Raw genomic sequence first — 57,671 nt, 5'->3', positions numbered from 1 at the left:
GGAATTAGCGCGAAAGCCAATACAGCGGCCGGTAATTTTGATGGTGGCGGATATAGCTATTCTTTCGATGCGTTGCTTGCAACAAGTATTGAGCCTGGTATTCCCTTTACCTATAAGGGCATTCCATTTCAATGGCCAAACATCAATAATCAGACCTATCCTACCCAGGCTGATAACTGGCAAGCCAGTGGACAGGTGTTGCCGATTTCAGGTCGAAGTACGGCAACGATCGGCTTTATCGGCGCGGCTTCCAATGGTACGGCAACCGGAACTGGCACGGTAACGTATAGTGATGGCACAACGGGGACGTACACCCTGACTCTCAGCGACTGGACACTGGGCGGCGGTAATTTAAGTCAAGTTGCTACCGGTAACAAGATCGTATCTGCCCAGATGACACGCAATAGCAAGAGTGGCTCTCAGAATGTCAAAACATATTTGTTTTATACATCGATAAGCACGGATGCGACAAAAACGGTCCTCAGCGTGACCTTGCCAAAGGTCACAACGAAGGCACAACTCCATATCTTCGCGTATGGTGCGGGTCCCGCCAGCTATACCAGCCCTTACAATAGCACGGGCTTAAGCAATGATGCCTATATGAGTGTTGGTAATTTTGATGGTTCTCATAATAGCTACTCCAGTTCTTTGCTTCCCTGGGGCATCGGCTACTCGCTTCTCTACAATAAGGATCTTGCCGGTAACTACGGTATGACCTTTAAATGGCCGAACGTCCTTCCGGGCGATCAAGATAACTATATAGCACAGGGACAGCAGGTCTCCGTCGGTCAGGTTGCAAATGCGACGAAGCTTGGCTTTATCGGAGCGGCAACCGGCGGTCCTTCCTATGGTACGGCCTATGTTAATTATTCCGATGGTTCTCAACTGATATTCAAACTCGGCTTTAGCGACTGGACACTCAATGGCTATACACAGCCACCTTCGTTCAATAATCGCCTGTTTGCTGGTATGAATGGCCGTAATACACCCAATGGTCGGCAGAATGTCAGCACGTTCTTGTTCTATGCAGAAACGGATATAGACCCTACGAAAACTGTTGTCAGTGTTACCCTCCCTTCTTCCGTGAATAAGGGTCAATTGCATGTCTATACGATTGCTGAGGGTCAGCAAGGTTTCTTCGATAATGTTGGTGTTTCCGACGATAATGGGCCGCTCTTCGGCAATCTGGATGGTGGTGGACATAGTTATTCCGGTCAGGCATTACAGAATGCGGGCATTCCCTTTAGTTCGCCCAATAATCTGCATCCATTCACGATCAACGGCACCAGTTTTACTATCAAATATGGCGGTGGTGCGAACCCCGATAACTGGGTAGCGAATGGACAGGTTATCCCTGTGAACAATGTAGCAAATGCGACCGCCCTGGCTTTCCTTGGCTCAGCGACCGGTGGACTTTCAAGTGGTAATGGTACTATTTACTACAGTGATGGCACTTCACAGACCTACATGTTGGCATTTAGTGATTGGTGCTCTTTTACTCAATCTACATATAATTACATAGTAGCAAGCATGCCATATCGCAATACTGTGTACGGTAGACAAAATACCAAGAATTATCTCTACGAAGTAGAGGTACCTCTGCAAGCTGGCAAGACGGTTTCTAGTGTCCAATTACCATCACCTGCCGCCTATTATGGGAAAATGCATATTTTCGCGGCTGCCGAGCATGCCGGTAACTTAAACAATGTGGGTATTACCAATGACAATGCCACCTCTGTTGGTGCCTTTGACGGGAACAATGGGAACAGCTATTCAGCTCAAGCCCTGCAAAGTGCAGGTTTGGTAGCGGGCCAAAACTTTAGTTATAATGGCTACAGTTTCCCCTGGCCAGCAGCCGGAACACTTGACAATTCTATTGCCGACGGCCAGACGCTGGCAGACACTCCTCCTGCCGGGGCTACGTCACTTGGTTTCCTAGGCTCATCAAGCAATGGTCTTTCTGGAGGCCCTGTATTTATTAGATACACAGATGGTACGATGCAGCAGGAACAGCTGATCTTTTTGGATTGGTGTAATTCATATTATCCTAATGTCACATCTAATATTGTAGCGACGATGAGCTACCGAAACACCCATACTGGTCGACAGACGTTGAAAAACTACATTTACTATCAGGAAGTTACTCTGGACCCCACGAAAACGGTGCAGAGCATTACACTACCTGAGTTTGGCGGATTCCATATCTTCTCGTATGCTTTCAAGTAGTTGTATGCTAATCTGGTAAAAATAGATCGGAGCCACTTTGTATGAAGTGGCTCCGATCTATTTTTACATACTTTCAATTGCAAGGTTGTCGTTGTTGTCTGTGTTGTCTTCTCTAACCGACTACTTTTTGTCTCTGTATATGACTTTGCCCTTTTGCTTGGCCCCAGTGTTTCTATGAAGAAGGGTAACGATAGCAAAAGTATGAGGGCTAAATTTTGATGTCAGACATCATAACTGACATCAAAAGGCGCTGGTCGTCTTGTCTTATGGTTAATACTCAGCAGGAACATCCCTCGCCAATTGAACAATATGCTTCCACTGTTCATAATAGTGCTGCTTGTCTACTTTAAACCATGTATCATATTCATCTTATCCCAATCACCTCCTTGTATATAAATACAAACTTGCAACTGGTCGTTTTAACACCAAGTATGCTGGTGAACGAGCTTATTTATGGTGCGGTTCACCGGGATACTTCTGTGATGATTGCCAGGAGAACGGGTGCAGGGAAGATCCAGAGCAGCAATGCGCCTCTCTCATAAAAAATCTTAATAATGAGTATAGCCTTTATGTGCTTGTTTTACAGCAAAGGGACTGATACTCTCAGAGGAGCTTCACAAGAAGAAAGGAAGAACTCATGATCCAGATCAACCGTGTCTTCGAGACTGTCCTGAACAAACACTATGGGTGTCCACAAGGAGTGATAGGACGCTTTGTGGGTGAACTGATGGTGTGTCAGCATGAAAAAGAGACGACCTGGACGGTCTCGATAGCGGATGTACAACCAACCGATCGTGTATTAGAGATTGGCTTTGGAGCAGGAAAAGCCATCCAACTGTTAGAGAAAAAAACAACGCATGGCTTCGTGTATGGAATTGATCTCTCTGCCACGATGGTCAAACGTGCCAAAGAGCGAAATGCGCACGCCGTCAGAGCTGGCCGGGTCACGTTACAGCAAGGGGAGGCCGCACATCTTCCTTATGAAGAGCATCACTTTGACAAAGTGGTTAGCATTCATACCTTCTATTGGTGGTCAGAAGATCCCCACATCTTCCTCACAGAAGTGTTTCGGGTCCTCAAACCAGGTGGTACGCTTCTTTTCACATTTGCGCATGGGAAAATAGGAGAGGAGAGAGACTACTACAATCAAACATTCATCGAAGACCAAGTACTTGCATTGATGAAAATCATTGGGTTTACGGCAATATCGTTTAGACTAGGTCCTATCTCCCGTCAGTTCAAACACATCGCCGTGTTCGGAGCCAAACCCTCCGTTTCATAGAAGAAGTGACAAAGGTAGTCAGAATCATTTGATAGACTGTACCACGGCTAACCCCCCAATGCCTGGGCAACCTGGGTAACATTCATGAGCATCGGTTGTGCAGAGGTTTTTTGAGCGTGTTGCATAGACTTTGAACGACGCCTGGCTATCTTCGCCACCAGCATGATGGTCACCAAAGGGCATTTTCCCACGCCATTGGCATTGAGATCGACATAGCGGCCAATCACCTGGTAGTGATCCTGTTCAGCGTTCCACTGGCGAATAGGTGATGGTCCATTCGTTGCGCGTGGCTTGGGAAGGGAAAACGATGTGGTGTTGGGTTGTGCCGGTAGTGTTGGTTGCAGTTTGACTGGCTGCGGTACGTCCATGCGTGTGATCGAAGCTAGCCAGGTCGCTCGCTGCTCATCGGTCTGGGTGAGTGTGGCCAGGCCAGTTGGTTGACGCTCAATGAAGTGATAGCGCTGGCCACTCTTGCGATGGATCCCCAGGGGCAACCGGATCAGCGAGCCGTAGCCCTGGCCTTCATCCTGTTTGGGCTAGAACTCCATATCCGATGGACAATAGGGCAAGAGCCAGGCACGCACCCAGGACGCTGGAGCGGGACGGCTGAAGAATATCCAGAGATGGCCGCCGCGCCTGGAGCGCTCGACGTAGGATGCTATCTCCTGGGTGAGCAGCTGGTCCTGGATCAGCCAGAGCCGGTCAAGTCCATCCTCGCTATCGGCATCGATGACGGCGAAGCGGCAGTGGCCGTTGGCATCTATAATATAGGTGCCATAGGTGCGCCGCCCGGCCAGGTGATCATAGACATCTGACGTGGTCAGCGGCTTGCCAGCCCGGCGATAGCGGCCGCTTTTCAACTGGAGGGCATAGTCATCCCGGCGGCCTACAAAAAGGTCAATATAATTGGGAAGATAGGATGTAATTGCCATAACATTTCCCTCTCGTATAAGATAATTTCATCGTGCGCTGAGTAGAGCGCTATGCCAATGTGTTATCATTGCTGAGATAATTTGTGGAGGGATCCCATACAGATGAGATCGATGCACTTGCCGAATGAAGCCTATCAATTGGCGGAAAAATATGAACTGGGCGAGCCGATCAGGGTGTATCGCACAATGAAACGACCACAGTTTAAACGTTTTGGATGGGCTATGGGTATTACCTATCTCTTCTTCATCATTGTTGTACTCACTCACACTCCTTCTCCTTTTCATTTCACTCAAGAGACCATTTTTGCCTACAGTATTGCTGCATCAATCATGTTTGGTGTTGCGCTTCTTTTTTTATTCCACTTCTATTGATGCGTAGAGCAACAGTTTTTATTTGCTCTTCCGGTTTTATCTTCCATCACAAAAACACATATCAGATCGTGCGTTGGGAAAATATTGAATGGGTTTCATCGAACAATGAGCGCTGCATCGTCTACCTGGCAAATAAAAAACAGGTGATATTGGGCCAATTGATTGGCCACCTGGAAGCACTCGCTCAGGAAATCGAGCTAAAATCACGCTTGCTCAAGCGTCTTGAGGGACGGGAAGCCTTGGAGGATCAATTTGAACACATGGCAAGCAGCCAGGCGGCTAGAGAACAAGAGAAAAAGGAAAACGCGGTAGCGCGTGCCCTTCTGAATGATCCTCCAATCGTAACGCCTGACCGGCTGTCACGATACGTTACGATTGTTTTTCCTCTCTCCTTTGCAATGGGTACACCACATATTTTTGCAACAGGGGAAAGCCCATCAAATGTGCAACGAGGTGTGGATTAGCACTTATGGGAACAGGGGAAATGACAACGATTACACTGACCATTGGGTACTTTGGATTGGCTTGGGGAACTTTCTGATCATGGCCCTCGTTGGTACGAAGGATCATATTTTTGAGATATCTATCAAGCAAATCAGGAGACAAAGATGCGTACAGATATACAAAAGAGGAACTCATCAGGAAGAGGGAAAAACGGGTTCTGCTTGTGGTTGCGGCGACATCGGTGGGTAGTGCTGACGATGAGCCTGGTCATCACTCTCGTTCTTCTAGGGATTATGGCGCGGCCTGCTTATTTCACCATTACCCATGCTCACGCACTCAATTGCGGAGGCCCAGAGCAGCTAGAAGTCGCCAGATTGTATCCAAAAGGCGACCCAACTGCTATCAAAGCAGCGACCTGTTTTGTCCAAGCACACCAACACTGTCGAGCTGCGACCATGTTCATGCTCTCAACGGATCCATCAGGAGGGTCTAAACAAACCTTTTATACCGCGAATAATCTTGGCTCGTGTTCCCTCTCAACGGAAATCCGTGTGAGTTCTGTGGCAAGAGGAACGACGGTTCGTCTCCTTGATTGCATGAGCCTATTACGCAAGACCGATGGGTTACATTTTTTAAACTGCGGAGATGTTAAAGATGAGGTATTCTCCTATGCATTTTAGTCACTGATCGGTTAGAGCGACTTACGCACACCCCCATACATTGATGTGTACATCTTGTTGTGCTTCCCGTGGGGAAAGGCAAATGCGAGGCTCTGCCAGGTTATATTCTTGTTGTATGCTCGTATGCCCGCTATTTGACAGAGCCTCATACTCACCTCGGGAGCCTTGCAAAAATCTGTGGCACACCCATGGTCACCTGCCGCGATGCGTTACGAATGTTTTTTCCTCCTTCATTGCTACCGTAACAGATTTGACTGGCCAAGGGTGCGGCACACGTTTTTGCAAACAGTGAACACACAAGCATGATAGAAAAACAAAGAGAAGAGGATTGTAGCCTGATGCAAAATGAGAGAGAGGAATGTCCTCTCACGATTGTTTTGCACGCGCAACCTGGACGTTGATGATCTCGACAAGTTCCCCAATCTCAGAAAGGTTTTGGAAAACGAAATGACGGCCATCACGGCAAATGACCGTGTAAATGAGGCGTTCCCGTCTGGAGGTAGAGGAATACGTTTTCTCTGTCGCTATTTTAACATATCATTTGCGCCTGAACGAGGATAAAGGGACATTGAAGCGAAAAAAGGGTGTTGCTTTCTCTGTGTGCCAACCTTCTACTATATTTTGTGGATGATAGTATTTTTAGCACGACTATTTATTTGAAGCTTGCCAGATTCCCTCAATATAGCTGTATCAAATTGTATCTCGATGATTAATTTTATTTGCAGCAAACATCAAGGAATATAAAGCTGGTATAATATAGCGAAAGAAAAGGTTGCTTCCAGGTCTTAAGGCGTTGTAGATATCTCCTATTACACGTTCTTCTGAAAAAGAAGGAGTGCGCTACAATGGACGATCAAGAACAAATACGACAAGAGTGCCTCCAGGTAGCACTGCAATACTTTAATCCGGACCTGATGGAACTCCAGCTTGATCAGGAAGAGCAGTCCAGCTACACGCATAAATTTTTTGTGATGATGAAGGATGCGGGCGCTATCATCTACCGGATAAATGCCGGTCAGTATGCAGTGACTGAACACCTCTCCCGCGACGATGCGGAGGATGAGCAGGCAATGAATGCTCCTGTTGATCTTCTCATTCAAGGAATACCCAATGATGTAGCGATACCTGTGGATGCTCTCTGCCGCTCCCGACTCTTCCGCGCAGTCACAGAACTACTCAACAAAACACGTCAAAAGGATCTTAAGATCACAATTGCGACGGCTACCCCGCTTGACGTGCCTACAGGCCCCTACCCAGAAGGTGAAACCGCAGCTCAAACGAGGTCGCTTGACGATCCTCCCATTGAGATACGTGCGCTCCAATATAGAGCGCAACAGCCGTTCTTTACATTCGAGCAGTTGGTTGTCCCTGACGCTCTCATGGAAGATTTGCTCTCCGCTGTTGAAGTCATACAGGTAGAGCATCAGGTTTTCGAAACGTGGGGGCTCAGAAAAATTCAACCCTTTGCGCACACTGCTCTGAATTTTCATGGACCACCGGGAACAGGAAAAACGCTGGCGGCTCATGCCATCGCCCACCGCCTCAATCGACCTATCCTGATTGCCAGTTATGCGGAGATTGAGAGCAAGTTTCATGGGGAAGGGCCTAAAAATATCAAAGCTATATTCCATGCAGCAGAGAAAGAGCGGGCGATCCTTTTTATCGATGAGGCTGATTCGTTGCTCTCCAAGCGGCTCACCGAGGTCACACAGGGATCAGAGCAAGCCATTAACTCGATGCGCAGCCAGTTGTTCATCTGTATCCAGGAGTTTCGTGGTGTGGTGATCTTCGCAACGAACCTGATCGAGAGCTATGACAAAGCGTTTGAGACACGGGTACGCCATCTCCACTTCCCATTGCCAGATGAACAATGCCGGCGCGAAATCTGGCGCAAACACCTTGTGCCGCAATTACCATTGGCAAATGACATCTCCACCGATCAACTTGCAACTTATGCCGACGATATCAGTGGTCGCGAGATCAGAAATGCAGTCATTGATGCAGCGGTAAGGGCGGCGCGCTACAGGAAAGGCTATGTCGAACTAGGTGACCTCACCAAAGCGGTAGACCGCATAAAGACTGCGCGGATCGAGGTCAAGTCTCATTAAGAAACTCTTACCTACGCCGGTGGGAGCACATTGCCAGCTTCGTCGTATCTAAATCTTTGCCATTCCAGTTGACCTTCCACATTTTCAGACTGGACAAAAACAGTCAGTTCTCAGACATGGATACGCCTGAGAACTGACTGTTTTTATGTTTTGGTCAAAATGGCTTAGTGACCGATCAGTTCAAAAGTCGAGTTAAATCTCTGTTCTAAAGGATGATTTTGAGTAGAGACGAGTCTGTTTGGCCAGGTAGGCAGCCTCGTAGGCGAAGCCCAGGTTGGTAAAAGCTCTATAACGTCGGGCCCATGGAGAGTATGGCAACGTGAAGAGTGAAAAGCAATCATGGGGCAGTGGATATCTGGTAATGCGATTGATGATTTCTTGACCCACGCATTGCAATTCCGCCTGTTCACAATACCGCTGAAACAAGCGGGCCGTCATGCCCTCGGACCGCCAGCCTTGATCTAATGCACGTCGAATAAAAGGGATCTTTTTGATGAAGGGCGGAATGCCTCCGACATTGGAGTGATGGATAAAGCCCATCCCATTGGGCTTGAGGATACGCCTCATTTGACTCAGGTAGGCCTTAATCACGTCTGGTTCGGCATGAACCAGCGAGTCAAAGCTGAACACAACGTCAATAGAGTGATCGGAAATCATGTTGAGAGATTTTCCATCATTGACGTAATAAGTGATGTTGGAGCTTGAGGAGAAACGTTGTTTGCAGGCGTCAATACAGCGCTCAGTGACATCAACCACGGTCAAGTGCTGGCATAAGTCTTTTAAGTATTGCGTCGCTCTCCCAAATCCTGGGGCAATTTCTAAGATGGTCTCTGTTGGAACAAAGGCATGAAGACGAGGCAAGAGGCTTCCCCACCATAGCGACTCGGTTCCTCCCCACAATCCCGACCACTCATCCCCCTGTCCAGCCCAGGTATGCTCAGTCCAATTTGCTCGGTTTTGTTCAACAGTTGGCATACGGATGTGCTCCTTACTGTGCTTCTCACAATTATGGAAAAGACACTCACATGATTTTTCTCCAAAACCAGGGGAGTAAGCCTTCTCAACTGTGATCATTTTGTTTTTGATTGTCAGTAATCTGTAACTGGTATACCGGTGTTATTAGTGTCCAAAAAGGTCATTTAGAAAACCTGGCAAACCGAGTCACTGACCGCTGGTAGCCTACCTGAACTATTACGCTGAAGGTCCATTCATTATTGCTTGAACGTTTTCTGTCACATTTTGGTAGACATAGTGTGAGAAAAGCAGGTCAGTGATTAGCTAGAAAACAGCAAAATTCTTCAGGGATCTGGCAGTATACAACAGTTGTATGCTTGCCCTGGCTATCCTGAGCCAGATCCCCGATCTGAGCAGAAACGTCATGTACATGAGATAGAGATTTGGGGTCTCATTGAGGATTGTGTTCACCTGGTTGATATGGCATAACCCTTTCCTGCTTGGGTACTGCTCGCTGTGGGGGTGATTTACTGCTATAGGCAGACCCGACGGAGATCATTGCCGGAACAAGCGGCGCGATCTCTTCATGCTGATGCTCCTGCCTTCGGAGCATGATGATGGCAACCAGACAGGCTACCAGGACGATACCTGCGCTTCCTGCTATGAATTCTATTGAAGATTTCCCTTGCCAGAATCTCTGTGCCAGTAAGAGATTGCTGAATATACTCATGCCTGCTAAACTTATCCAGCGCGTATCTAATGGAGCAGCCCGTTGCGCCAACAGCAGAAAGAGCAGTGGGTAGAGTGCGCATACATAGCGGGCACCAACCTGGATCCATCCCGTCGTACAGTAGACCAATACAGTTAGGAGCATGATAGCGGTCGTCACCCAAAAAGTAGTCCGTAACCAGGTTTGTGGTGTTTTACCTTGCGGAGCGAAGATAAAGATCGCCAATAGCGGTGTGCTGAAGAACATGCTTGTTCCGATACCATCGATGAACAAGTTAAGTTGTGGATTCAGATCGAAGAGGTCAGTATAAGAAAAGCTCGGCCAGCGTAGGAAATCCACGACGAAATTGGGCCAGATATAATGCCAGCTTACTACACCATATTTGATAGCGGTGTAATTTTGCTGGTTCTGAATATCATAGGCTATGCTCAGGGGATTACCAAAGTAGAGTTGGTTATGAACCAGGTGTATGAGCAATGCAATAACGAATGGTGTGAGTGTTATGGCCAATTCATGTATTGATGGCCAACGGCGTGGTAGAAAGTGCCATTGTTGCTGAACGCGGCGTCCAATCCCTAAATCGTGCAGATAGACGACAAGGGGAACAATGCCGATCAACGCCTCGGGTACACGAGTAAGCATCACCATCCCCACACCCAGTGTCGCCAACGGCCAACGTCTGCTTAGGGTACTATGGAGTGTGAACATAATACCAAAGACGCTAATAGTTTGAGCAGTGAACCATATCCGGCCTCCCAGGCAGAGCCATAAGGCTATTGTGCCAAAACCAAAGGTGATAGCAATGATAAGATTTTCAATTGGCGTACGATTGGTGATACAGCGAACACGCATTACCTCAAGGGTTCGAAACAGCAAAATGATATTCAATGACGCGAATACCCATGTAAACCAGACGTCACTGAATTTATCGCCCAAGACAGCAACGAATGGTACCATCATCAACGCCGGTAACGGCGGATAGACGATATACACCTTACCATTAATAATAACGGTGTCATTCAGATGTACTCCGATATCTAAGTGACCATGCAGCCAGGCTTGCGCCTGTAAGATAAAATGTTCAGCATTAGATGGATATGTCGGATCGATGTACAACAAAACTGCCAATCCACCAAGAAGAACCATTAGAATGGCGAAAAATATGCAATCATGCAAGCGGCGTTGCAGAAATTCGTGCATAGCAGTGATACTTCCCCGATAACACGCTCGTAGCATGTTTACTTATTTTTCTGTTGCAGGCACACAAAGTATTCTGCTCAAAATCTTAATTCTACAGTACAAAGTTATTATACATGTATAATAAAAATTTACTGTAATCCTCTCTACACACATGGATCGTGAAGGATTCATCCCATTATCAGAGAGACGCCTGCGAGGGAACGAGGGGCTGCTGCTTGAGGCTGAGGCTTCGCCTTTGCTCGGATCATAGGTTCTATGGCAATGCAGGCTCTCCGGCCCTCGAGATGGCCCATTCCATCTGCGCCCATTGGGCGCAGATGATTTTTTCCCTCTCCGAGCTCAGAGAAACCTCGACTTTTCTTTGTCTCCTGTACTGGCTAGCTAATTGTCTGACGGGTAGGGAGGGCTTTGCTCTGCTCCCACCTACGGTTGGCAAGCTGGCGAGCTTCCTGTAGGATCGTCGGATGGCGAGGGTGAGCCCCATCATCCGTGAGAAGTTGCAAGGTGGCCTCAGCATCACCGCCAACCGGTTTTGCAGCTCCTTCGAGAAGCTGAGACATGAAGCGAGTTGGGCGCGACGCTTGAGGGCGATTGAGCATTTTGAAGAAAGGAATCGCACCAATAAAGATAGCTAACGGTAGATCAATGAGTTCCAGGGCCACAGCCAAACCAATACCTCCATAATAGCCAATCGTCCGTGGCCAATCGATCTCAACGGAGCCAATGGAGCTCACCAATCCTATATCTTGTTCGGAGATGTGTTGATTTTCTACTGACATATGATGCTCTCCTTGTGCGTTATGACAAAAGATCCACTCCTATTCAATTGAGCACCCTATCCGGCCTCTTAAGGATAGCATATATTTGCAACACAGACAGCTGTACAGCCTCATTCCCATAACAGGACGGATGGCAACACAGTGGGGTATGCAACGCGTAGCAGTTCATACCCGATACCTGCTGTTCCCGTAAAGAAACCGGGGCAATAGATCTGTTTGGGCAAGAGAGGATGCAACAAAAACGCACCTGTCTGTCTTGCTTGAGTGACAATCTGCCCGACCTGGCATCTGGCATCTTCAGCCAGTTCCGGTCGGGAGAGCCGGTCAGCAGCGGCCAGTAAAACCTCCACTCTACCGACATTACCGCAGCAGAGATAATCTAGACTTTGCAAGCCCAGACGCCGGGTAGTCTGGAGGGCAAGCTCGATATCAGTACGTATCTGGGAGGTATCGAGCATCGGAAGGCCACCGATGCGGGCCAGGCCAATACCCGGCGCGCCATGACACCAGGTGGTCATGAAGGATGGTTGTGGCTCCTGTCGCAGATCGGGCCAGTTGTTTGCCTCTGGCACAAAAAGACTGCTCTCATAGCCGATCCCTTCGCTGGCTGCTGCCAAAAAGTGAGTTTGCTGCGTTACCGCGTACAGACGAAGAAGCGCGTAGGCAATGCCAGCCGCGCCATGAGAAAAGCCCGTAAGCAATCTTCCGCCAATAGTTTTCCAGGTTCGCTGCCCCGTTTGAGAGGGCACCTGCTCCTGGAGCAAATGCTGACCACAGAGAACAGCCTGATCTAAGATGGCCGGGTCGGACGATGCATTGTAGAGCGCCAACAACCCCAGCAAAGCGCCCGCCGCGCCACCCGAAATATCGAGCACCTGGTCCGCGTAGATATGATCGGCAGTGATGAGGCAAGCGGCCTGGCTGGCACCATCGAGCAGGTCTGGCTCATCCAGAAGATGGCTCATGCGTGTCAGAGCGTAAACAATTGAGCCTATACCTGAAGTTCCACCAATCCCAATGTCCCTGGTCAGGCGCGATCCAAAGCGCCGCACTGTTCGCAGCAGCGGCTGCACTGCCATGCGAGCAAGTTCACCATAATCCGCGCGACCGGTGACCCGTGCGACCGCCGCCAGAAATAGGGCCACGCCGCCGGTACCGTCATAGAGATCATAACCGATGGTATGGAGTTGGTAGCGCTCGGTCTGAGCCAGAAACTTTGGCGCGATCCAGGCCGCGCTGCCATCAGCCGCGCGAATGGCTCGTGAGGCAATCTGCTCGGCTATGACCAGGGCCTGAGCGGTCAGTTCTGCCTGGGAAACCTCTGGCAACGTGGCGTGTATTTTATCCACCAGCGTCGTATCCACAGGTGTTCTCGGCTGGCTGGTGACGTCGCGTGCGACGCGTGTATATAGAGCAGCCTGGATGAGATTGACTTGCACCCCACAGTCCTGGTCATTTAAAGCTCTGAGCCGAGCCATAACCATGTCGGAACCTGGCTCCGCGAGGCAATCCTTGATCTCCTGGTCAGGGGCAACAAACAGGGACTTGCGGTTGGCGGGCGCGGTAAAGAAAGGAATATCACCCTGTTCCATAGCCTGTCGTTCGGCCAGAAAGACGCGCCAGCGCAGCGGCTTCATCTCTGTGTCTCGGATAGTCTCATCTATCCAGAGTACGCCCCGGCCTAACATCTCCAGTTGAATGCTGCGATCAGCGCCATCGCGCAGATATCTGGGAGTCAGAAGCCGTTTGAGAAGGGCACTGTAGACTTTAGTAGGACGGTAGAGAAAACGGACCTGTTGCCGCGCCAGTTCCTGGAGCGGGCTCCCGGGCACTAGAAGCAAGGCGCGGTGATTGCTCAGAAAGCGATACATCTGTTGGAAGCCCGCGATGACATCTTCAGCGTACTCCTCAACACGCAAGGGAACTCCGTCCAGACAGGGCTGATTGCCCAGGATGGAGAGCGTGATAGTTCGTCGTACGAGCCGCATGTGGTCAGTGTTGACATGCTCCCACACGGCTTCCACTGGAATATCTTGCTCGTTAAAACTGCCCAGGCCGCTGAGATCGTAAGCGCTTTGTTTATCGTAGCCCACCTGCCAGCTAGGGAGAAGGCCAGACCGCAACACTGAGTGGGTGAGTTGCTGGAGGGCGCACATTTCTGCATCGATATCGTGCCCTTCCTCTTCAAAACGCGGCTGGTGATGCATGAGCGTTTCCATATCCACCAGGACGGGATATGCTCCACAAGCGATGAGGTTTTCGTAGTGGCAGTCGGTTGCCTCAAGCACGTAGAGCAGGCAGAGCAAGATACCCGCGCGCCGGTAGTAGTCGCGCGCTTCCATACGGCTCTCGCACGGCTTCTGTTCTACGTATTCAACCCAGCCGTGCGTGGAACGATTGAGAACGGTGAAAACCTTGAAAGGGAGGGGAACACTATGTTCATTTAACCACGCCAGCAAATGCTGATAGGCTTCCTCTGTGCCAAGATCTTTCGGTTTATAGATAATTTTGCAACCAGAGGCAAAGGTGAGGGAAAGGACGCTGCGTCGGCCCCGGTGTGGATCAGAGAGCGACGTCTGAATGTTCACCACTCTTCCCAGTTTGTTCGTGCCGCCAAAAAGACGTTGTATCTCAGGTAAGTCGGCCTCCAGCCTGCACAGGAACTCGACTGTGGCCTCGATCCAGAGATCCGTGGTGGTAGCAAGTAGCCGGGCCAGGACAGCATATTCTTGAAAAAAGGTCAGTAGTCCCCCACTACCCATGTACGCAATGAACTCGTGATAATAGGTACGCTCAGCATGATCCTGAACAGTCGCCACCTGAAACTCAAGGGGTAATTGTTCCTCCAGGCAGCGAACAGAAAACTCCAGGTGGAGCGCGCGGGCGGAAAAAGTGGTCAGGTTTCGCAGCAAGTCGCGTTGGAGCGCGATGTGCGCCTGGTCACAGAGCAGGTGATAGGCGGCGCCAGCCTGAGTCTCTACCTGCTTTTGGGCCACATTCACAAATGGGGCAATAATCTCTTCAAAAGGCAGGGGTTCTTGAAGGTCCAGGAAAAGGCTGCCTGGCTCTTCCTTCTCACCTGCTTGTTGCGTATCTGGACTGGCAGCAAGCATACTCAAGGCCTGCTGTAAAGTAGCCACCCACGACGGTAGAGATGCATCCTCGCGCAGGCGCACGCCTCCCAGAACGCACCGTGCGCTCGAGAGATCGAGTCCTGCCCAGGCCAGGCGTTGTAGGAACTGCGCTTGTTCTCCCCTGGCGAGCGTGCGGCACCATTCGTTGAGCCGATCAGTGATCGTTTCATCATCTATAGAAGGAGTATCTGGCAGGAATACGTCGCTCTGGCGCTCGTCAAGATTGCTGGCTGCCGCGACAATACGACGCAGGTCTTGTTCTGTAAGGGGAAATGCTGACACTGGCTTCACTGCTCCTGGGGTGTCTTTAAGAAATACTTTGCAGCATGAATTATTTGAAAGCCGTGTGAAAAGGCTTGAGCAACTACGAGGAAATCCTATCCTCCATCCATCACACGATGAGCAGTTTCCCAACCAATTGACGCTGCCCTTCACACGACCCGCCGCGCTATACTTTTACATGCAGGGAGTACACAATCCTCCACCCCACGTCGTCACACTATTGCTGCCATGTCCCGAACATGGTAATCCTCCAGAGACCGCTTCAAGATCGGCGTCGGAGAGCTCCTGCACAGCTGCTGCATCGCTCTCCGCGGGCAAAACAATATGCAGAGTATCAGGCGAATTCACGTGCACCTGCACGTTCGTCCCGGCGGGAAGCTTGATGCCGAGCTCACGCTCAAGGACGGCCCTGGGATTGTTCAGCATCTCCCGGCGGAGAGCCGCGTCTTTCATGGTTCTAGCGAAAAGTTTTTTCTTGTTCTGCTCATAGCTTGCCTTATCGAACATGTTGCTTTTTGCCTTTCTTCCATTACTTCGTTCAGAGGAATGCTATATAGCCTTTTCCATACGGTCCTTCCTCTTACTGTTCTCGCTGCTATAGAAACGCTGAAAAACTTGCATTTTTCAAGATGACTTTTCAACTGCCGTCCTCTGCGTCCGCCAAAGCTAAACCTCTCTTGAAAAGAGCCGTCTCCTGTATAGCATCCCTTACATATTGTATTTGAGTATATTTGGCTTATTTTTATAGTGTTTGTAATGGATAATAGAAGCTATCACGCATAAAATAGAAAGCGAGTACCCCCAGAGGAGGGGCGCGAGGCCAGGACCAGGAACGGTCACTATAGCGTAACATTCGGCATCGGTCTCTGCGCCAGGGCAGAAGCCATTCAAAAACTCAGTGAAGAACACTCCTAGGCCCACTTCTAGCAGGCCAAGGAGTGCCAGCATGAGACCGGGTATGAGGAAGATCAATCTCCACCGGTTCAACAATCCCATGATGGTTGTGAATGCCGGAACTAATATCGTGAGCGGGAATGCTATGATAAAGAGCAGGGTCACAAGTTGGAGCGTAATCGTCCAGAACCAATCCTTATATGTAGCTGGATTGGTGGTTAGCAGTCTATCAATCGTGTTAGCAGTAAATGTCCAGTAAGAGCCTGCATGGCTGATCGTTGGCGTAGTGGTCCAGTTGTGCATAACGAGATCAAAAGGCAAAAACACCCCGGTAATCTGCAAGCTGAGACTCACAATACCCAGCAAACCAATGATCAGTAAACCACTAATGCGTATAAAAGGCAAACGAGCCATTTGTGATTCCCTCCACTAATAGATACTTTTCCTTGAATTAGAAAGGATAGTAGAGAAGGGAAAGCAGTACAATGAGTCAGTTCACAGAAGAGGCCTGCGGTTTCTGCTGTGTAAAGAGATCGCAGGCTGGTCCTTAATTTCAAAACGATATAATCAAACTGGAGAATTTGAAACGCAGCATGCACTGTTGTGTAAGTTATTCATTCACGCGGGTCATGATCGCGTCGTATGCGGCTCCATCGGTGCTTGCAGTTCCAGCGTCCGGCCGCCAGCCACCCGAAAGTATTTGGCCATCCTCGCTCAACGTACCCGTATATGTCGCCCCTGATCCCGAATGAATGACGGTATTGCCCTGGACATCCCATTCGTATGAAAGGACATCTCCCGACATGCTTGAATAGACGTTTGCGGAAAACTTCTTTCTCTCAGGATCATAGCCGATGATTTCTAAGCTCTGCATAACAAAGCCCTTAAAGTTCATCTCGCCGACCACTTTCAGAAAAAATCCCCCTGGCATCCACTCAAAAGTCGTCCAGCCAGTTATATTATCCTCATCAGAGGTCAGTGTGCGACCCTTTAATTCCCATTTGCCAACTAATTTTTCCAGACGCTTGAGCGCAGGATCAGGCTGGGATACGTCCATCGGCTGTGTATGCTCGCTACTTGCCATGCTTATCTCCTTTCGCATCTTGCCAGAAAACTTCTCAAGTATCTCACATGCCTCGACAAGAGGTCCACGAGCCACGTGTGCAGTCGTTATGTGCGGTTCGCTCTTCCTAAAGCTTTGCGCGCACCCGCATGAGCGCGTCAACGGACGACGCCTACCACATCAGCATAGCATAGCTGACACAGAAAAACTTCTCTGATCTTGCTTTTATACAAGCAAGTCTTCCAGAGGCCGAGCTACATAACAAAAACGCTCCTGAGACCAGTGGTCGGGAGCGTTTTGTATCAGTTGGGGCTAAAGTGAGCGATCATCGGCTACTTCGTGATCGGGGTCTGTGGCCTGCAGAGCTGAGCTGGCGGGTGATGCAAACGCGACATCAGCTATCGCATTCAGAACGGCGATTTGTCCACGAGCGCGGTCAAGCGCGGTCTGGTGCGGCTGTGGGGGAAGTGGCTGGCCCAGCTGCTGGCAGAGTCCTTCCAGTTTGGGATACGAGGACAGGTGCAGGTAGCTCATGGCTCGCTCCATTAAATCCTCGCCGATGATGGTGATTTCATCCAGATGGTGGCGATGGACGGACTCCCTTAACTTGCTGACATCGAACTCCAGGTTGTAGGAGAGCACATAGGCACCGTGGATGACCCGCCTCAATTGAGCAAGCGCCTGCGCAACAGGTACGCCTTTTGCCTTGATCTCTACGTTAGTGATTCCGGTAATCGTAACCATCTGACGAGATAGCTGCTGTGTTGGCGTCACCAGGCAATCCAACAGCGTCTCCTCACGGAGGTTCAGCACGACTAGGCGCACAATTTCGGCATCCTCATGTAGTCCAGTCGTATCCACTTCAAGGAATACCAGGTTTGGCATCGCTTGAACCGCCCGGGCCCAGTGGATAACTTTGAGCGGCGGCAACGGGGTAAGCATACGGCTCTGTTTCTGCACCAGCCGAAGCGCTTCCTCCCATTGCTGAATCTGCCGGGCGATCGCGCTCCGCCGCTGCAGCCGTGCCTGGAGATCATCCATATGGCGAACGGGCCCCAGGCCTCGCTCTTGAGCGAGCAGATCACTTAATGTTTGGGGAATCAAAGCATTCGTCATCATAATATATAACCTCGCTTCTCTCTATGATGTAGACACGTTTGAGGTCATAGCATGTTGACGCTTTTTTCAAACTGGCATGATTTAGCTGGTTAATGCCTGCTGAAAAGTTGGCATGCGCAGCAAGACTCTACTCGCACCAGATTTGTGGTGAATTTGATAAACAGAGCAAAAATAGCTTGTTAGAGAACACTACGCCCTTCTGGTTCCTCCAGCACTAAAAATTCTATTGATGGGAACAATTTCATTTCAAATGCATACTGGTGGTAAAGACGGTTTTTTGCTTGCAAGCGTCTGCAACTTCACTTGTTTGTAAAAAAACTGCTAAGACTTCGCTAAAAGGAGATATAAAGGATATGTCGAGGACGATGATTACGTCGCCTGCGCAGGTACAGAAACAGACGCAGCAACTCGAAGACTCTCACCAACCAATGCTATTATGGCATAAACTCGCGCTGGGTACTGTGCTTGCTATCTCTGTCTTTTTCAATTTTTTTGCTCTGGACAAACAGGACTTTTTCGAGTACTACTATGCGGCGTCGATTAAAAGCATGCTGTTAAGCTGGCATAATCTGTTCTTTGCAGCGTTTGATCCGGCTGGCTTCCTGGCTCTGGATAAACCACCACTAGGATTCTGGATTCAGATGCTGAGCGTCAGGCTCTTCGGCTTCTCGGTATTCACTATATTGTTGCCGGAAGCTCTGGCCGGGGTGCTTGCGGTCGCGGTGATGTTTCATCTTGTGCGCCGCGTCTTCGGGCCTCTCTCCGGCTTGATTGCAGCCCTGGCGCTGGCTCTCTCTCCAATCAGCATAGCCACCAATCGTACCAATATCATAGACAGCCTGCTGGTCCTGGCCGTGCTGCTGGCAACATGGTTGGTGAACAAAGCCACTGAGACTGGCCACTTACGCTGGTTATGTCTCTGTGCCATCCTGCTCGGGCTTGGCTTCAACATCAAATATCTGCAGGCTTATATGGTGCTACCGGCATTTGGCCTGGCTTACTGGCTCGGATCACCGCTACCTATAAGAACAAAGCTTTATCATTGCGCGGTGGCACTGGGAATCTTGTTGCTGATCTCCCTCTGCTGGGTAACGATCGTCGACCTGACGCCGACCAATCAGCGCCCCTATATTGATTCAATTACCACCCAATCGGAGCTAGATCTAGCCTTTGGTTATAATGGCGCATTCCGCTTAAATGCCGACGATAACGTTGTCAACAACTGGGCTTGGGAAATAGGAAGACCAGGGATTGCACGCTTCTTTGGACAACCGGTCGCAGGACAGTGTAGCTGGCTTTTGCCACTGGCTTTGTTCAGCCTTCTAGCCCTAAATAAGTCCAAACAGAGGCGCCTGCCATTAAACAGACAGGATCAGGCGCTCGTGCTCTGGGGGACATGGCTATTCACATTGCTTGCCTTCTTTAGCAGCGCCCATTTCTTCCATCTGTACTACCTCTCCATGCTAGCCCCGGCTATCGCGGCTCTGGTTGGAGCGGGCATAGTAATGATGTGGCATGACTATTGCCGTTACGGGTGGCGTGGCTGGCTACTTCCCTGCTCTCTGCTGCTGACGGGAATCACGCAAGCTCTCTTTCTCACTGCTTTTCCGATGTGGAGCAATATGCTTGCCATGGTCATTACTGCTTGCAGTGTTGTATTAGCGCTTATGCGATGGCAGCGCTTCCCGCATTCAAGAGCCAGGCAGCAATTTAGCCGCAAGGAAGCCAGCCGCGTCAAACAATACAAAAAAGCCAATCAGCACACTGTTGATAGCAACAGCACAATAACAGTTGAACAGCGCTTGCAGCAAGCGGCCATGACCATTGTCACCCTGGGAGTGCTGAGCCTCTTGCTAGCTCCAACAGCCTGGGCTGCCATTCCTCTCAATCCGCAAAGCAGGGTCATACCGATGGCAGGGCCACCAGTGCCACAAACACACATTCCTCCACTCATCGCCGACCCTGTACTATTAAACTACCTGCTAGACCATAAGGGTAAGGCACAGTTCCTGCTGGCAACAATGAATACAGAGGCAGCATCTCCATTTATCGTAGATACGAGCCTGCCCGTCATGGCACTGGGCGGCTACTCTGGTATCACCAGTTTCCTGACGCGCGAACAACTCATTCAGCGCATCGACCATGGCCTGGTGCGTTTTTTCTTGCTACCAGAGAGCAACGATCAGACCGCGAGTTGGGTATTCTCCCATTGCAGAAAAGTCCCGACTAAGCAATGGCAATCACGTATCAACACAAAATTTTCTGTGGATGCACTAACCTTGTATGACTGCAGTGGCCATTCGTGAAATCCAAACCCGAACGTTTGTAGCCTGCACATGTGATCGTTCGGCTACAGACCCTTATAAGAGCATGCCAGAAAGCCAGAAGGTTCGCACCTTCAAGCTGAGGCAAGGAGGAGGAGAAGGAGATCATGCCCCGGCATGCTCGTCAGCACCTATGACGCTACGCGCCTTCGGCGCTCAAAAGGTCTCTTCATGGTTAGTGCAGCAGGTGCGCATTTGCGCACCTGCTGCACTAACCATGAAGAGAGTGGGGACGCCTGCGTTCCCCATGCGCAGGTTGTCTCTTCATCCCTTCCCTTTTCTTTTCCCATTTCCCTTTACTTCTTTATTTTGTGCATTTACGAGAGCGGTTTTTTTGCGCAAGTAGGAATAGGAGTAAGAGAAGAGAAGTGAAGCAATTATGCAGAAAAAGCAAAGATTACGAAGGGCGATGATAGCGTAGAAGAATGGAGTAGCTGAGATGGAGGTAAAATTGTCCATGAAGAGCATGTAAAGATAGGGAAAGATATACGTCGTCAACACTCCAAACAGACACCACGCCACAACCCACTTCGGCTTCCGCTCCCCAACATAGGCAACTAGAGGCATGAACCAGAGGACGTATTGTGGGCTGAACACTTTTCCAGTGAAGATAACAATCAGGAGCGTTAATAAGCAAGAAGCAGCCAGATCGATTTTGTTACGCAATTGTAACCACCAGATATATATCAGGCCTGCGCCTAATAGAATAGAATTTATAAGAGATACCAGGGAAGTAAGGGGGCTTACGACACTGAGAGATCCATACGTGTACCTAAGATCCAACGAATATCCCAGGAAGTGAGACAACCATAGGATCGATGCTGCTGCTGACTCAACTTGAAACGGACGATTTCCATAGTAGCTCAACGGGGCGAGGGTACCCTCGATACTCAAGCAAAGCGAGAATACCATTATTGCCACACATACCACAACAAACACAACAAGTGGGGTAAATCTGCGCCAACTCGTCCACTTCTCACCGGATGCCAGCTGTTGAGCTAACAGAAAAGGGATAAGCAGAGGAAGTGAATAGAACTTGAAGACAACCGACAATGCCAGAAAAGCAAAGGCCCAATTCCAACGTTTGCGTACCCCGAAGATGATAGCGACTAATGTAAGTACCGAGGGCACCAGATCGAAGCGTCCGTCAGCCGTTGCCCAGCCGCCAATCACCAGATAGAGAGCACAAGTGCATGCTGCCCACCTGGATCTGAAGCATCTCAATAGCCCATAAATAATAATGGCCACCACAGACATCGAAATCGCGAAGGCTACCTGGTACCAGTAAGGTGAGACAAGCAAAGGAATTGTGAATGGAATGATTGATGGGAGCGGATATTCTCGAGGTAATGAATGCAGGGGGAGATTGGGTGTTTGACTGGCTACAAAGTGGATAATACCAGCAGGGAAGTGATTTGCCTGCATCCAATGTACGAGAGTGGCGGTAGAAATAAATGAGTCCTGAGGTTGGGTCAAGAAAGAACATTGCTCCCAGGGGAGCGTTTTAAGCGCAGGTAATCCTCCCCAAAAAGCTGTAGCATAACACTGATATACTGGAACATCACTAAACCTTTGCCCGAACAACCCCTGATACAAAAGGACTCCCATGGCTATCATAACCAGCAGATCCAATCCGTAGCGAAGTAGAAGGTTTTTTGATTCCTTCGGTCTGGTACTTGTAGATTCAGAAATATGGGGTTGAACACTTACTTTTTGCATGGTTGTTACTGCTCCTCACTTTTGTATCATTGCTACTGACATCCGCAGATATTCACCTGATACCAGATTTGATCAGGATCTGCTTTCACAACCAGTATGCGCCCGGCACGAAATTGTATTCATCGATAGAATTTAGCAACGACGTAACTATGGCAGGAAATCATCAGGCAGGCTTGAGATGCATACATAGTATGGGTTGACCCAACCTCCTGACCGGCCCATCCCATATCCCAAACAAGAAACGGCGAGTCATCCCCACCATGAATGGGTAGGGATGACTCGCTTGTCTTTGGTAAAAAAGGAATAGAGACTGTGATGGCCTCCTAAGGAATGGGTATATTTTCCAAGGGTGCCTCATTCTCAACTTGCGTGGCTATGTGCTGATGATCTGCAAAATAGAGGGCTTTGATTAACGTGCCGATCGTAATGATCATAGTCCCTAAAATGAGGAAGGGTAACCAGGATAGGTTGATCACTGTCATGTTAAATAGAAAAGGCATATAAGCGAACAGTGACGCCAGTTGTACAGCAATGGCAAGATAGAATTGCCTGGGTACATAGAAGGCGTAAATAATAGATATGACATCTGCCATGTAGAAATATCTTTCATGCATTTCCGGCAAAAAGAACGGAACACTGAGCACAAAGATAAATGCCAGCAGGATCAGCAGGTGGGACGAAACTTTTTGCTGACGCACATACACAACAAAACACAGCATAAGGATGCATGCTATAGCCAATATCAAGCCTGAATAACAAAACACTGAAAACTGAGAGTTCGGGAACCACTGCCAGAAAGTGGGAGCACTAAGGGTTAAAGAGGGATACTCCCCAGACACTCTCACGTATATGGTTAATAGATCCACAAGTGGTCTACCAAGGAGGAAAGCAGGAAAAATCATCACCAGGTAAGAGGCTGGTATTATAACCAGATGCTTGAGATAAACCTCCCTTTTCATCCATAAAAAGAGCAACAATGGAAGCAGAAAGACTGCTTGTGGCTTAAATGAGAGTGAGAGGCCGAAAAATAAACAGGCGAATCCAGGGCGTTTCCTCAAGAGGAAGTACAAGCCCATTACAGCGAACGCGGTATAGATCACGTCACACTGACCCCACAGAGCGCTGTTCAGAAAAATGGTTGGGGCAAATAACACGAGCAGTGAGGCAATAAGCGGTACGTAGCTGCTCTGGTATTTGAGTTTGATGATGAGATAGACCCCAAAGGCCAGCACAAAATCAAAGAAGATAGAGAGCGCTTTGAACAACACAAGTGGTGAAAGCGGAATATATGTTATCAGCGCGACAAAATAGAGATAGAAGGGGGTATAGTCACTAGCAATGTATTTTAATGCGGCAAATCCGTCATGGGCTTGAATAAAGTTATACCATACCATAAGACCATTCCAATAGTCACCACTTTCAAACGGTATTAAAGATATCCTTAACATCAAGGCTAATAGCAAGATAGCCACGATCAAAAGATATTCTACTTTTTTCCCTTTTTGTATGATGTTTTTTATGATATAGAAAGACTTTGCTTCTATATTTTCACGCTCTGTGTTTAACTGATACTCAATTGGTTCTACTTTCGTTTCTTTGCTTTTTACTTGAATGTCGTTCATGATTCTGTTCTCCTCTGCAACCCTTCGCTTTTAATGTCACTATTCGAGTTCCCCGCGTCTCTGTGTCCGCTTTATCAGGCGGAATATGGGAGATGTGAAGGGAACTTTCATGCCCCCCTCCAGTTTGCTCCCTTTCTCACACCACCAATGAGCCTTGCAGGCCTGTTGGAACTCCTGCTGAATAGTGAGCTTTTAATTTCAGTTTACCCATATCCGCCAAAATACTTGCAGGTTCTCACCGGTAAAGTGGACAACTACGGCTCAACCGACCAACTGACCTATCACATGCCTCAAACAAAAAACAGCGAGCGAGAAAGCCCCACCATGAATGAGTGAGGCTTTCTCGCTCGTCTTTGGTAAAAAAGGAATAGAGACTGTGATGGCTTCTTTAAGGAATGGATATATTTTCCAAGGGTGCCTCATTCTCTACTTGCGTGGCTATCGGTATATTTTCCAAGGGTGCCTCATTCTCTACTTGCGTGGCTATCGGTATATTTTCCAAGGGTGCCTCATTCTCTACTTGCGTGGCTATGTGCTGATGGTCTGCAAAATAGAGGGCTTTGATTAATGTGCCGATCGTAATGATCATGGCCCCTAAAATGAGGAAGGGTAACCAGGATAGGTTGATCACTGTCATAACAAACAGAAAAGGCAGATAAGCGAACAGTGACGCCAGTTGTACAGCAATGGCAAGATAGAATTGCCTGGGTACATAGAAGGCGTAAATAATAGATATGACATCTGCCATGTAGAAATATCTTTCATGCATCTGTGGCATGAAAAACGGAACACAGAGCACAAAAATCAACGCCAGCAGGATCAGCAGGTGGGACGAAACTTTTTGCTGACGCGCATACACAACAAAATACAGCATAGCGATGCATGCCATAGTCAAGACCAAAGCTGCATCATGAAGGATCGAAAACTGAGAGTTCGGGAACCACTGCCAGAAGTTGGGAGCATTGAGGGTTATATATGGCACATCCCCGGCAGCTGTCAGGTATATGGTTAATAAATCCGTAAATGGCCTACCAAGGAGGAAAGCAGGAAAAATCATCACCAGGTAAGAGGCTGGTATTATAACCAGATGCTTGAGATAAACCTCCCTTTTCATCCATAAAAAGAGCAACAATGGAAGCAGAAAGGCTGCTTGTGGCTTAAATGAGAGTGAGAGGCCGAAAAATAAACAGGCGAATCCAGGGCGTTTCCTCAAGAAGAAGTACAAGCCCATTACAGCGAACGCGGTATAGATCACGTCACACTGACCCCACAGAGCGCTGTTCAGAAAAATGGTTGGGGCAAATAACACGAGCAGTGAGGCAATAAGCGGTACGTAGCTGCTCTGGTATTTGAGTTTGACGATGAGATAGACCCCAAAGGCCAGCACAAAATCAAAGAAGATAGAGAGCGCTTTGAACAACACAAGTGGTGAAAGCGGAATATATGTTATCAGCGCAATAAAATAGAGATAGAAGGGGGTATAGTTACCAACAGTGTATTTTAATGCGGCAAATCCGCCATATGTGTGGATAAAATTATACCACACGATAAGATAAGTGTGATAGTCCGCACTTTCAAACGGTATCACAGTTATTCTTAACATCAAGGCTAATAGAAAACTAGCCACGATCAAAAGATATTCTACTTTTTTCCCTTTTTGTATGATGTTTTTTATGATATAGAAATACTTTGCTTCTATATCTTCTTCTACATTTAATTCATGCTCAATTGTTTCTAATTGTATTTCTTTGCTTTTTACCTGAATATCATTCATGATTCTGTTCTCCTCTGCAACCCTTCGCTTTTAATGTCACTATTCAAGTTCCCTGCGTCTCTGTGTCCGCTTTGTCAGGCGGAATGTGAGGGGAATTTGTGGGGAACTTTTATACCCCTCTCTGGCTTATTTTCTTTTCCACATCGTTAATAAGCCTTGAGGCCTGCTGGAACCCCTGCTGAATAGTGATTGTTTAATTTCATTCTACCCATATCCCCCAAAATACTTGCAGATTTGCTACAGTAAAGTAGAAGGCTGGTGAGATCTCACAGTTCACCAGTTCATAGGCAATAGCCCGCAACCTCCCCGAAAATGCAAGTTTATCTTTTTACTTTCTTTTACTCCTATATCAATATTATACGTATTCTTTATGTTTATCCCGAATAATTTGGTGTCGCTAGTTATCATGTCATCAGAAGCGTTGCCAGCGGTGAATAAAAGGTGGAGGTAAATAGATGACAAAAATCAGCATAGTAATACCTGCTTTAAACGAAGAAAAAGGTATTGGCCTGGTCCTTCAAGAGATTCCCATTTCTGCCCTGAAGCAAATGGGATATGGAACCGAAATTTTAGTCATAGACAACGGATCAACAGATAGAACGGCTCAGATTGCGCGCGAGCATGGGGCAATAGTGATAGTACAACCAATTCGAGGGTATGGTAATGCGTATCTTGCAGGCTTTGCAAACGCTTCGGGGGAGATTATCGCCACTGGAGATGCCGATTTGACCTATCCATTTTCAATACTACCTCAACTTATTAAGAAAATGGAGGAAGAAAATTTAGAGTTTATAAATACCGACCGCTTAACCTACCTTGATAAAGAGGCTATGCGTTTCTCTCATCAACTTGGTAACTGGATGTTGACACACGCTATCAGAATGCTTTTCAGATGGCCATTCAAGGACTCACAATCAGGGATGTGGGTATTTAAAAGAGAGATCTGGCCAAGCCTGGATGTGCGATCATCTGGTATGCCTTTTTCACAAGAATTGAAAATCGAGGCATATGTAAGAGGTTTTAATTGCGCGGAGGTTCCCATTTTGTATCGGACACGAGTGGGAAAAGAAAAGCTGCATACTATCAAGGATGGCATTGGCAATATCTCGCACTTATTTTTAAAGCGACTCCAAAGATGGAACCTATCGAACCAGTACCGCACTCACCAGGGTCAACTTAAGCAGAGCTTGACCGACCAGGGCACGCCGCATGATGCGCCAGTTTCTGAGCAACCCGCATCACAATTGGTGGGTAGCCGACGGAAAAAAATCGTTTGATCGCGCTCATTCCACAAGACAAAAGAGATAGAAGGATACTTTATGCTTAAAGAGTATGTAAAAGTAGAGACACACCTGAACCAATCCCTTGAGCAAAGGAGGCTACGCCCTGGAACGCTCATTGCCTGGTTTGAAATTGCCTTGATAGGGCTGGGCCTGCTGGGGAATTTTTTTCTTTTGCAGCATGTTATGTGGTGGCCTGATGGCGGGTTCAGATTCGAAGCTCTGTCAGAGCTAATAACCCGGGGCAAGATACCTGACACGAAGTATTCGCTCGTTATGCCTCTCTTCTCAATCCCTTTCTGGACGCTGGACAAGGTCGGTCAAACGTTCTGGTGGACCACACATTATAACGTCTTCGTCTTTGGCGCAGGTCTGCTTGTTACCTACCGGCTACTAAAGGATCACATCGATCGCGGCCTGCTGCGCAAGTTTTTCTTGCTCCTCACCGTGGCCTCGATGTTCTCTCACCACCTCTTGTTCTACTTTGGAGAGGTATTTACTGCCATCTTTGTTGCTGTCGGCTGTATAGCAATTGTTGTTGGCCCCGTTACAGTGGGCTGGTGTGCCATTATCCTGGGTGTAGTCAATACCCCTGCCACGATCATCGGTTTGATCCTGCTGGGCACCAAACATATGCTCGCCAACAAACGTATGCGTTATGCTCTGGTGATCATTATTGGGGCAGCTCTAATCATGCTTGAAGCCTGGATCCGGCGTGGTAGTCCGTTTGCCAGTGGCTACGCCGGTGAACAGGTAGCGCGCACCATTATGCCCTACTCCGGAAGGCCAGGCTTCAGCTATCCCATCTTTTTTGGTCTGAGTTCATTACTCCTTTCCTTTGGGAAAGGCATCTTCTTCTTTGCTCCGGGCTTGCTGCTCCCTATTCGCCAGACCCTACGTAAGGTTAAGAGCGCGACAAAGGTGGATCTGTTTGCTATCTATACCCTATGGATAGGATTCCTCGTTGGCCTGCTACTGATCTACTCGTGCTATTGGTCCTGGCACGGTGGCTGGTTCTGGGGGCCGCGTTACCTGCTCTTTGCGTCGATCCCGGCCTCCTTTGCACTCGCTGTGCGCTTGCGATGGCGCGATGCCTCCTTGTGGATGAATATTGTAATCATCCTGGTGCTTTGCCTATCTATCTGGGTTGGTATTGAAGGCGCGGTCTATGCAGACGATGCACTACGCAATGTCTGCGCTCCCACCTGGCAGGGAAATGAGCTTTTATGCTACTATGCGCCTGAGTTCAGTGCCTTGTGGTATCCCTTTGTGGTCTACCAGCCGCTTAGTTCCGGTCAAATACTCTATCTACTCTATAGCCTCTTTATCGGCATTTACCTCCTCATCCCGCTGCTGATCACGACAAGACACCAGCTCATTACAACAGCGCGCGAGAGGGGTTGGACCAGGTTGAATCTCCGTTTCTGATTTTACGCCCATCCCACACAAAACATGGATCATCCCAGATTTAATACAGAAGGATGACCCATGTTTCATGTGGGACATATTTGTGTACATAACATCAAATCTTTTTCCACCTATGAACTCTGGTTGCAATTCAATGAATCTGTCAGAAAATATGTTTTTATGCATCTTTAAATATTTATCTCATTATTCATATTATATATTTTAATTAATATTTATAGTAGTATCAAACATGGTGGTACCGTAATTATTACAATTTTATATTTATTTTTATAATAAAGGTATAAATTTTTGGGAGTAAAAAAATATATAAAGAATATTATTAAGAACACATATATCATCTTAATCATGTTATCTGTTTTGTATACCAATAATTAAACGTTATCAAGTAAATAACATACTACTTTTTTCAATTCGTATTTAAATATGTAACTTATATTTACCTTCTATACTAAGAACAGAGCAGCCTCTTCTAATAAGGGGAGAGATTTATCAGAGCAAGAAATAACCTATGTTGTATGGGGTTACTAGCATTATCTTCTTTTTTGCGCTGATAGCTTCTATCTCTTGTTCTTATATCTTTGAAGGAAACAGGCATATGCTCTCTTGGTTAACCATTAAAAAGGAAGAGAAATACTGCCTATGAAAAAGTTAAACGTGATGGGAGCTGCACTACTGATTTGTGTGCTGGCAATAATTTCTGCCAGTATGCTGGCAGGAGCCCTTGCTCAATCTCGTTCAGTTCAGGTTGATTCGGGTCATGCTCATTCGATGCAACCTCACGCGATGCAGTCCCACTCAACCAATGATAAGTTCGGGCACGCCTCTAGCCAAAACAGGTCTTCTTATAAGAACAATAAGAGCAATAAGAGCTCTTACAATAAAAGCCATAAGAAGGCCTCTGTTAATAGCTATGAGGACAAAGCCTACTATAATAGCTATGAGGATAGAGCCTCTCACAATAGCTATAAGAGCAAAGCCGCCCATAATAGCTATAAAGGCAAAGCCTCCCATAGTAGCTATAAAGGCAAAGCCTCCCATAGTAGCTATGATAACAGCTATGAAGACAAGGGCTCCTTTAGCAGCCAAGGTCAGCCCTCCCATGAAAAATGCGAAAAGTGCAAGAGGAAAATCATCATCATAAAAGTAAGAGGACCAACTGGCCCCACTGGTCCTAGTGGCCCATCAGGTCCTAGTGGCCCATCAGGTCCATCAGGTCCATCAGGCCCCACTGGTCCCACTGGCCCAACCGGTCCTACTGGCCCATCAGGTCCTAGTGGTCCTGCTGGCCCAACCGGTCCTACTGGTCCTACTGGTCCTACTGGTCCTACTGGCCCATCAGGTCCTAGTGGTCCTGCTGGCCCAACCGGTCCTACTGGCCCCACTGGTCCCACTGGCCCAACCGGTCCTACTGGCCCATCAGGTCCTAGTGGTCCATCAGGCCCCACCGGTCCTACTGGTCCTACTGGCCCAACCGGCCCAACCGGCCCCACTGGCCCATCAGGTCCTAGTGGTCCATCAGGCCCAACCGGCCCGACTGGCCCCACCGGTCCCACTGGCCCAACCGGCCCAACCGGCCCAACCGGCCCCACTGGCCCATCAGGTCCTAGTGGTCCATCAGGCCCCACCGGTCCTACTGGCCCCACCGGTCCTACTGGCCCAACTGGTCCCACTGGCCCAACCGGCCCGACTGGCCCAACCGGCCCATCAGGTCCATCAGGTCCATCAGGCCCAACCGGCCCGACTGGTCCCACCGGCCCGACTGGTCCCACCGGCCCCACCGGTCCATCAGGCCCAACTGGTCCCACTGGCCCAACTGGTCCCACTGGCCCAACTGGTCCATCAGGCCCTCCGGGAGAGGCTGAGGGGTTTGACGTAGTGAACGGAGCAACTACGGCTTTCTCCTGCCAGCGTACACCTCCGGCAGGGAGTACTACCCCCGCGTGTCCTAACACAGTAACAGTGGCAAGCATAACTGTGCCAGGGGGACCGGCAGGGAGCAAGTTTATTATGAATGCGACTATTCCGATTACGGCGACAGACAATAATACGAGGGTGGTGTGCAGTTTCGGCGGCACAGGTGTCACATCTGATGCACCTGGTGGTCCTGCTACAACAAGCTTCGAAACATTCACAGCAAGTTCACCGCATGTGACATTGCCACTTTCGGATTCGATACGTGTCACCACGGCCACTCCTACTGGAACAGTTGATGTTAACTGTACTATTAGTAATACGTCAAGTGGTAATGCGGTTGTGACGGCTGTAGTCAGCGGGGTATCCATAACGGCTGACCGAAAGACCACTCTAAACGGCGTCGATCCGTAGGATAACGAGCAGTATGGTAACCCCCTGCTCGCTCATCCTCTAGCAAGTAGGTACCGATGAAAGCGGATGTTATAATTCACTTTCATCGGTACTCTACATATCTGCCAGACAGTTTTGCCAGACAGTGATGAGCTGTTTATAAGGAACGGGTGGCCGCGCGCAGGGCTACTGCGGCTGCCTCGGCTTTGTGGAGAGCCCAACCAATACCACGCGGCTGGTTGGTAAGGGCACAATACCGGGCGTGCCACAGGCCGTGATACAGCTCATAACAGTGCAAACGAAGGGACAGATTCTCAAACGGCGGCAGGTTGTGAGTGTGCCGATATTCTGTGAAGGCACTGAGCCAATCGATGTGGCCCGCGGGCATCGCCTCGGCCCAGAAATTCATCCGCGCAACGTCATAGACCGGATCACCATACAGGCTCAGGCCCCAATCCAGGATGCCCGAAAGCCTATCTACCTTGGTGAGCGCGTTGCTGAAGCCAAAGTCACCATGGAGGAGACAACGCTCTTCGGGACACCAATCAAGATAGCGCACCAGCTCGGCGTGCAGTGCCATATACCGTTTTTCGTCGAGTATTCCGGCAGCGAAGGTGGCACGCCATCCCTTCAGCGCACCGCTCCTATCATCGTCGAAGGTGTTTCCGAGCGATCCTTCTCGAAAGCTGTACTCGTAGCACTGAAGCGCACCACCAGGACTTGCTCCTCCTGCCGATAGGCGTAGGCGCGTGAAAACTCTCCACCAGAAAGCTGACGAACTTCTGAGGCTGGAGCTCCGCCGCGATCAGCCAGGAAACGCTGCGCGCCTTCCAGAGTGATAGATCTATAATTCTGCATACACTTTCCTTATAAATTTCAACAAAAAATGGTTCCTACGAAAATGTAAAGCCCATTGCCAAATTGGCAACAGAGGTTTGGATAAAAAGGTTACTCTGTTTATTGCGCACCCAGGATTCTGATAGTGGTGCTCAGGCGTTGCGTTTTTGGGTCGACACCATCGGATGCCGTGACGAGCATAGAACTATCAGGAGACCAGGCAATAGCCCTGACACCATGATTGTCAGTTAATTGGGCTGGATAGGTGTAGCTAACCTTGCGGCTAGCAACATCCAGCAGGCGTAAGCTTACATGGAAGAAATTGGCCATGGCGATATGTTTTCCATTGGGCGACCAGGCCAGTTGGACTGAGTTGGGCGGCTGAAGTTCACCTAACAGGGCAAAAGTACTCTTGCCAGTTGGAATATTCCAGACCTGTAAGAAATCAGAGCAATAAGTAGCCAGTTGCCTGCTATCGGGAGACCAGGCGATTTTTTCCTGGTCTGCGAGGTCGCTACCTGATCCTCCATAGCCCATGGGATCCAGATGTTGGACCAGGCGCCCGGTGCTGGCATCCCAGACATAGGCAATATTTTTGGGGGCGTTGATAGCGACCACGCCAAAGGCGATATAATGGCCATCAGGTGACCAGGCGATATCAGCTTCTGTGGCGTTATGCAGGCCAGTCATCAGCGTGCGCACGAAAGCCCCGCTCCTGGCATCCCAGATCCTTACACTCTGGGTCGGCATGGCTCCATCCGAGGTCACAGTATCCACAACGGATACCACCTGCTTGCCATCGGGCGACCAGGCCGAGCTATACACGGCAGTATCGTGCTGATTGTTGACCCTGGCTGGATCAGGAGAGTAGCTGGCTAGCAGCTTACCCGTATTGCCATCCAGAATACTTCCAACTCCAACCCGTTCCAACAGCAGGCGCTGACCATCGGGCGACCAGGCGACGCCAGCTGCCAGTTGTGCGGGCCAGTAGCTCGCTGAAGCTGGGTACTTAAAGTTAGCAACAGGCGAGCATGTACGGGCATCCAGTATTTGTATACGCCCACTATTGCTAATAACAGCAATCTTTCCCTGCGCAGACCAGCTGAGCCCAAAAGCATCCGGATCGGCGTTAAAGGAACAATGCTGTTTACCCAGGCGTGGCGCATCATGCTGCGTCGTTTTTGTGGTGACATGGCCACCCGATATAAACATTTTAAAGGCCAGCACATTGAGCAGGACGATCAAGATGGCGGCGACCAGCGCGATCGTGCTCAGCCAACCACGGCGCTTACGCCTGCGTGCGTGGTCCGCTATCTGAACAGAGTCAGGAATATAGGCTCCTGACTGCTCTGCTTCCAGTTGACCAATACGCGCCCGCACGCGTTCCAGAATAGCCTCATTCTCTTGATAGATATTCCTGAGTGCAGCAACCGTAGGCGCTCCAGCTCTATTGCGACCTGAGTCGTGTTGATCTCTCACGCGGGCAAGTTGCTCTATCTGTTCATCTATAGACTCCGGGCGGAAGGGCTGGCTCGACTCGTCATGCGGCTCCATAGATTATTTTCCTCCCCGGTACTGCTCATATATATCTCGCAAATGATTTAGAGTGCGCGAAAGCATCGTACGAATAGCTCCATCGCTTTTCTGTAGTTGCTGAGCAATTTCTTTCGTGCTCAGCTCCCTGGCAAAACGGAGATGCAAAATCTCTTGCTGGATTTGAGAAAGATCAGCCAGGTGGATGAGTAGCTCATCATAATCTGCATTTCTCAATGCAAGAGCTTCTGGTGCCTCCTCATCGCAGGCAAAAAGCGTCTCGGCAACATCTTCCAGAGACGCCATCGTCGGGCGGCGTCTCTGCTGCCGGTAGCGATCAACAATCTTGTTGCGCGCTACATGTCGTAGCCATGTCAGCTGCTCATTCTCACCTAGATGGAGCGGCGTTTTATTTTGTAACGCAGCCATAAATACTTCCAGCAATATATCCTCTGCATCTTCTTTAGTAGCCACACGTGAACGAATATACATCAGGATATTAGCCGCATATCGCTGATAAAGCAGGGCTACCGATGATGGATGCGATTCTTCTGGTTCGTCCGATTGTTTCAAGGAAGCTGTATGCCGGGTTTGATGCATCATATACCTCAGCTTATTAACGATCTCAAACAAACAATCGCTGGTATCTCAAGATATGTTACAAGAAACGTAACTATTGATAGTTTTATGCATTTGATAAAACTCACAAATTTTAATATTTAAACTGGTCCCTGATAGCTGTCAGTATACTCATGGTGATAGGATTTTTATTGCCAGGGATGACATCATACACGTAACGGTGTACGCAATTCGTGTACTGCACAGAAAGGTAACACACATGAATATCAATGCTGGACAAATCGACCAGATTTTGAATTCACTGCCATATCCCATTAGCAAGGACAGCCTGATCCAGCAAGCTCGCAGCCGCGGCGTCAATGATCAGATCATCAGCATGATGGAAAAACTTCCAGACAAGACCTTTAATTCAGCCGATGATTTGAAGAGTAGCCTGAGTGGCTTCGGCAATTTAGGTGGCATGAAGATTTAAATATATTGCTGCTGATGCCGCTGTCCAGCGGCATCAGCAGCAATATATTTTTTTACCAATAAAATGGGTCAAGGTACATTTTATTGGTAGCAAAATTCAAGTTTTCTTTGTGGGGTCCGATAGATATAGATGTAGCCCAACAGCACTCAACATCTTCCGCATTAAGGCTACCAACCTTCCCTTGCAGGAGGAGCGAAAAACCTCTTTCGCTCCTCCTCCTTTAGTTTTTAGCAGAGTGTCTGATTCCCATTTTTATGAGGAAGTTAAGTGCCCCCGTACGGGCGGGTGCATGCGCACCCGAGCCAATTTTATGTGATTGTGAAAAACGTGCGCCTGGCGCACGTTTTTCACAATCACATAAAACATGTTGAGCGCCGCAGGCGCGTAGCGTCAGGGGCCGCAGGCGCGAAAAGCATAGCTTTCAGACACACTCTTAACATATTGGTGCGGCAGGTGCTCCATGCGCACCTGCCGCACCAATATATGGAAGAAATTTGAGGAGGCTAATTTACTTCACAGTCAGGGATAGCGGATCGACTTAAAAGGAGGCGGGCCAGTTCACGGGCCGCAGGCGAGGGATGCTGCTCTCTCGTGGACCAGGCCGGGCTATACAGGTGGGAACCAAGTAAAAAAGGTAAGATGACCGCGGGGAGTCGTGCCGGAGTAGCTGTATTTATCCAGCTGACGCGACCCTGGGTAAGCAGGCTGGGAGGAGCCACTACATAACCGCCTTCGCCGTAGGTGTCTATGCCTGGACCAAGCTTATTCTTCGTAGTGCGGAGGGTAAGGGTTCGATTATAGGTAAAGTAAAGCTGCCAGTTACCTTGCTCTGTCCGGGTCATAGCCGTTTCAGGTATCGCATAGAGCTGTCTGAAATGCTCCAGGAATCCACCTCGCAAAGGATCAACATCGATCACCACTAAACCATCTCCGGTAGCAATACCAATATTCGCCTGCTCGTCTTGCGTCCACCAGCGTTGAAGTGTCACAGAATCGGTGGTCGCTCGCTGAACGCCATCCACCAGGCGCGGATGTTGTCCTGGCTGTGAGCATTGTAACTGGCCGCAGGCGCATGAGCCATCAGCAACCAGGCCATAGAGGGGAAGTACGCGCCAACCACCATGTGCATAATTCCATGCAGCATCTTGTAAGCGGCATACCGGAGGACAAATGGTATGTTGAAAGGGTGTTACACGCATTGTCTGTCGCATATATCCTCTCCTTCTCAAAGCATTGAGAGAAGACACTACGAAGTCCACCCATACGAGTGAGCAGTACAGGAAAGAGCCTATACTTGCATCCAGTATAACCGCCCCCTCCAAATTCTGCACCGGCTTTTTTAAATGCAACTAGATCAAAGAGGCAATGGGCATTATCATAAGCTTGCAGTCAATTTTTCATTCAATCGCTGGCTGATTGCTTTATTTCAAGGTGAGGAGAGAAAAGACACAATAGTCTAACGCCTGCGCCGAAGGGGCCGGTGAGAAAAGGCACACGTTTGCGCCGCTAATCCTTATAATTCAAACAATTCAAAAAAATACTCGCATGAACACTGCATGGCTAGCGGCCAGGCCGCAACAGGCTATGAAAGTGCTTCCTGTGCATTATCCATAGTGAGAATTTCATCGACTTGTTTGATCAAGCTCTGTGCATTGGTAAAGCCATAATTAACCGCGTACGTCTTGCCATTTGCATCCAGCAATACAGTGGTTGGCACCGTCAATACATGATAGCGTTGCGCCAGTTCGGGCGAACTGGATATATCCACATTCATGACCGACACCACATTGCCTTTGGCCTCAACCACACGGCGCAACACCGGAGCCTGCAAAATACGACATTGCTGATCTTCTTCACTGCCAAAAGCGAGAATACGTACCCGCACCGCTACGGATGTACTACTCGTGCGCTCAACCACATCTTCACTTGCAGATACGTCAATACTGGGAAGAGGAGCTAAAGCATCAACAGGTGCAGAAACGTGCGTGTGCCGCCGGTATTCAAACACGAAACGACGAGCAGCAAGTACAAATACCAGCACAAAGACAGCGATCAGCACGATGGCAGCCAGCCGTAAAATCAGATCAGACATAACAATCATACTCCCCGCCGAAAGAATCCGCCCTCATAGCCTATAAGAGACATCCATCCTTAGAGCCATGGGTGATTACAGAGACACAATCTATTAGTTTTCTATACGACTCCAAAAGCATAAGCAAAGAAACAAGGAACCAGAAATACAAACGCCTATAAGATTATTTAATCACGAAAAACACGAGTTTGTACAGGTTTATTCTGTCTACTAACATAACGAACACAACTACAAGTAGCAACTTACACAGGCGGGAGTAAAGATGCCCGCTTCTCCCGTAAGAACTCGGCGATCTGTTCTGGCTCTTCTTTGTGAAGGGCGGAAGACTTCAATTCACTCAGGACGGAACTCCATTGCTCTTTAGCGGGTAAATAACGGCTATCCAGGCCAACCAGTTCTTCAAAGATGCGTCGTTCCAGTTCGTGCCACATCGATCGATCACGTCCATCGATATCGCCATCATCAGGAACATAATCCTGGTCGTTAGTGGCATTATCGATGCGGGTATGTAGTGGCTCAAAATAACGGCGTACCACTTCTTCCATACGTTGTTGATCCAGCGAGCCAGCATCAAAAGCCAGCGTGCCGCTCAAATGGATCTGTACTACGGGCTCCACGCCTCGATAAGCCGGACCTTCACGGCGGCAATAATCTTCAAGGCGCTGATATAATACTTCTGGTTCCGCCAGACCATCCACCCGTAAATCATAACGCACAAAAGGTCTTCGACGACTCACTAAACGGACAGCGTGATGCACACGCTCTTTGCGCTCCGGATCAATGATGCGTTCAGGTTCGTCGGTATCGATCTCGACATAATAATAGCCACGGTCCTCCCATTGCGACTCTTCCGCGCCACAGGTTTCAGTGGAACCAGGATTATACATCCAGCCATCGAACTCGTATGGTTTATGGACATGACCCAGCGCCAGGTAATCGATCTGGTTGGAAAGGGCCTGGAACTGGCCCAGGGTTGGCAGACCTTGCACGCGCGGCACGATGCCGTCCACGCCTGTATGCATCATCAGCAGACGATAGGCAACCCCCTGCTCATTCTCTGCGGCCTCTGCCTCTTTCAAGGCCTGGGCCATTCCTTCCAGCACACGAGAAGTGGCTGCCCCCTGCCAGGGCAGACCATAGACACGCAACTGGCCATCCAGCAAATCAATATAACTGCCCAGCATAGTATCAGGCTGCCAGGGCGTTAGCTGTGGTGCCCCATTCTGCATCATCGGGGCCAGCAATTTGATGTAGCCTTGATAACATAAAAACTGCAGCCAGGACACGCCATCCCGGTAATAACTACGATCATGGTTACCCTCAATCGCGATCACCGGAATCTGCAAATCATGCAGCCTCTTTAAACCTTCAATGGCATGGATCAGCGTCAAAGCATCAATGGCACGCTTATTGAACAGATCACCTGCAATGACCAGGAAATCGACATGGCGTTCGATTGCCGCGTCAATCACGTCCCAGAAAGCCCGACTAAAATCATTGAAACGCTCACGGACGCCATATTGCTCATATCCGAGATGGGTATCGGCCACATGAATAAAAGAAGCTCGCATTTTTGTTCCAGTTCCTTAAAAAAATACTCGATCAACAAGAACCGTCAAACTGCATCCTGGCTACACGAGTTATGCGGCCGGGCCAGTCATCCAGGCGCGTACCGCCACAATAGCAATCACCAGAGCGCCCAGGCTATAGATCAGCACATCTCGTCGTTTATCCTTTCCATTGGTCGTGAAGCTCAGCCAGACCAGTGGAATGCCCAGTGCAACAATACCGCCATATACATAATGTAGATAATAGAGTCCAGTGCCACCACCGGGTTTTAAGCCCATAGCGACCATGGAGAGACCAAGCAGGCCCTGTAGCACTCCGAAAGCAAAGGCAACCAGCAATGAAATACGCCAGGGTTTGATGTTCTCCCGCTTTTGAAAGTAGACGATGAGTCCCCAGACCCCTGCGACCAATGCTGATAAGAAGACGCAATAGACGTTATAGTTGTGTAAAGTAAGGATAAAGTCAGCCACTGTGTTGCCCCTTCAGAACCTTTTGATAAGGTGGTTGCTTATCAAAGTTATTCTTTTAGTTTTGGGGGAAATTGGAATTTCCCTAGCCTTACTATAGCGTGTCAGAGGTTGGCTGACAAGATAATAAACACGGTGCGGCCGTGTTTTATGCCGTTGTGCTCGATTTTTTATATGTCGAGGGTTCGCGCCTTCGGCCCATGAAGATACGCGCCTGCGGCGCTCAACATGTTTTCATGTGATCGTGCAAAAATCGCGCCGGGCGCGATTTTTGCACGATCACATGAAAAGGGCCCGGGTCTTGCGCCCGATTTCAAATATCGGATGGCATGTAGGTTTGGATGATGTGCATGATGTCGTCGACGGTAAAGGGTTTGGGCATGGTCTGGTTGACCTGGAGCGATGTGGCTTTAGCGAGTTGATCCAGGGCAGACATAAGGACGATGATGTGTTGTTGGCGGCGAGCAGGGTTCTGGCTGAGTGTGCGGCTAAATTCATAGCCATCCAATACCGGCATCATGAGGTCCAGGAAAATTAAATAGCTCATCTGTGCGTCGGCCGTAGCCAGTATATCAAGGGCTTCGCGTCCATTGTGGGCAACCTCAATGGAATACCCCTCCATGTCCAGAATGTCGGTCATCATATCTCTAATGATGGCTTCGTCGTCGACAACAAGAATTTTTTGTGGAGTTGGAGTATTGGACATATCTTTTGCGTGCATGCTTCAATTCTACCTATTCAACAGTATCAACGGGAGAACTTACCTGAGGCAAATAAAAACTAAAGGTCGAGCCTTCATTGGCGATGCTCTGTTCTAGCCAGAGCTTGCCATTCATCGCCTCTACAAAGCGGCGACAGATGTATAATCCCAGCCCGGAACCACGGACCGGCGTGGTCAATGAACGTGGGGCGCGTACGAATTTTTCAAAGATTTTCTGTTGGTCAGCGGCCAGAATGCCTTCACCCTTGTCTTTGACACGTACCAATATAACAGAAATATCTTCGTTGTCCAATAATAATGTTGGATCGGCCTGATCATCAGAGAGAAGGGGCTCAACCTCCGAAAGCAATAAGGAGGTGGCCGTAACCTGGATCATGGTGCCAGGCGGTGAGTATTTAGTGGCATTCTCCAGCAGATTGGTTAAGACCTGACGTACCCGTGGTGCATCGCCATTAATCCAGAGCTGGGGATCAATGTTCAGGGAAATCATATGCTCAGAGTTGTGCGTCAGCATATTGACGGCGACTTCGGCCGCGGCCAGGACTTGCACTGCCTCTATGTGAAGGTCCATCTTGCGATCACCAGGACCAATCTGGGCCGCTTCGGTAATGCTGGCGACCAGATCGCTCAATTGCTGGGCCGCGACCGATATTTTGGTGGCGAACCGCAGGACGGTTTGCGAGGTGGCCCGCGCACTCTGGCGCTTTAATTGACTGGAATAGCCGCTAATGGCGGTTAGAGGCGTACGCAACTCATGAGAAGCCGTCACCAGGAACTCGTCTTTCAACTTGTCCATGCGCTCCAATCGGGCATAGGCCTCCTCGCGTTGCTCAAACAACTGGGCATTACGGATCGCACTGGCGGCCTGGGCACAGATAGCCAACACCGTCCCGACATCTTTGGGCCGGAAGAAGCGATTGCCACTGGGAGTTGGGACCGCCAGAAAGCCAATGAATTCTGTTTGATACGACATGGGGACCATCAATATATGTTCGATGCCCATTTCGCCCAAGAAGATCTTACCGCCATCATTACTTGAACGGGCCAGTTCCTCCAGTTTGGGTGGATCCAGGTAGAAAAACCCCTCATCAGCCATGTGCTCAAGAAAGGTGCCCTTAAAAGGTAGCTGAATAAGACTAATCAGCTTGTCAGGTTCACCTTTTTTAGGGGGTGTAATGATCGGCATACCGCTCCCATCATCCACCATCTGCACGCTAGAAGGTGCATAGAGCGCATGGGCTATCAGTTCTTCGGAGGAGGCCGACGGCTCAAAAAAGACACATAACTCAACTTTAGTGATCGCGGCCACGGACTCAACCAGGTTGTTTAGAAGCTCGGTCACATTCAACACTGAACTAATCGATTGCAACGCACTATTAATGGCCGCCAGTTGCGCCTCGCGCTGGCGAGCATCATTCAAAATAGCGCGATCGCGTTCATATAATTTGGTATTCTCGATGCTGACCGTAACAATCTGCACCATCGTCTCCAACACCTGAATCTCTTCGTGTTGATATGCATTGGACTGCATACTCGTCAAGCAAATGGTACCGATTACGCGATTGAACATCTTCATTGGCAACAACAGGAAAGACCGGGTGTGCCGCTGATCTCCCCAGACGCCAGTGAGCAGTTCCTGATAGATATGCGCCTTCTCAGTATCATTAGCCGGTGAAAACAGCAGTTTACGCTTCTCATGTTGCGTTTCATGCCACCAGACCGGGCGTTCTGTCTTGAGGCGAACGGTCGGCTTTTCCGCCAGACCCTCCACGCGCTGACCATGGCTGATGGCAAAGATATCGTATAAGCGGTCAAGGTCACGATCGTAAAGAGTTAAAAGCATGCCTGAGACATCAACGACTCGCGACACAAAGTGATAGATATTCTCCACCAGATCCGATAGTTTCACCGAGGTAGGAAAAACCGAACTGATATTCTGCAGCAGTTGTAGATACTCACTGGTACGGCGCTGCTTGCGACGCAGCCTCTCATCCTGTAGGCGCAGGGTACAATTTTGCAGGGCAAGCGCGATCCGCTCGCTATAGTTTAAAGCTTCAGCGCGTTGCTTCTGAACATAGACCGGAGTAACGCCGATCGGCTCAACATAATAGTACAGCACCACAACACCCAGCATAGCAGCTGGCCGTGGCTCGCCACACGCTTCATCCACCAACGTCGATTCCCGAATGGGTACGACCAGGTAATAGGCTGGCGTCACATCACAATGAGGAGGGGTGGACTGGTCAGCCCGGAAGTGCTTCATATAATTATCATGGCGCATCACAAAGGCTTCATTATTATGCCAGCAACTACCAATTAAATCTTGCGACTGAGCATAGGTTGAGCCCGGCACAAAGAGCTCGCACTGCTGAGGAGACACATCTACAATATCATCCGTGGCCGCCGACTGAGAACGAGGATGATGGGAGGCAGGCGAGATAGCCGTTACCTCCCAGGTCTCCTCGTCATCCATATTCAGCTTGACCGTAGCACGTCTTCTGGCCGTCTCAGTCGGATAAGGAGCCTGTTCACTACCTACCGAAGAGGAATTCGCGGCCGCTGCTCGCGCACGTTTCAAGCGAGTGTGCACCCGCACGCGCATCTGACCGATTGCTTCATCATACAATGCCATACAGGCACCATCGGCACCAAAGCGCATCATCATCTGTTTTAAAAGCAATTTCAGCAACGGTAAAGGATAGTTTTCTTCGGCTAATAAATCCGTTCCTCCCCAAGTAGAGGCAGACATCCACAACTCCTCTTCTAACCAAAGCGCTCAAAAGTGCGCTGAAAAGTCGTCTAGCTGGCATGAGCACATGCTACACTAAATTTCTAAAGCGTAGCATATCACACACATTAGCCATATTCAACATGACAGGCAGAACGGCTGTATAAATACAAAGTTGATGCATAATATCAGCGCGTATCAATGCATGTCATTAGCATAAATTTAGCAGTTATTAGCTATTATCCCTGGCGAAACGCATAGATTAGCGATTGTCCCGAAGGCAATATTGATCACGTTAGTACTATATCACTTGTTGACATATTAAACAACGTGATGCTACAGTTTGATATAGTTGGGTGAATCGGGTCATTTGACAAGCTATCCATGGTGGGGCTATGATGCTATTTACTATGACGCTACTTACAAGGAAAGCAAAATCTACGCCTGTAAAGACAAATAACGTGCCTGCTATCATGCGGTAGGCCGACAGACACCACCTTGCACACTGGAGGAGCAAGTTATGTCAGAAACCATAGCCAATGGAACTGTGTTTCACACCCACACGCTCAGTAACGGCCTACAGATCGTTGGTCAGCCGATGCCAGACTTTGAATCGGTGGCGGTATCCTACTATGTATGTACAGGCTCACGCGATGAATACGATCCAGATATTGCAGGCGTTTCTCACTTCTTAGAACATATGGTCTTCAAGGGTACAAAGAGCCTTGATTGGCAGGAGATTACGCTGGCCTTTAATAAAATTGGGGCCGAACTCAATGCCTTCACTTCCCATGAGTCAACTGTCTACTATGCTCGTGTGCTTGGTGAATATCTAGACCGTGCCTTTGAACTATTAAGCGATATGATGTACCCGCGTCTCGACGAGACCGACTTCACGATGGAGAAAGAGGTCATCATCAATGAGATCGCACGCTCAGAGGATCAGCCCTATAACCTCACCTACCGTCGTATGATGCAAGACTATTTCGCCGATCATCCTCTGGGACACGATGTGCTGGGTACGCGCGAAAGCATTCGTAATATACGCGTTGAACAGATGCGCGACTATTGGACGCGCCGCTATGCCGCTAATAACCTGATTCTGGCAGTGGCCGGCAATTTTGACTGGGACCATATCGTTGAACTGGCCGAACAACATTGCAGCAACTGGCGCACCGGCGATAGCGGCCGTGATGCATCTCATTATGAACCCGCCACCTCCAAACGCCACGTTATGGTTGATAAAAACCTGAAGCAGCAAATCATGATCATCGCCATGCCAGCCATAGATATCAAACATCCCGACTATTATGCAGCGGTCCTCGGCGGCAGCATCCTGGGCGATAGTGACGGTTCACGCCTCTACTGGAACATCTATCAACGCGGCCTGGCCGAATCCGCCAGCGCGGGCATCTGGGCCATGGAAGGCACAGGCATTATGCTAATGGAGGCAAACTCCACCCCGCAAGACGCGCCACGTGTTATCAAAATGCTTAACCAGGAGCTAGATAGTCTGCTCAACGACGGCGTCTTTGAAGATGAATTGCGCCGGGCCAAAGATAAATGGATCAGCGGCATCGTACTGAGTAGCGAATCCACTTTCTCCCGCATGCGCTCACTGGCCGGCGACTGGGTTACCGAAGGGCGCCTGGTCAGCGTAGAAGAAGAAATCGAGCGCATTGAGAAGATCACGCCCGAAGATGTGATGCGCGCCCTCAAGCACTTCCCGATGCGCGAGAAACAAATTATCACCACCCTTGGTCCCCTAAGCGAAGCAGAATTATTCGCATAAGCGAATAATTCTAATCCAGACATGCAAAATAGCTCGGGCGCTGGCGCGCCCGAGCCCTTTTTATTGGTTGGTGCAGCCATTCGCGCATTGCGCGAATGGCTGCACCAACCAATAAAAAGACCTTTTGAGCGCTGGAGGCGCGTAGCGTCAGAGGTTGAAGACACAAAACTTTATTATATTGCAAGCATTGACCCGCTATCGAGGCTATGTTACAGTGGTTCCGACACATGTATTGGAGATATCCGACCGCAGTTGTAAGTGGAGTGAGTTTCATGCCTTATCCCTTTGATCCTATTGTGCTCTCCTATGTACAGGCGGAGCAGCTACAACAAGCACATAAGCAAGGTGAAAGCTCGCTAGAGCTTTCGCCCGACCTGGCCATCAGCACTATCACAGTTCAACTTTCAGAGAGTGGTGTTACGTTTCCAGAGGGCGAACAGCTCAACTGGCAGCAGGTGCAAAAGATTAAGCGAGCCGATGTCAATTGCTTTGTGCTGGACGCGGAGGGCAAGATACATCCAATCCGGTTCTTCTCAGAGGATACCAACCGCATGTGTAGCCTCATGCCCACCAGACGTACGCCCACCATGTTGATAGCTGGCTTCACCATGCATCGCATTGTCGATATTGACCCGATGGAGGATACCCTCAAAAAGGTGGCCGCCATTGTTCCCCTGACAGGTCGTGTGCTGGATACCGCAACGGGCCTGGGCTATACAGCAATTGAAGCGGCCAGGAGCGCCGACGAGGTCGTTACCATCGAGATAGATCCAGGGGCCCAGTTCATCGCGCGCCAGAATCCCTGGTCGCGCGACCTGTTTGCCAATCCCAGAATTACCCAGCTAATGGGCAGCTCCTATGACCTCGTGCCCACATTTGAAGAGAACAGCTTCGACCGCATCATCCATGATCCCCCCGTCTTCAGTCTGGCCGGAGATCTCTACTCAGGAGTCTTCTATCAACAACTCTACCGTATCCTCAAGCGGGGAGGGCGCCTCTTTCACTATATCGGGGACCTCAATAGCAAATCAGCAGGCACCGTCACCCGTGGCGCCTTAAAGCGTCTACAGGAAGCCGGCTTCAAACGCGTTGTACGCCATCCCGAAGCCTTCGGCGTCGTCGCCTACAAATAGGTTCGGACCTTGCGTCCGATTATCTCCACCGCCCACGTAACGCCTCCCATGCGCCCCATATATTCGGACCTTGCGTCCGATTTTCTCCACCGCCCATGTAAATCCCTTGTTGATTCCGCGCGTTACAGGACGGGTTGTGGGCCGCGGGCGGCATACAGGGCGTGATTCTCGATGATGGTTTGCACGATCTGCTCGACGGGACCATAGCGCGAATCGATCGGCCAGCGATCGCTACTGCCATTGTGGTGCTGCACATCTAACCAGACGTGGGCGTGGCTGGAGTCGTCGTTTGAGCGCATATGCAGGGCCAGCTTCTGCACCTCGGCAAAATCTAATACCTTAAATTGCCGTCTGCTGCTAGAGGCGTAATTCATGCATTGCACCACACCTCCAGGCGTCAGGATCAGTACAGATTTGCGCACTCGATTACCTCTAAGGAACGAGATGATACCAATCAATAAGGCCACTAAAATGGGTAGTAGCCAGAAAAAAGCGCTCAAATGGAGAAGCGAGGGCACAAAATTCTGCCAGTTCGTAGCATGCAGCGCCGGTTGAATACCCGCTGGAATATGGGCAGGAGTAGCAACCAGCCAGTTTAAAACGCTGAAAGGCCCCAGAAAGAACAGCAAGGCGAGTTGCAGCAGGCCCACAAAAATAAAGGCTAGCAGGGCCGAAAAAATGGCCAGACCAAGCGGTTTACCCTGGCCATCGAACAAGCGCCAGTTTTCGGGCAGCGGCCCCTGTAGCGCCTGATCCAGGATAGCTTCTGATTGTAGCATAAAGAGCATCCTTTCATCTCCATGTAGGTGCGTCCCTGCGGACGCTTCGTCTCCACAAGTAACCTTCAATTACTTATACTCATCAAAGGGACGTACTGGATGCATAGATACCCTTTATGCTACCGAAACTATGGCTGGGTCCAGGCTCAGCGATCGGCGAGCTGGCAGATAGCCTTGACGCCAAGGGCCAACTCTTCTTCGGAGGCGGCCAGCGAGATACGCACATATTCATCGGAGATAGTGCCAAAGCCCTGGCCGGGTGTGACGGTTACATTACTGGCACTGATCAAGTCGAGCGCAAACTGGCGACCACCCCGGGACTCACCATGGCGTCCACTGACATTGATCAAAGTATAGAATGCTCCATGCGGCGTATAGCTATAGCGACCAAACTCTTTCAGTTGCCTGACCACCAGATCGCGGCGACGGCGATAGCTCTCGCGCATCTCTACTACGCAATCTTGAGGACCGGTGAGCGCGGCGGCGGCGGCCCGCTGAATGGGAGTGCTGATATTGGTTAGATTCGCATTGAGCACATCCACAATCGTTTTGGTTAGCCGGGTGCCGGCCACCACATAGCCGATGCGCCAGCCGGTCATGGCATAGGTCTTCGAGAACGTGTAGATGCCAATGAAGCGTCCATCCTCAAACTCCTTACGAGAAAGCAGGCTGGCCGGGCTCACATGTTCGCCCTCGAAAATAATCTGATCGTAGCATTCATCCGAGAGCAAATATAGATCGTGGCGGCGTGCAAAGGCGAGCAATTCCGCCATCACCTGGCGCGGAAAAACGGCTCCGGTCGGATTGCCGGGTGAATTAATCATCAGCATGCGCGTGCGTGGCGTCACCTGCTGCTCCAACTGCTCAATAACTGGCAACCACTCGTTGGCCGGATCCAGTGGATAGGTCACCGGGATAGCGCCGGCAATCTGTAATTGGGGCAAATAGATTGGCCAACAAGGATTGGGGATCAGCACCTCATCCCCGGGATTTATGGTCGCCAGCAGGGAGGATAAAATGCCGCCGGTGCCACCCATAGAAATCGCTATATTGGCGGGCTGCACCGTATAGCCATTCACACGCGCGATTTTCTCGGCCAGCAATTCACGCAGCCAGGGCCAGCCGCTGGCTGGCCCATAGGTCTGTACCTCGCTGGCAATACTTTCAATCGCGGCCTGGCGAATATGCTCAGGTGTACGAAAGTTCGGCTCGCCAATCTGTAGCCGAATAGGCGGAGGCAATACCTCGCCACGAGCCTCGGCTTCGCGCTGCAACTGATCAGCATAGGCACCAAGCGAAACAATATCAGGAACAGGAAGTTCATGAAGTTCAGGTTTACCAAATTTCATATGCGCTCACTCACTCACTATCCACGTTGAGACTACTGGCACAAACGTTGTAACAGACCGCTGACCAGAGCAATGCGTACAGGCAACTGGTCCAGCTCAATATATTCGTCGGGATTATGGGCCAGGCCACCGGTCGCCCCCAGACCATCGATGGTTGGCACACCCAGGCCAGCCGTCGTATTGGCATCCGAAGCCCCGCCGCTGGGAACATCCTCGATCTCCAGCCCCATGTCCGCACTCGCGGCTTGCACCAACTGCACCAGTTTCAGACTAGCTTCGGTACGCTCAAAAGGCATATTGCTAACGCCGCCCGACAACACAACGCGAGTGCCATCCAGGACAGGGCGGGAGATCACATTACGCATAGCCTCTTCAATGGCTTTCAAGCCAGCCCGGTCACTGACACGTACATCGATATCGCAGCAGGCATAATCAGGCACAATATTGGTGCGCTCGCCACCCCGGACAACGCCGACATTCAAACTGACACCAGGAATCGTGCCATTAATAGCCTGCAGAGCTATTACCTGGTGCGAAAGCTCCAGAATAGCGTTGCGACCTTTATCCGGTTCCACACCAGCATGGGAGGAAATACCATGCGCTTCCACGCGATAGTTGGCGATACCTCGACGCGAGGAAACCACACGATTGACTACCCGCCCCGGCTCCAATACCAGTACCGCATCAGACTCGCGGGCCAGTTTCCCAATCAAAGCACGGCTAGAGTGCGAACCCACCTCCTCATCGCTATTGCAGACAAAGGTGACAGACTGATAATTGGCCAGCTGCGCCTCAATCAATAGCTGTACAGCATAAATACCGATCAGCACGCCCGACTTCATATCCAGCACGCCCGGTCCCTTGGCGATCGCCACACCATTCAATTGGGTGCGCGAAAATGGACGTCGCCGCGCCTCACCATCGGGGAACACAGTATCCATATGCCCAATTAACAGTAACCGAGGACCCTGTGGATTGTTGCCAGTATGGACCGCCACCAGGTGATTCCCATACTGCTGCTGCTCATCGAAGTAGGTCTGGAAACCAAGCCGTTGGAAACGCTGCTGTAACCAGAGTCCCAGCCGATCTACACCCGCTTTTACATACGTTCCCGAATCAATATCGACCATCGCCTGTAAATCGGCCAGAAACGGCTCCATAATCGATTCAGCCCGCTCCACAAAAAAGTTCTTCGGCATGCCGTACTCCCCCTTTATCATGTAATGCAATAATGCGGTCAGCGCTACCAGGTTTGAGGATCATATACATTTTGTCGCAGCACTCAAGATTTAAAGTATATCAATCGTAGGGTAGCAGCCACAAGTAAAGCTTGTCAACATCCATTGACTGGCTGATGAACGGAAACATAACATCGTCTCTTGAACATGTTCACGCGTGAGCGAAAAATCGGGGACAAGCCCCGAACCTATTTATTATCATGTTTAGCGATACCATCTCCTCGCATATCCCTGCTTTTCTGAAGATGATACAATTGTCTCAGCATGTAAATATGTCGGGCTTAAACATACAAATATGTTAAATTTGATGAGGGGTTGTTATTTATGTCAATTGCACTTATTGTTCATGGAGGCGCCGGAGATATCAAGGCGGATCGGTTCGAGGGCGCAAAAGCAGGTTGTAAAGAAGCAGCGCTGATCGGCTGGCGTGTGCTGCAAGATGGTGGCAGTGCGCTGGACGCGGTCGAGGCCGCCGTCAGAGCATTGGAAGATAATCCAAATTTTAATGCGGGTCGGGGCTCGTGCTTGAATAAAGAGGGCAAGATCGAGATGGACGCCGGCATCATGGATGGGCACACTCTAAATGTAGGGTCCATCGCAGGCGTGGAGCTGATTCAAAATCCTATTACGCTAGCACGCCGCGTAATGGAAAGCGAACACACCTTTCTGATCGGTGCTGGAGCCCAGTTTTTTGCTCGAGAGCAAGGAATCAGCCTATGCCGCAATGAAGATTTGCTCACGGAGCGCCAGTATGAGGCCTGGAAACATCATACGCATAGCTCTTTGACTTATGAAGCGAAAACCGATACTAAACAGAAAAAAGTCCAGAAGCACGGGACAGTCGGGGCCGTAGCCATCGATAGTACAGGGAAACTGGCGGCTGCGACATCGACCGGGGGCATGGCGAACAAATATCCTGGCCGCGTCGGGGACTCGCCCCTCGTAGGCTGTGGTTTCTATGCTGACGAGTATGCTGCCATTTCGTGTACCGGCTATGGGGAAGATTTTACGCGCCTGATGATCGCTCAGCGGGCCGCTGCCTATGTGGCGCAGGGCTATGATGCCCGGCAGGCTGGCGAGGCCGCGATCGATTTTCTAAGCCGGCACGCTGAAGGAGATGGTGGCCTGATTATCGTCGATCGTCATGGAAATGTCAGCAAGGCCAGAAATAGTAAGCATATTGCCCATGCCTATATTAACGAGCATATGGCGGAACCTGTAGCCGACATTCTGTAAATGCATAGTAACTATTGATAGTCCTAAAGGAGAGCATGCATCGCGCTATTCCGCGACGCCAGACATCAAGCAATAACAAACCAGGAAGAGCAGGTTCAGTGAGTTGAATTCCAGTTTGCTCTCCCTGGTACAAACAAAAACTTAATGAATGAGGACCGTTGAGAGATAATAGCCAACGCCAAAGAAGAGAGCAAATAGCAGCAAACCAAATAAAATGAGCAGAGGCATATTGACATGTTTCGGCGGGGCATTCGTTTCATAGGCAGCCTGGCGAGCCACAGCCAGTTTGGAGCTCATCGACGTATCGAATGCAGTCGGCAACTCATTTTGATCCACCATCACCGTATGCCCGGCATCGGAATGCGGAGCATAATCGGCATCAGAGTGAGAAGCTTCGCGGGCACCCCCTAGCGGCTGACTCAGCAAACGACCGGAGCGCGCCGGCGCAAATTGTGACTGCGGCACCCGTACCGCTGCATCATCCGCCACCTGATAAGCAGGGGCCAACTGACCGGAAGAAACAGGTGGAGCAGGTGGCTCTAAAGCCTCGGCCAGCACTTTAAGTTCAGCATGCAAAGCTTCTGGAGTAGCAATATATTGAGGATGCTGGCGCACAATTGTACGCGCAACAAGCTCACAGACTTCAGGAGGAACGTTGCGCACAAAGCGCAGGCGACCATCGGCTGGCGGCTCCACGGTGCGTGCATCGGGGTTACGGCCCGCCAACAACTGATAGAGTAACAATCCCACGGCACGTGTATCATCAGCCCGGCGCCCATCGCTGGCCTGCCCCGCCGCCAACTCAGGATCGGCAAAAACGGGTCCACCGCCCCCAATGTTATTCCATGCCGAAAAATAAAGCATATCGCCCGGCAAAGCAAAATTATTCACCCGCACCGACCCACGACGATCACGAATAATCGCAGATGGTGTGAGATCCCCATGGCAAACCTTACGCACAGGGGTGCCCGCATACATCAAAGCCTGGCATACCTGCACACCTAGATCAACCACATGGTACGGAGAGAGTTGTGATTGCAGCAACGTGCCAAAATCATCGCCATCCACATATTCCTGCACAATATACAACGCATCAGGTTCAACGATCAGGTCGTAGATGTCAATAATATTAGGATGTGCAAATTGCGCGGTAGCACGAATCGCAGCACGATAAGCTGGAATGTGCTCGACCGCCGCAGATTTTATCGCGACAACTCGTTGCAATACCTGGTCGAACCCCTGGTAGACAGTACAGGTTTGCCCCTGTTGTACCAAACGCTGTAGCAGGTAGCGTCTTTGAATGACCCGGCCTGTTTCCACTGTAAGCCTCTCAAGATTACGCACTTATACTTCCTTGCATCCAGATAAGTGAGTGTTCAAGCTCCAACCACAACGTGGCAAATCTGAATGTCATAAGCATTATAGGTCTTGTAACGCTAATGTAACTGCGCCCACAAGAGGAGCCTCCGATCCGAGACTACTCTGGGCGATACGTAAAGACTGACTTGCCTCAGGAAGACACAGTTCCTGAATACGTTCCCATAGCGGCACGATCAACAACTCGCTCGCGCTGGCCCCTGGCCCACCTAGAATTATCATACTAGGATTCACCAGTTGCACAATATTAGCTAAAGCCAGGCCCAGATAGGTACGTACATCATGCACTACACGCTGAGCGATTTGATCGCCTTCAGATGCTAACTTAAAAATCTGTTCAACAGTAATGCGTTCCGCGCGCCCATCGGTCACCCGTCGAATCGCGGCCTCAGTCTCAGGATATTCTACAGAAAGACCAATCATTGTGCGCACAATCGCATAGGCGGAGGCGATAGCCTCCAGGTGTCCCTTGCCACCACAGGAACAAAGAGGTCCATCTTCCTTCACAATGAAATGACCAACCTCGCCAGCTGTACCCGTGGCGCCATGATAGACCCGGCCATTCACCACCAACCCGCCGCCAATGCCACGTCCGAGTCCAAGATAAAAAACCGCACGCTCCCCATGTCCAATACCATGCACCACTTCAGCCAGGGCAGCCGCATTCGCATTATTATCAATAATACACGGCACACCTAACTTTTCGGAAAAGTAGTCCTGTAATGGGAAATCATTCCAACCGTGAGCATGGTGGAGGCGCCTCACAATGCCATACTTGGCATCGACCAATCCCCCAACCGCCACGCCAACACGTAAAATACGCCCATCGCGCAAATGATCCGGGCGAGCAACCTCAGCAATCATCTCATCAAGCAATTGCAAAACAGACCGGGTATCGGGAACATACTCCTGGGGACGGCGAACACGATGCAAAATAGTACCATTAAGGTCTGCCAGAGCCACAGATTGGCGCGCACCACTACCACTCAATTCAATGCCGACCACATATCCCTGTGTAGCCAGCAACTTACCACTGTTCCGCTGCGCCACAGGTTGACCTGAAATAGCTTCAGTCCCAGCAGCGGTCCTATCTGAAGTGGGTTGTGTAGTCACGGTTCGCTCTCCCTTCAATTCCTCACCAGAAACGCATGGTTGGAATCTAAGCTTGCTGCCACCCAGACAAAGAAATAAAATTGCCATGTAGTGTATGCCATTTTGCCAAGCGACAAAGTGGTTGCACATAAGCTCGGTCTGGATGCTCGGAATTTAGATGATCCTATTATAAGGATTGAGCATTACTGGGACAACGGGTTTAGTATATCATACAGAATTAGTAACGCAAAGTTCGCTAGGATGCCTGTCCCAGTTTTTACCAATACCAGGCCATTATTGTACAGCTAAGTATTTACATTTTCTCACCTATAGCATATAGTTTGCGGTAGATATAAAAAACAATAGCTATATTATCCAGGTTCGTTTGTATCTACAAATGCTGTTCATTCCTGCTTTTGTGCCGTAGCAGACCACGTTTCAGACTGTTGTAAAATACATCATTGTATTTCACCAATATTGATACCATTCATATACATGTCACATGGGGACAGAAAGGATAAAGCATGGCAGATCCACGCTTACAAAAACTGGCAAAAGTACTGGTTAACTACTCACTCGCCCTCCAACCAGGTGAGACATTCTTCCTTAAAGGACCTGCGATTGCTGCTCCATTAATCAAAGAAATCTATCGTGAAGCCATCCGTGCCGGTGCCCACGTTACGCCTTCCATCACACTGGATGGAATGGAAGAGATTTTCTTTACAGAAAGCAACGGAGAGCAACTCCGATACATTTCGCCGGTAGTAGATTTTCATATCAACCACTTTGATGCGCAATTCACCATCATCGCCGACGAAAACACCAAGGCTCTGAGTAACGTCAATCCACAGAAAATGGCAACACACAGCGCGGCCCAGGCCGGGATTTCCAGGCGCTTCATGGAGCGGTCCGCCACCAATGATCTACGCTGGTCTCTCACCCTCTATCCAACGCAGGCTCATGCCATGGATGCCGGCATGTCGCTAAGCGAATATGAAGAATTCGTCTTTAACGCTGGTCTGCTCGATCAAGATGATCCGGTGGCTGCCTGGAAAAAAGTGCAGGTGGAACAGCAGCATATCGCCGACTACCTGGAGCAGCACGACGAAATCCATATCGTCGCTCCCGGCACTGATCTAACCTATCGTGTAGCTGGCCGCAAGTGGATCAACTGCGCCGGAGACAAAAATTTCCCGGACGGCGAAGTGTTCACTGGCCCCATCGAGAACTCGGTCAATGGGCATATCAGCTTCACCTATCCAGCGGTCTATAACGGCAACGAAGTAGAGAATGTGCGCCTGGTCTTCAAAGATGGCAAAGTTGTTGAGAGCAGCGCGGGCCGTGGAGAAGAGTTCCTCAACGCCATGCTTAACATGGATGCCGGCTCCCGCTACCTGGGAGAAGTAGCTTTCGGCCTCAACTACAACGTGCAACGCTTCACCAAAGAGATCCTCTTTGATGAGAAAATCGGTGGCACCATGCACATGGCGCTGGGCGCCGGCTATCCCGAAACCGGTTCGACCAATGAGTCTGGCCTGCACTGGGACATGGTCTGCGACCTGCACGAAGGTAAGGTGTACGCCGATGGCGAACTCTGTTATGAAAATGGCAAGTTTATTATCTAGTGCTATCAACGCGTTCCATTGCCCTATCCATGGAGATAGGATAGCTCGCCAGCTTGGGGAACGCAGGCGTCCCCAAGCTCTTTTATGGCTGGTGCGGCAGGTGCGCATTCGCGCACCTGCCGCACCAGCCATAAAAGGCTTTTTGAGCCTTTGATAAAAATTGGTTTGTATCCCTGAGTTAAAAGGCATCCAGTACGGTTTTTGCGAGGATGGCTTCGGGCCAGTGGGCTGCAAATTCTGGCAACCAGCTGTGGATACGCGCCAGATCATCTTCGTCGACCTCGAGGGCTCCACAGTGGGTATGGTCAAACCTGGCGCCTTCTAGATGAGCTCCGTAGAGGTTGGCGCCAGCCATCCAGGCGTGACTGAGATTAGTTGTTTCCAGGTGGGCACCACGCAGGTCCGCGCCAACCAGGCGTACCAGGCCTAGATTAGCCCCCTCAAGATGAGCGCCACGCAGGTCCGCACCCTCTAGTAGAGCTGGATAGCGACCGGCGAGGGAAACCAGTTCCAGATGGGCACGAATCAAGTTTGCGCCTTCCAGATGGACTCCTCCCATATCGCTGCCAGTCAGGACCGCTCCAGAGAGGTCGGCACACTGTAAATAGGCTCCCCCAAAATTGGTTTCGAAGGCATGAAGTGAGCTCAGGTCGGCGTGCTCAAAGTGGACATAGCTGAAGTCGGCATGTGAAACGGTGGCGTGGCTGAGATCAGCGCCACGTAGATGAGCGCCAACCAGATAAGCTCCTGTCAGATCAGCACCACTCAAGCAGGCAGCATTGATATGGGCACCGATCAGGTTCGCCCCAGTCAGAAAGGCTCGCTTCAGGGATGTCCCCTCCAGGTTCGCCCCACCCAGCTCGGCCAGCTCCAATGAGACCTCACAGAGACTGGCACCATTCAAGTATGCGCCGTTGAGGGCCGCGCCCTGCAACTGTGAGCCATCCAGCCGCACACCCTCTAGATGAGCGCGGGCCAGCTCTCGCTCTTCGTCATTGGCTGGCAACCAATCAGCCCAGGAAAGGCCAGCCAGCAGACGAGAAAGCGGCAGGTGCCGTAAGTCTACATCGCGCAGGTTCGCACCGCGTAGATCCAGACCGCGACGAACACGTTGCTCCGGCGCGCGCCAATCTACAGGTCCATGGTTCCCCTCATGGCAGGCCAGCAACCATTCCACATCGGCCCGCGTCAACGCCAGGTCGCGAAAAGGATAGAGTCCTCGGGCGATATCGGGCATCGTGCTAAGGCGTGCCCGTAAAAATTGCTGGCGCTCCTTCGCAATCAAAGGTTCTCGGCGCCAGGATTGTCCTTGCTCGTGCCAGTGGCGCGACCAATCAAACTCAAAGGATGATTCGGGTATCGTCATAACGTTAAAAACACTTCTAATTAGTTACTGAAAGTTTTCGTTGAAAGACCAAGCAGACAAAATCTACCGTGGTAGCGAGGGCAGCCAGCTCAGCCAGCCGGGTCCTACTCTCAGCAGACTGATGCCAATAGTTAGGGGTCATCACCACTATCTGCGCAATCTCGGCCTGCTGCAAGTCCAGTTTATATGTTAGCGAACGCGTAGCCACCAGATCAAAAGAGCCAGAGAACTGCTCAATAACATGCTGCTGCTTATTTTCCTCAATATTCAATAAATGTAAAGAGTGGCGTAGCTCTTCCAGGTGCCGGGGCCCGGGAATCACGATCAACAGGGGCGCGCCTGGCTGCAGCACACGGGCGTATTCAGCAACGTTGCGCGGGGCAAAAGTATTGACCATGCCAGCCAGAACCTGATCAGCCAGCGGCAGCGCCTCTTTCAGATTGGCCACCAGGAAAAAAGCATCTGGATAGCGTCTGGCCGCCATACGAATCGCATCTTTAGAAATATCGATACCCAGTCCCTGCAGCTGGCCGTACTCGCTTGCCAAAGATTCCTGCAGGCGAGCCAGGTAGTAACCTTCGCCACAGCCCGCATCCAGAATACGCACAGGACCCTTTGTGCCTGCCGGCAGATGCTTCTGCAACAATCCGTTCAACAGGTCTGAGACGGGCACATAATAGCCCTGGTCAAAGAAGGCTCGCCGCGCCACCACCATTTCTTTTGTATCGCCCGGCAACTTTTTGCGCAGCAGATTCACATAACCCTCTTTCGCCACATCAAACGAATGAGCATGTTCGCAGCGTAGCGCTCCTTGCTGAAAGGCCAGAGGCAATGTACAGACAGGACAGGCCAGTACCTCCGCAACATTAGTCAAAACCATCGTATCTTCCACTCACCTTTTCTGTTCACTCTCTTTCCCCACATCATATGACGGGCGAGACAGATTGCTCAAATAGTCATATTTATATTCGCCCAATCAAAAGCGTATGATAGAATGATAACAGAGTATCATTGTACTCACTATATGAGTTTTTGTGAATTCAAAAGAAGAAGCGTAACGAGGTTTAATAAGCATGGAATACGCGGTGCTCGGCGGTGGTGCGTTAGGATTAATGGCTGCATACCGGCTCACACAAGCCGGTCATTCAGTGATGGTCTTTGAACGTGAAGAAATGGCCGGTGGACTGGCTTCGGGCTTCCAGATTGGAGACGTCTGGCTAGAGAAATTTTATCACCACATTTTCCGGTCCGATAAGATGGCGATTCAAGTCATTGAAGAACTAGGATTGGGAGATCGCCTTGAGTGGCAACACCCACGCACCGTGAGCATGGTTGGTGGTGAAAATCATCAGCTGGATGATCCTATTTCGCTGCTCAAGTTTAAACCCCTGACGATGTATGAACGCTTACGCGTGGGCGCGACGCTAGCCTTTCTGAAGCTCGCCAATCCGGCCTGGCTGGAGGGCAAAACCGCCGATCCCTGGTTACGTCGCTGGATGGGAGAGCGCCCATATCAGATGATTTTTGAGACGCTCTTTGTTGGTAAGTTTGGCCAGCTCTATGATCAGATTGCACTGCCCTGGTTCTGGGCGCGCATTCATGATCGCACGCCCAAGCTAGGCTATATACGTGGCGGATTCCAGCTGGTCTATGAAAGTCTGGTAGAGTATATTACGCAACATGGTGGCAAAGTGTTGCTCAACACCACCGTTGAAGAAGTAGCTCAGAACGGCTCAGGCTGGACCGTCAAGACCAACCAGGGAAGCTGGAATTTTGATCGCGTCATCTCTACCCTGCCAACGCGGCTCAGCTGTAAGCTTATTCCGGCCCTACCAGCGGATTATCGCCAGAAATACGACTGGGGCCAGGCCTACGGCGCCCAGTGTTTGATCCTGGCCCTGGACCGTAAGTTGACCGATAGTTATTGGATCAATTTGTGTGATAAAGGCTATCCATTTACAGGTATCTTTGAGCACACCAACTTCCGCGATCCCGCAGAATATGGCGGCCGGCACCTGGTCTACCTGGGCAACTACCGGCCCATGGATGATCCAATCTTCAAAAAAGACAAAGAAGAGCTGATCGAAGAGTTCACGCCCGCCATCCAAAAGCTGGCCCCCAACTTTCAAACGGATTGGATACGGGAAAGCTGGCTCTTCTCAGCGCCGTATGCACAGCCGATCGTGACAACTGAATACCGCCAGCATATTCCTACGCTGCAACCTCCACTTCCCAATCTATGGATCGCTAATATGTTCCAGATCTATCCACATGACCGTGGTCAGAATTATTCCTTGGAACTGGCGGATAAACTCGTAAAACAAATACTCTAGCAAACACAGCTTTTTCCGCTCTTCTGAATATCATCTGTATATCATAGGAACGGGAAAAGGAAAAAACGATTTTTTTTGAAAAACCCCGTAAAAAGCAGCCTGATAGCTTGTAAAAAGTTTGCGGGATGTGCTATACTATTTGTGAGCAGATCAGGAGCGCGTCTCACGCGTGATTATCTGCGTCGTTGTCAGTCAAGCGTAGACTCAGCTCGTGGATAAAGTTCAGCGGGTTTATAGCATGAATGTCACCGGGGTGTAGCGCAGTCGGCTAGCGCGCAGCGTTCGGGACGCTGAGGTCGGAGGTTCAAGTCCTCTCACCCCGACCAGGATGACACATACTTCCCCATATTGGGAGTCAGGAGCATCACAATCCAATAAGGATCGTTAGTGCGTATAGACAGAAGTATGTGTCATAATTTTTTTCTCAGGCACAAAGGAGATCATCAAATGCAGGGCTATCAGATCTACAGCACGGCCGGCATCAACGGCTGCCATCTGATAAGTCTGCACGCCATCGCAAGTACTGAAAGTGCTCAAACGCTGGTGAGCAGAAGTGGACCTGCTGTGCCTGTTTCTCCTGGACATGCAATGCACTCCCAACCTTATCCACCAAGTCGTAACAGGCGGCGCTAGGGACTGCAGGATCGGCTTTCAACGCGAATCCATCCTTGTTCAGTTTTTCTCCCTCCGCTGTCTGTATATG

General features: G+C 49.9%; 49 protein-coding genes and 1 tRNA gene (1 of these 50 cut by a window edge). 20 read left to right on the top strand and 30 right to left on the bottom strand.

From position 1 onward, the window contains the following. Positions 1 to 2,226: the 3' portion of a beta-sandwich domain-containing protein gene (locus tag JMI88_RS17615; protein ID WP_201363238.1), read on the top strand. The gene continues 312 nt to the left of window position 1, outside the view; 2,226 of the gene's 2,538 nt are visible here — the last part of the coding sequence; its start codon lies off the left edge, out of view; its stop codon occupies positions 2,224 to 2,226. 637 nt (positions 2,227 to 2,863) lie between these two features. After that, positions 2,864 to 3,508, top strand: a complete 645-nt coding sequence (locus tag JMI88_RS17610; protein WP_201363237.1) for a class I SAM-dependent methyltransferase — start codon at positions 2,864 to 2,866, stop codon at positions 3,506 to 3,508. Positions 3,509 to 3,555: 47 nt separating this feature from the next. Here the strand turns inward: JMI88_RS17610 and JMI88_RS17605 are convergent, their stop codons facing one another. Together JMI88_RS17605 and JMI88_RS17600 are read right to left on the bottom strand one after the other, a co-directional pair. Then, positions 3,556 to 4,002, bottom strand: coding sequence for a hypothetical protein (locus JMI88_RS17605; RefSeq protein WP_201363236.1), 447 nt, complete (start codon positions 4,000 to 4,002; stop codon positions 3,556 to 3,558). Positions 4,003 to 4,044: 42 nt separating this feature from the next. After that, positions 4,045 to 4,440, bottom strand: coding sequence for a TOTE conflict system archaeo-eukaryotic primase domain-containing protein (locus JMI88_RS17600; protein ID WP_201363235.1), 396 nt, complete (start codon positions 4,438 to 4,440; stop codon positions 4,045 to 4,047). 102 nt (positions 4,441 to 4,542) lie between these two features. Here JMI88_RS17600 and JMI88_RS17595 point away from each other — a divergent pair, with 102 nt between their 5' ends. The 4 genes from JMI88_RS17595 to JMI88_RS17580 all read left to right on the top strand — a co-directional run bounded on the left by JMI88_RS17595 (position 4,543) and on the right by JMI88_RS17580 (position 8,044). Continuing rightward, positions 4,543 to 4,812, top strand: coding sequence for a hypothetical protein (locus tag JMI88_RS17595; protein WP_201363234.1), 270 nt, complete (start codon positions 4,543 to 4,545; stop codon positions 4,810 to 4,812). Positions 4,813 to 4,880: 68 nt separating this feature from the next. After that, complete coding sequence (locus tag JMI88_RS17590; protein WP_201363233.1) at positions 4,881 to 5,276, top strand: hypothetical protein; 396 nt, start codon at positions 4,881 to 4,883, stop codon at positions 5,274 to 5,276. 144 nt (positions 5,277 to 5,420) lie between these two features. Continuing rightward, the gene (locus JMI88_RS17585; RefSeq protein ID WP_201363232.1) at positions 5,421 to 5,936 is read left to right on the top strand and encodes a hypothetical protein; all 516 of its coding nucleotides are present in this window, start codon (positions 5,421 to 5,423) and stop codon (positions 5,934 to 5,936) included. An 845-nt stretch (positions 5,937 to 6,781) separates the two neighbouring features. Next, a complete protein-coding gene (locus JMI88_RS17580; RefSeq protein ID WP_201363231.1) occupies positions 6,782 to 8,044 on the top strand; it encodes an ATP-binding protein in 1,263 nt (420 codons plus the stop codon). A 192-nt stretch (positions 8,045 to 8,236) separates the two neighbouring features. Here the strand turns inward: JMI88_RS17580 and JMI88_RS17575 are convergent, their stop codons facing one another. The 8 genes from JMI88_RS17575 to JMI88_RS17540 all read right to left on the bottom strand — a co-directional run bounded on the left by JMI88_RS17575 (position 8,237) and on the right by JMI88_RS17540 (position 18,199). Next, positions 8,237 to 9,019: a class I SAM-dependent methyltransferase gene (locus JMI88_RS17575; RefSeq protein WP_201363230.1), complete on the bottom strand. Its 783-nt coding sequence runs from the start codon at positions 9,017 to 9,019 to the stop codon at positions 8,237 to 8,239. Between the two features lie 430 nt (positions 9,020 to 9,449). Then, on the bottom strand, positions 9,450 to 10,928 hold the full coding sequence (locus JMI88_RS17570) for a hypothetical protein (RefSeq protein WP_201363229.1): 1,479 nt from the start codon (positions 10,926 to 10,928) through the stop codon (positions 9,450 to 9,452). A 377-nt stretch (positions 10,929 to 11,305) separates the two neighbouring features. Further along, positions 11,306 to 11,707: a hypothetical protein gene (locus tag JMI88_RS17565; protein WP_201363228.1), complete on the bottom strand. Its 402-nt coding sequence runs from the start codon at positions 11,705 to 11,707 to the stop codon at positions 11,306 to 11,308. Between the two features lie 110 nt (positions 11,708 to 11,817). Continuing rightward, positions 11,818 to 15,123: a type 2 lanthipeptide synthetase LanM family protein gene (locus JMI88_RS17560; protein WP_201363227.1), complete on the bottom strand. Its 3,306-nt coding sequence runs from the start codon at positions 15,121 to 15,123 to the stop codon at positions 11,818 to 11,820. Between the two features lie 174 nt (positions 15,124 to 15,297). Further along, positions 15,298 to 15,630 (bottom strand): NHLP leader peptide family RiPP precursor, encoded by a 333-nt coding sequence (locus tag JMI88_RS17555; protein ID WP_201363226.1) that lies wholly within the window; start codon positions 15,628 to 15,630, stop codon positions 15,298 to 15,300. 201 nt (positions 15,631 to 15,831) lie between these two features. Further along, positions 15,832 to 16,431: a hypothetical protein gene (locus JMI88_RS17550; RefSeq protein ID WP_201363225.1), complete on the bottom strand. Its 600-nt coding sequence runs from the start codon at positions 16,429 to 16,431 to the stop codon at positions 15,832 to 15,834. A gap of 196 nt (positions 16,432 to 16,627) precedes the next feature. Then, the gene (locus JMI88_RS17545) at positions 16,628 to 17,101 is read right to left on the bottom strand and encodes a DUF1579 family protein (protein WP_201363224.1); all 474 of its coding nucleotides are present in this window, start codon (positions 17,099 to 17,101) and stop codon (positions 16,628 to 16,630) included. A 291-nt stretch (positions 17,102 to 17,392) separates the two neighbouring features. Beyond that, positions 17,393 to 18,199 (bottom strand): 3'-5' exonuclease, encoded by an 807-nt coding sequence (locus tag JMI88_RS17540; RefSeq protein WP_201363223.1) that lies wholly within the window; start codon positions 18,197 to 18,199, stop codon positions 17,393 to 17,395. A 353-nt stretch (positions 18,200 to 18,552) separates the two neighbouring features. Between JMI88_RS17540 and JMI88_RS17535 the strand changes: the two genes are divergently transcribed. Next, complete coding sequence (locus JMI88_RS17535; protein WP_201363222.1) at positions 18,553 to 20,505, top strand: ArnT family glycosyltransferase; 1,953 nt, start codon at positions 18,553 to 18,555, stop codon at positions 20,503 to 20,505. Positions 20,506 to 20,787: 282 nt separating this feature from the next. On the opposite strand, the gene JMI88_RS17530 is transcribed toward JMI88_RS17535, so the two are convergent. The 3 genes from JMI88_RS17530 to JMI88_RS17520 all read right to left on the bottom strand — a co-directional run bounded on the left by JMI88_RS17530 (position 20,788) and on the right by JMI88_RS17520 (position 25,638). After that, positions 20,788 to 22,242, bottom strand: coding sequence for a glycosyltransferase family protein (locus tag JMI88_RS17530; protein ID WP_201363221.1), 1,455 nt, complete (start codon positions 22,240 to 22,242; stop codon positions 20,788 to 20,790). A 323-nt stretch (positions 22,243 to 22,565) separates the two neighbouring features. Beyond that, on the bottom strand, positions 22,566 to 23,864 hold the full coding sequence (locus JMI88_RS17525; RefSeq protein WP_201363220.1) for a putative hexosyltransferase: 1,299 nt from the start codon (positions 23,862 to 23,864) through the stop codon (positions 22,566 to 22,568). Positions 23,865 to 24,252: 388 nt separating this feature from the next. Continuing rightward, positions 24,253 to 25,638, bottom strand: coding sequence for a putative hexosyltransferase (locus JMI88_RS17520; RefSeq protein ID WP_201363219.1), 1,386 nt, complete (start codon positions 25,636 to 25,638; stop codon positions 24,253 to 24,255). Between the two features lie 455 nt (positions 25,639 to 26,093). Here JMI88_RS17520 and JMI88_RS17515 point away from each other — a divergent pair, with 455 nt between their 5' ends. The 5 genes from JMI88_RS17515 (at position 26,094) to JMI88_RS39410 (ending at position 30,671) form a co-directional block, all read left to right on the top strand. After that, entirely contained in the window at positions 26,094 to 26,915 is an 822-nt protein-coding gene (locus JMI88_RS17515; protein ID WP_201363218.1) for a glycosyltransferase family 2 protein, read from the top strand. 42 nt (positions 26,916 to 26,957) lie between these two features. Next, positions 26,958 to 28,346 (top strand): hypothetical protein, encoded by a 1,389-nt coding sequence (locus JMI88_RS17510; protein WP_201363217.1) that lies wholly within the window; start codon positions 26,958 to 26,960, stop codon positions 28,344 to 28,346. A gap of 802 nt (positions 28,347 to 29,148) precedes the next feature. Beyond that, complete coding sequence (locus tag JMI88_RS39420) at positions 29,149 to 29,487, top strand: hypothetical protein (RefSeq protein ID WP_236022949.1); 339 nt, start codon at positions 29,149 to 29,151, stop codon at positions 29,485 to 29,487. 33 nt (positions 29,488 to 29,520) lie between these two features. Beyond that, positions 29,521 to 30,222 (top strand): hypothetical protein, encoded by a 702-nt coding sequence (locus JMI88_RS39415; RefSeq protein ID WP_236022948.1) that lies wholly within the window; start codon positions 29,521 to 29,523, stop codon positions 30,220 to 30,222. Then, entirely contained in the window at positions 30,222 to 30,671 is a 450-nt protein-coding gene (locus tag JMI88_RS39410; RefSeq protein ID WP_236022947.1) for a hypothetical protein, read from the top strand. The genes JMI88_RS39415 and JMI88_RS39410 overlap by 1 nt, the downstream gene beginning before the upstream one ends. Positions 30,672 to 30,807: 136 nt before the next feature. Here the strand turns inward: JMI88_RS39410 and JMI88_RS17500 are convergent, their stop codons facing one another. The 4 genes from JMI88_RS17500 to JMI88_RS17485 all read right to left on the bottom strand — a co-directional run bounded on the left by JMI88_RS17500 (position 30,808) and on the right by JMI88_RS17485 (position 33,623). Next, a complete protein-coding gene (locus tag JMI88_RS17500; protein WP_505712010.1) occupies positions 30,808 to 31,251 on the bottom strand; it encodes a phosphotransferase in 444 nt (147 codons plus the stop codon). A gap of 29 nt (positions 31,252 to 31,280) precedes the next feature. Continuing rightward, complete coding sequence (locus JMI88_RS17495; RefSeq protein WP_201363214.1) at positions 31,281 to 31,508, bottom strand: hypothetical protein; 228 nt, start codon at positions 31,506 to 31,508, stop codon at positions 31,281 to 31,283. Between the two features lie 99 nt (positions 31,509 to 31,607). Then, positions 31,608 to 33,041 carry a WD40 repeat domain-containing protein gene (locus tag JMI88_RS17490; RefSeq protein ID WP_201363213.1) on the bottom strand — a complete coding sequence of 478 codons (1,434 nt, stop codon included), beginning with the start codon at positions 33,039 to 33,041 and terminating at the stop codon, positions 31,608 to 31,610. 3 nt (positions 33,042 to 33,044) lie between these two features. Further along, positions 33,045 to 33,623 carry an RNA polymerase sigma factor gene (locus JMI88_RS17485; protein WP_236022946.1) on the bottom strand — a complete coding sequence of 193 codons (579 nt, stop codon included), beginning with the start codon at positions 33,621 to 33,623 and terminating at the stop codon, positions 33,045 to 33,047. A gap of 235 nt (positions 33,624 to 33,858) precedes the next feature. Between JMI88_RS17485 and JMI88_RS17480 the strand changes: the two genes are divergently transcribed. Continuing rightward, the gene (locus JMI88_RS17480; RefSeq protein WP_201363212.1) at positions 33,859 to 34,071 is read left to right on the top strand and encodes a DUF2795 domain-containing protein; all 213 of its coding nucleotides are present in this window, start codon (positions 33,859 to 33,861) and stop codon (positions 34,069 to 34,071) included. A gap of 503 nt (positions 34,072 to 34,574) precedes the next feature. Here JMI88_RS17480 and JMI88_RS17475 read toward each other — a convergent pair. From JMI88_RS17475 to JMI88_RS17450, 6 genes are all read right to left on the bottom strand, one after another. Further along, positions 34,575 to 35,282 carry a bifunctional DNA primase/polymerase gene (locus tag JMI88_RS17475; RefSeq protein WP_201363211.1) on the bottom strand — a complete coding sequence of 236 codons (708 nt, stop codon included), beginning with the start codon at positions 35,280 to 35,282 and terminating at the stop codon, positions 34,575 to 34,577. Between the two features lie 371 nt (positions 35,283 to 35,653). Then, positions 35,654 to 36,163 (bottom strand): thioredoxin family protein, encoded by a 510-nt coding sequence (locus JMI88_RS17470; RefSeq protein ID WP_201363210.1) that lies wholly within the window; start codon positions 36,161 to 36,163, stop codon positions 35,654 to 35,656. Between the two features lie 242 nt (positions 36,164 to 36,405). Beyond that, positions 36,406 to 37,734 (bottom strand): metallophosphoesterase family protein, encoded by a 1,329-nt coding sequence (locus tag JMI88_RS17465; protein WP_201363209.1) that lies wholly within the window; start codon positions 37,732 to 37,734, stop codon positions 36,406 to 36,408. Positions 37,735 to 37,803: 69 nt separating this feature from the next. Beyond that, on the bottom strand, positions 37,804 to 38,202 hold the full coding sequence (locus tag JMI88_RS17460; RefSeq protein ID WP_201363208.1) for a hypothetical protein: 399 nt from the start codon (positions 38,200 to 38,202) through the stop codon (positions 37,804 to 37,806). A gap of 310 nt (positions 38,203 to 38,512) precedes the next feature. Next, a complete protein-coding gene (locus JMI88_RS17455; protein ID WP_201363207.1) occupies positions 38,513 to 38,920 on the bottom strand; it encodes a response regulator in 408 nt (135 codons plus the stop codon). Positions 38,921 to 38,933: 13 nt separating this feature from the next. Further along, positions 38,934 to 41,669 (bottom strand): sensor histidine kinase, encoded by a 2,736-nt coding sequence (locus JMI88_RS17450; RefSeq protein WP_201363206.1) that lies wholly within the window; start codon positions 41,667 to 41,669, stop codon positions 38,934 to 38,936. Between the two features lie 499 nt (positions 41,670 to 42,168). Between JMI88_RS17450 and JMI88_RS17445 the strand changes: the two genes are divergently transcribed. Both JMI88_RS17445 and JMI88_RS17440 read left to right on the top strand, forming a co-directional pair. Then, positions 42,169 to 43,440 carry a M16 family metallopeptidase gene (locus JMI88_RS17445; RefSeq protein ID WP_201363205.1) on the top strand — a complete coding sequence of 424 codons (1,272 nt, stop codon included), beginning with the start codon at positions 42,169 to 42,171 and terminating at the stop codon, positions 43,438 to 43,440. Positions 43,441 to 43,712: 272 nt separating this feature from the next. Next, positions 43,713 to 44,573 carry a class I SAM-dependent methyltransferase gene (locus JMI88_RS17440; protein WP_201363204.1) on the top strand — a complete coding sequence of 287 codons (861 nt, stop codon included), beginning with the start codon at positions 43,713 to 43,715 and terminating at the stop codon, positions 44,571 to 44,573. A gap of 122 nt (positions 44,574 to 44,695) precedes the next feature. On the opposite strand, the gene JMI88_RS17435 is transcribed toward JMI88_RS17440, so the two are convergent. The 3 genes from JMI88_RS17435 to JMI88_RS17425 all read right to left on the bottom strand — a co-directional run bounded on the left by JMI88_RS17435 (position 44,696) and on the right by JMI88_RS17425 (position 47,900). Further along, on the bottom strand, positions 44,696 to 45,352 hold the full coding sequence (locus JMI88_RS17435; RefSeq protein ID WP_201363203.1) for a hypothetical protein: 657 nt from the start codon (positions 45,350 to 45,352) through the stop codon (positions 44,696 to 44,698). A gap of 146 nt (positions 45,353 to 45,498) precedes the next feature. After that, positions 45,499 to 46,701 (bottom strand): pyridoxal phosphate-dependent aminotransferase, encoded by a 1,203-nt coding sequence (locus tag JMI88_RS17430; RefSeq protein WP_201363202.1) that lies wholly within the window; start codon positions 46,699 to 46,701, stop codon positions 45,499 to 45,501. A gap of 32 nt (positions 46,702 to 46,733) precedes the next feature. Then, positions 46,734 to 47,900 (bottom strand): M20 family metallopeptidase, encoded by a 1,167-nt coding sequence (locus JMI88_RS17425; protein ID WP_201363201.1) that lies wholly within the window; start codon positions 47,898 to 47,900, stop codon positions 46,734 to 46,736. 363 nt (positions 47,901 to 48,263) lie between these two features. Between JMI88_RS17425 and JMI88_RS17420 the strand changes: the two genes are divergently transcribed. After that, positions 48,264 to 49,175, top strand: a complete 912-nt coding sequence (locus JMI88_RS17420; protein WP_201363200.1) for an isoaspartyl peptidase/L-asparaginase family protein — start codon at positions 48,264 to 48,266, stop codon at positions 49,173 to 49,175. Positions 49,176 to 49,316: 141 nt separating this feature from the next. Here the strand turns inward: JMI88_RS17420 and JMI88_RS17415 are convergent, their stop codons facing one another. Next, positions 49,317 to 50,519 (bottom strand): protein kinase domain-containing protein, encoded by a 1,203-nt coding sequence (locus tag JMI88_RS17415; protein ID WP_201363199.1) that lies wholly within the window; start codon positions 50,517 to 50,519, stop codon positions 49,317 to 49,319. Between the two features lie 75 nt (positions 50,520 to 50,594). After that, positions 50,595 to 51,665 carry an ROK family protein gene (locus tag JMI88_RS17410; RefSeq protein WP_201363198.1) on the bottom strand — a complete coding sequence of 357 codons (1,071 nt, stop codon included), beginning with the start codon at positions 51,663 to 51,665 and terminating at the stop codon, positions 50,595 to 50,597. Between the two features lie 503 nt (positions 51,666 to 52,168). On the opposite strand from JMI88_RS17410, the gene JMI88_RS17405 reads away from it, so the two are divergent. Continuing rightward, positions 52,169 to 53,269: an aminopeptidase gene (locus JMI88_RS17405; RefSeq protein WP_201363197.1), complete on the top strand. Its 1,101-nt coding sequence runs from the start codon at positions 52,169 to 52,171 to the stop codon at positions 53,267 to 53,269. Between the two features lie 178 nt (positions 53,270 to 53,447). Here JMI88_RS17405 and JMI88_RS17400 read toward each other — a convergent pair whose 3' ends face one another. Continuing rightward, entirely contained in the window at positions 53,448 to 54,635 is a 1,188-nt protein-coding gene (locus JMI88_RS17400; protein WP_201363196.1) for a pentapeptide repeat-containing protein, read from the bottom strand. 16 nt (positions 54,636 to 54,651) lie between these two features. Next, positions 54,652 to 55,515 carry a putative RNA methyltransferase gene (locus tag JMI88_RS17395; RefSeq protein ID WP_201363195.1) on the bottom strand — a complete coding sequence of 288 codons (864 nt, stop codon included), beginning with the start codon at positions 55,513 to 55,515 and terminating at the stop codon, positions 54,652 to 54,654. A 193-nt stretch (positions 55,516 to 55,708) separates the two neighbouring features. Here JMI88_RS17395 and JMI88_RS17390 point away from each other — a divergent pair, with 193 nt between their 5' ends. The 3 genes from JMI88_RS17390 (at position 55,709) to JMI88_RS17380 (ending at position 57,601) form a co-directional block, all read left to right on the top strand. Beyond that, complete coding sequence (locus JMI88_RS17390) at positions 55,709 to 56,968, top strand: NAD(P)/FAD-dependent oxidoreductase (RefSeq protein WP_201363194.1); 1,260 nt, start codon at positions 55,709 to 55,711, stop codon at positions 56,966 to 56,968. 249 nt (positions 56,969 to 57,217) lie between these two features. Then, a tRNA-Pro gene (locus JMI88_RS17385) sits at positions 57,218 to 57,294 on the top strand. 121 nt (positions 57,295 to 57,415) lie between these two features. Continuing rightward, positions 57,416 to 57,601, top strand: a complete 186-nt coding sequence (locus tag JMI88_RS17380) for a hypothetical protein (RefSeq protein WP_201363193.1) — start codon at positions 57,416 to 57,418, stop codon at positions 57,599 to 57,601. The last annotated feature ends 70 nt before the right edge of the window (positions 57,602 to 57,671 follow it).

Source organism: Dictyobacter formicarum (assembly GCF_016587435.1).
This window is presented reverse-complemented; position numbering and strand designations above follow the sequence as displayed.

Coding starts and splice junctions, on each gene's coding strand:
- JMI88_RS17490 (WP_201363213.1), bottom strand. CDS start 33,041: ATGGAGCCGCATGACGAGTCGAGCCAGCCCTTCCGCCCGGAGTCTATA.
- JMI88_RS17405 (WP_201363197.1), top strand. CDS start 52,169: ATGGCAGATCCACGCTTACAAAAACTGGCAAAAGTACTGGTTAACTAC.
- JMI88_RS17475 (WP_201363211.1), bottom strand. CDS start 35,282: ATGCGACAGACAATGCGTGTAACACCCTTTCAACATACCATTTGTCCT.
- JMI88_RS17585 (WP_201363232.1), top strand. CDS start 5,421: ATGCGTACAGATATACAAAAGAGGAACTCATCAGGAAGAGGGAAAAAC.
- JMI88_RS17565 (WP_201363228.1), bottom strand. CDS start 11,707: ATGTCAGTAGAAAATCAACACATCTCCGAACAAGATATAGGATTGGTG.
- JMI88_RS17435 (WP_201363203.1), bottom strand. CDS start 45,352: ATGCTACAATCAGAAGCTATCCTGGATCAGGCGCTACAGGGGCCGCTG.
- JMI88_RS17480 (WP_201363212.1), top strand. CDS start 33,859: ATGAATATCAATGCTGGACAAATCGACCAGATTTTGAATTCACTGCCA.
- JMI88_RS17555 (WP_201363226.1), bottom strand. CDS start 15,630: ATGTTCGATAAGGCAAGCTATGAGCAGAACAAGAAAAAACTTTTCGCT.
- JMI88_RS17575 (WP_201363230.1), bottom strand. CDS start 9,019: ATGCCAACTGTTGAACAAAACCGAGCAAATTGGACTGAGCATACCTGG.
- JMI88_RS17450 (WP_201363206.1), bottom strand. CDS start 41,669: ATGTCTGCCTCTACTTGGGGAGGAACGGATTTATTAGCCGAAGAAAAC.
- JMI88_RS17390 (WP_201363194.1), top strand. CDS start 55,709: ATGGAATACGCGGTGCTCGGCGGTGGTGCGTTAGGATTAATGGCTGCA.
- JMI88_RS17530 (WP_201363221.1), bottom strand. CDS start 22,242: ATGCAAAAAGTAAGTGTTCAACCCCATATTTCTGAATCTACAAGTACC.
- JMI88_RS17420 (WP_201363200.1), top strand. CDS start 48,264: ATGTCAATTGCACTTATTGTTCATGGAGGCGCCGGAGATATCAAGGCG.
- JMI88_RS17600 (WP_201363235.1), bottom strand. CDS start 4,440: ATGGCAATTACATCCTATCTTCCCAATTATATTGACCTTTTTGTAGGC.
- JMI88_RS17525 (WP_201363220.1), bottom strand. CDS start 23,864: ATGAACGACATTCAAGTAAAAAGCAAAGAAACGAAAGTAGAACCAATT.
- JMI88_RS17535 (WP_201363222.1), top strand. CDS start 18,553: ATGTCGAGGACGATGATTACGTCGCCTGCGCAGGTACAGAAACAGACG.
- JMI88_RS17425 (WP_201363201.1), bottom strand. CDS start 47,900: ATGCCGAAGAACTTTTTTGTGGAGCGGGCTGAATCGATTATGGAGCCG.
- JMI88_RS17610 (WP_201363237.1), top strand. CDS start 2,864: ATGATCCAGATCAACCGTGTCTTCGAGACTGTCCTGAACAAACACTAT.
- JMI88_RS17465 (WP_201363209.1), bottom strand. CDS start 37,734: ATGCGAGCTTCTTTTATTCATGTGGCCGATACCCATCTCGGATATGAG.
- JMI88_RS17470 (WP_201363210.1), bottom strand. CDS start 36,163: ATGTCTGATCTGATTTTACGGCTGGCTGCCATCGTGCTGATCGCTGTC.
- JMI88_RS17545 (WP_201363224.1), bottom strand. CDS start 17,101: ATGGCAAGTAGCGAGCATACACAGCCGATGGACGTATCCCAGCCTGAT.
- JMI88_RS17510 (WP_201363217.1), top strand. CDS start 26,958: ATGCTTAAAGAGTATGTAAAAGTAGAGACACACCTGAACCAATCCCTT.
- JMI88_RS17570 (WP_201363229.1), bottom strand. CDS start 10,928: ATGCACGAATTTCTGCAACGCCGCTTGCATGATTGCATATTTTTCGCC.
- JMI88_RS17515 (WP_201363218.1), top strand. CDS start 26,094: ATGACAAAAATCAGCATAGTAATACCTGCTTTAAACGAAGAAAAAGGT.
- JMI88_RS17380 (WP_201363193.1), top strand. CDS start 57,416: ATGCAGGGCTATCAGATCTACAGCACGGCCGGCATCAACGGCTGCCAT.
- JMI88_RS17595 (WP_201363234.1), top strand. CDS start 4,543: ATGAGATCGATGCACTTGCCGAATGAAGCCTATCAATTGGCGGAAAAA.
- JMI88_RS17580 (WP_201363231.1), top strand. CDS start 6,782: ATGGACGATCAAGAACAAATACGACAAGAGTGCCTCCAGGTAGCACTG.
- JMI88_RS17455 (WP_201363207.1), bottom strand. CDS start 38,920: ATGCACGCAAAAGATATGTCCAATACTCCAACTCCACAAAAAATTCTT.
- JMI88_RS17550 (WP_201363225.1), bottom strand. CDS start 16,431: ATGGCTCGTTTGCCTTTTATACGCATTAGTGGTTTACTGATCATTGGT.
- JMI88_RS17400 (WP_201363196.1), bottom strand. CDS start 54,635: ATGACGATACCCGAATCATCCTTTGAGTTTGATTGGTCGCGCCACTGG.
- JMI88_RS17395 (WP_201363195.1), bottom strand. CDS start 55,515: ATGGTTTTGACTAATGTTGCGGAGGTACTGGCCTGTCCTGTCTGTACA.
- JMI88_RS17520 (WP_201363219.1), bottom strand. CDS start 25,638: ATGAATGATATTCAGGTAAAAAGCAAAGAAATACAATTAGAAACAATT.
- JMI88_RS17540 (WP_201363223.1), bottom strand. CDS start 18,199: ATGATGACGAATGCTTTGATTCCCCAAACATTAAGTGATCTGCTCGCT.
- JMI88_RS39420 (WP_236022949.1), top strand. CDS start 29,149: ATGATAAGTTCGGGCACGCCTCTAGCCAAAACAGGTCTTCTTATAAGA.
- JMI88_RS17495 (WP_201363214.1), bottom strand. CDS start 31,508: ATGCAGAATTATAGATCTATCACTCTGGAAGGCGCGCAGCGTTTCCTG.
- JMI88_RS17430 (WP_201363202.1), bottom strand. CDS start 46,701: ATGAAATTTGGTAAACCTGAACTTCATGAACTTCCTGTTCCTGATATT.
- JMI88_RS17445 (WP_201363205.1), top strand. CDS start 42,169: ATGTCAGAAACCATAGCCAATGGAACTGTGTTTCACACCCACACGCTC.
- JMI88_RS17440 (WP_201363204.1), top strand. CDS start 43,713: ATGCCTTATCCCTTTGATCCTATTGTGCTCTCCTATGTACAGGCGGAG.
- JMI88_RS17485 (WP_236022946.1), bottom strand. CDS start 33,623: ATGATGCATCAAACCCGGCATACAGCTTCCTTGAAACAATCGGACGAA.